General features: G+C 62.4%; 50 protein-coding genes and 1 pseudogene (2 of these 51 cut by a window edge). 22 read left to right on the forward strand and 29 right to left on the reverse strand.

Annotation, left to right across the window (positions count from 1 at the left end):
• Window positions 1-366, reverse strand: the beginning of a protein-coding gene (locus PVA39_RS08135; RefSeq protein WP_274123643.1) for an aliphatic sulfonate ABC transporter substrate-binding protein. Its footprint begins 627 nt before the window's first position; 366 of the gene's 993 nt are visible here — the first part of the coding sequence; it begins with the start codon at window positions 364-366; its stop codon lies beyond the left edge, outside the window.
• Window positions 367-435: 69 nt separating this feature from the next.
• Entirely contained in the window at window positions 436-1752 is a 1317-nt protein-coding gene (locus tag PVA39_RS08140; protein WP_274123644.1) for an OprD family porin, read from the reverse strand.
• Between the two features lie 370 nt (window positions 1753-2122).
• Here PVA39_RS08140 and PVA39_RS08145 point away from each other — a divergent pair, with 370 nt between their 5' ends.
• From PVA39_RS08145 to PVA39_RS08195, 11 genes and pseudogenes are all read left to right on the forward strand, one after another.
• Window positions 2123-3085, forward strand: a complete 963-nt coding sequence (locus tag PVA39_RS08145; protein ID WP_274123645.1) for an aliphatic sulfonate ABC transporter substrate-binding protein — start codon at window positions 2123-2125, stop codon at window positions 3083-3085.
• Window positions 3082-4311: an acyl-CoA dehydrogenase family protein gene (locus tag PVA39_RS08150; RefSeq protein WP_274123646.1), complete on the forward strand. Its 1230-nt coding sequence runs from the start codon at window positions 3082-3084 to the stop codon at window positions 4309-4311. The genes PVA39_RS08145 and PVA39_RS08150 overlap by 4 nt, the downstream gene beginning before the upstream one ends.
• A gap of 109 nt (window positions 4312-4420) precedes the next feature.
• Window positions 4421-5665 (forward strand): SfnB family sulfur acquisition oxidoreductase, encoded by a 1245-nt coding sequence (locus PVA39_RS08155; protein WP_274123647.1) that lies wholly within the window; start codon window positions 4421-4423, stop codon window positions 5663-5665.
• 4 nt (window positions 5666-5669) lie between these two features.
• On the forward strand, window positions 5670-6869 hold the full coding sequence (locus PVA39_RS08160) for an SfnB family sulfur acquisition oxidoreductase (protein ID WP_274123648.1): 1200 nt from the start codon (window positions 5670-5672) through the stop codon (window positions 6867-6869).
• Complete coding sequence (locus tag PVA39_RS08165) at window positions 6869-8287, forward strand: LLM class flavin-dependent oxidoreductase (protein WP_274123649.1); 1419 nt, start codon at window positions 6869-6871, stop codon at window positions 8285-8287. The genes PVA39_RS08160 and PVA39_RS08165 overlap by 1 nt, the downstream gene beginning before the upstream one ends.
• An 18-nt stretch (window positions 8288-8305) precedes the next feature.
• Window positions 8306-9100, forward strand: coding sequence for a MetQ/NlpA family ABC transporter substrate-binding protein (locus tag PVA39_RS08170; protein WP_274123650.1), 795 nt, complete (start codon window positions 8306-8308; stop codon window positions 9098-9100).
• Between the two features lie 55 nt (window positions 9101-9155).
• A pseudogene (locus tag PVA39_RS08175) lies at window positions 9156-10196 on the forward strand (methionine ABC transporter ATP-binding protein); the annotation flags it as partial.
• Window positions 10180-10830 carry a methionine ABC transporter permease gene (locus PVA39_RS08180; RefSeq protein ID WP_249908232.1) on the forward strand — a complete coding sequence of 217 codons (651 nt, stop codon included), beginning with the start codon at window positions 10180-10182 and terminating at the stop codon, window positions 10828-10830. The pseudogene PVA39_RS08175 and the gene PVA39_RS08180, both read left to right, overlap by 17 nt.
• 341 nt (window positions 10831-11171) lie before the next feature.
• Window positions 11172-11426: a hypothetical protein gene (locus PVA39_RS08185; protein ID WP_274123652.1), complete on the forward strand. Its 255-nt coding sequence runs from the start codon at window positions 11172-11174 to the stop codon at window positions 11424-11426.
• A gap of 44 nt (window positions 11427-11470) precedes the next feature.
• Complete coding sequence (locus tag PVA39_RS08190) at window positions 11471-11746, forward strand: hypothetical protein (protein ID WP_274123653.1); 276 nt, start codon at window positions 11471-11473, stop codon at window positions 11744-11746.
• An 89-nt stretch (window positions 11747-11835) separates the two neighbouring features.
• The gene (locus tag PVA39_RS08195; RefSeq protein WP_274123654.1) at window positions 11836-12105 is read left to right on the forward strand and encodes a hypothetical protein; all 270 of its coding nucleotides are present in this window, start codon (window positions 11836-11838) and stop codon (window positions 12103-12105) included.
• A gap of 483 nt (window positions 12106-12588) precedes the next feature.
• Here the strand turns inward: PVA39_RS08195 and PVA39_RS08200 are convergent, their stop codons facing one another.
• Window positions 12589-13671, reverse strand: coding sequence for a GGDEF domain-containing protein (locus PVA39_RS08200; protein WP_274123655.1), 1083 nt, complete (start codon window positions 13669-13671; stop codon window positions 12589-12591).
• A gap of 373 nt (window positions 13672-14044) precedes the next feature.
• Here PVA39_RS08200 and PVA39_RS08205 point away from each other — a divergent pair, with 373 nt between their 5' ends.
• Entirely contained in the window at window positions 14045-14278 is a 234-nt protein-coding gene (locus PVA39_RS08205) for a hypothetical protein (RefSeq protein WP_274123656.1), read from the forward strand.
• Between the two features lie 83 nt (window positions 14279-14361).
• On the opposite strand, the gene PVA39_RS08210 is transcribed toward PVA39_RS08205, so the two are convergent.
• Both PVA39_RS08210 and PVA39_RS08215 read right to left on the reverse strand, forming a co-directional pair.
• Window positions 14362-14811, reverse strand: a complete 450-nt coding sequence (locus PVA39_RS08210) for an anti-virulence regulator CigR family protein (protein WP_274123657.1) — start codon at window positions 14809-14811, stop codon at window positions 14362-14364.
• A gap of 119 nt (window positions 14812-14930) precedes the next feature.
• A complete protein-coding gene (locus PVA39_RS08215; RefSeq protein ID WP_274123658.1) occupies window positions 14931-15194 on the reverse strand; it encodes a hypothetical protein in 264 nt (87 codons plus the stop codon).
• Between the two features lie 299 nt (window positions 15195-15493).
• On the opposite strand from PVA39_RS08215, the gene PVA39_RS08220 reads away from it, so the two are divergent.
• Together PVA39_RS08220 and PVA39_RS08225 are read left to right on the forward strand one after the other, a co-directional pair.
• On the forward strand, window positions 15494-15928 hold the full coding sequence (locus PVA39_RS08220) for a hypothetical protein (protein WP_274123659.1): 435 nt from the start codon (window positions 15494-15496) through the stop codon (window positions 15926-15928).
• Between the two features lie 419 nt (window positions 15929-16347).
• Window positions 16348-17934, forward strand: a complete 1587-nt coding sequence (locus tag PVA39_RS08225) for an ABC-F family ATPase (protein ID WP_274123660.1) — start codon at window positions 16348-16350, stop codon at window positions 17932-17934.
• 667 nt (window positions 17935-18601) lie between these two features.
• On the opposite strand, the gene htpG is transcribed toward PVA39_RS08225, so the two are convergent.
• Together htpG and PVA39_RS08235 are read right to left on the reverse strand one after the other, a co-directional pair.
• A complete protein-coding gene (gene htpG / locus PVA39_RS08230; protein WP_274123661.1) occupies window positions 18602-20506 on the reverse strand; it encodes a molecular chaperone HtpG in 1905 nt (634 codons plus the stop codon).
• Window positions 20507-20587: 81 nt separating this feature from the next.
• Window positions 20588-21829, reverse strand: a complete 1242-nt coding sequence (locus PVA39_RS08235) for an MFS transporter (RefSeq protein WP_274123662.1) — start codon at window positions 21827-21829, stop codon at window positions 20588-20590.
• A gap of 243 nt (window positions 21830-22072) precedes the next feature.
• On the opposite strand from PVA39_RS08235, the gene PVA39_RS08240 reads away from it, so the two are divergent.
• Window positions 22073-22369 carry a hypothetical protein gene (locus tag PVA39_RS08240; protein WP_274123813.1) on the forward strand — a complete coding sequence of 99 codons (297 nt, stop codon included), beginning with the start codon at window positions 22073-22075 and terminating at the stop codon, window positions 22367-22369.
• 62 nt (window positions 22370-22431) lie between these two features.
• On the opposite strand, the gene PVA39_RS08245 is transcribed toward PVA39_RS08240, so the two are convergent.
• From PVA39_RS08245 to sdhC, 12 genes are all read right to left on the reverse strand, one after another.
• Complete coding sequence (locus tag PVA39_RS08245) at window positions 22432-22824, reverse strand: MAPEG family protein (RefSeq protein ID WP_093504488.1); 393 nt, start codon at window positions 22822-22824, stop codon at window positions 22432-22434.
• Window positions 22821-23555, reverse strand: coding sequence for a DUF599 domain-containing protein (locus PVA39_RS08250; protein ID WP_093504486.1), 735 nt, complete (start codon window positions 23553-23555; stop codon window positions 22821-22823). The genes PVA39_RS08245 and PVA39_RS08250 overlap by 4 nt, the downstream gene beginning before the upstream one ends.
• A 90-nt stretch (window positions 23556-23645) precedes the next feature.
• Window positions 23646-24959, reverse strand: coding sequence for a branched-chain amino acid transport system II carrier protein (gene brnQ, locus PVA39_RS08255; protein ID WP_274123663.1), 1314 nt, complete (start codon window positions 24957-24959; stop codon window positions 23646-23648).
• 262 nt (window positions 24960-25221) lie between these two features.
• Window positions 25222-26109 (reverse strand): succinate--CoA ligase subunit alpha, encoded by an 888-nt coding sequence (gene sucD / locus PVA39_RS08260; protein WP_013791582.1) that lies wholly within the window; start codon window positions 26107-26109, stop codon window positions 25222-25224.
• Entirely contained in the window at window positions 26109-27275 is a 1167-nt protein-coding gene (gene sucC / locus PVA39_RS08265; RefSeq protein WP_013791583.1) for an ADP-forming succinate--CoA ligase subunit beta, read from the reverse strand. The genes sucD and sucC overlap by 1 nt, the downstream gene beginning before the upstream one ends.
• A gap of 201 nt (window positions 27276-27476) precedes the next feature.
• Window positions 27477-28913 (reverse strand): dihydrolipoyl dehydrogenase, encoded by a 1437-nt coding sequence (gene lpdA, locus PVA39_RS08270; protein WP_093504482.1) that lies wholly within the window; start codon window positions 28911-28913, stop codon window positions 27477-27479.
• Between the two features lie 86 nt (window positions 28914-28999).
• A complete protein-coding gene (gene odhB, locus PVA39_RS08275) occupies window positions 29000-30223 on the reverse strand; it encodes a 2-oxoglutarate dehydrogenase complex dihydrolipoyllysine-residue succinyltransferase (protein WP_274123665.1) in 1224 nt (407 codons plus the stop codon).
• Window positions 30224-30290: 67 nt separating this feature from the next.
• Window positions 30291-33122: a 2-oxoglutarate dehydrogenase E1 component gene (locus PVA39_RS08280; RefSeq protein ID WP_147177599.1), complete on the reverse strand. Its 2832-nt coding sequence runs from the start codon at window positions 33120-33122 to the stop codon at window positions 30291-30293.
• A 249-nt stretch (window positions 33123-33371) separates the two neighbouring features.
• Entirely contained in the window at window positions 33372-34091 is a 720-nt protein-coding gene (locus PVA39_RS08285; RefSeq protein WP_013791587.1) for a succinate dehydrogenase iron-sulfur subunit, read from the reverse strand.
• 11 nt (window positions 34092-34102) lie between these two features.
• Complete coding sequence (gene sdhA / locus PVA39_RS08290) at window positions 34103-35875, reverse strand: succinate dehydrogenase flavoprotein subunit (protein ID WP_093504476.1); 1773 nt, start codon at window positions 35873-35875, stop codon at window positions 34103-34105.
• Between the two features lie 3 nt (window positions 35876-35878).
• A complete protein-coding gene (sdhD, locus tag PVA39_RS08295) occupies window positions 35879-36247 on the reverse strand; it encodes a succinate dehydrogenase, hydrophobic membrane anchor protein (protein WP_093504474.1) in 369 nt (122 codons plus the stop codon).
• Entirely contained in the window at window positions 36241-36615 is a 375-nt protein-coding gene (sdhC, locus tag PVA39_RS08300; protein ID WP_093504472.1) for a succinate dehydrogenase, cytochrome b556 subunit, read from the reverse strand. Before sdhC ends, sdhD begins: the two co-directional genes overlap by 7 nt.
• A gap of 363 nt (window positions 36616-36978) precedes the next feature.
• On the opposite strand from sdhC, the gene gltA reads away from it, so the two are divergent.
• From gltA to PVA39_RS08335, 7 genes are all read left to right on the forward strand, one after another.
• Window positions 36979-38250, forward strand: coding sequence for a citrate synthase (gltA, locus tag PVA39_RS08305; protein WP_093504470.1), 1272 nt, complete (start codon window positions 36979-36981; stop codon window positions 38248-38250).
• Window positions 38251-38362: 112 nt separating this feature from the next.
• Window positions 38363-38755 carry a sulfurtransferase complex subunit TusD gene (gene tusD / locus PVA39_RS08310; RefSeq protein ID WP_274123666.1) on the forward strand — a complete coding sequence of 131 codons (393 nt, stop codon included), beginning with the start codon at window positions 38363-38365 and terminating at the stop codon, window positions 38753-38755.
• A 1-nt stretch (window position 38756) separates the two neighbouring features.
• Window positions 38757-39110, forward strand: coding sequence for a sulfurtransferase complex subunit TusC (gene tusC / locus PVA39_RS08315; protein ID WP_274123667.1), 354 nt, complete (start codon window positions 38757-38759; stop codon window positions 39108-39110).
• Window positions 39110-39406 carry a sulfurtransferase complex subunit TusB gene (gene tusB / locus PVA39_RS08320; RefSeq protein WP_274123668.1) on the forward strand — a complete coding sequence of 99 codons (297 nt, stop codon included), beginning with the start codon at window positions 39110-39112 and terminating at the stop codon, window positions 39404-39406. The genes tusC and tusB overlap by 1 nt, the downstream gene beginning before the upstream one ends.
• Window positions 39403-39738: a TusE/DsrC/DsvC family sulfur relay protein gene (locus PVA39_RS08325; RefSeq protein WP_274123669.1), complete on the forward strand. Its 336-nt coding sequence runs from the start codon at window positions 39403-39405 to the stop codon at window positions 39736-39738. The genes tusB and PVA39_RS08325 overlap by 4 nt, the downstream gene beginning before the upstream one ends.
• Window positions 39735-40730, forward strand: a complete 996-nt coding sequence (locus tag PVA39_RS08330; RefSeq protein WP_274123670.1) for a glycosyl transferase family protein — start codon at window positions 39735-39737, stop codon at window positions 40728-40730. The genes PVA39_RS08325 and PVA39_RS08330 overlap by 4 nt, the downstream gene beginning before the upstream one ends.
• Before the next feature lie 74 nt (window positions 40731-40804).
• Window positions 40805-41806 carry a glutathione S-transferase family protein gene (locus PVA39_RS08335; protein ID WP_274123671.1) on the forward strand — a complete coding sequence of 334 codons (1002 nt, stop codon included), beginning with the start codon at window positions 40805-40807 and terminating at the stop codon, window positions 41804-41806.
• Window positions 41807-41905: 99 nt separating this feature from the next.
• Here the strand turns inward: PVA39_RS08335 and PVA39_RS08340 are convergent, their stop codons facing one another.
• From PVA39_RS08340 to mmsA, 10 genes are all read right to left on the reverse strand, one after another.
• On the reverse strand, window positions 41906-43372 hold the full coding sequence (locus tag PVA39_RS08340) for an efflux transporter outer membrane subunit (protein WP_274123672.1): 1467 nt from the start codon (window positions 43370-43372) through the stop codon (window positions 41906-41908).
• Window positions 43369-46470: an efflux RND transporter permease subunit gene (locus tag PVA39_RS08345; RefSeq protein WP_274123673.1), complete on the reverse strand. Its 3102-nt coding sequence runs from the start codon at window positions 46468-46470 to the stop codon at window positions 43369-43371. Before PVA39_RS08345 ends, PVA39_RS08340 begins: the two co-directional genes overlap by 4 nt.
• Complete coding sequence (locus PVA39_RS08350) at window positions 46467-49562, reverse strand: MdtB/MuxB family multidrug efflux RND transporter permease subunit (protein WP_274123674.1); 3096 nt, start codon at window positions 49560-49562, stop codon at window positions 46467-46469. The genes PVA39_RS08345 and PVA39_RS08350 overlap by 4 nt, the downstream gene beginning before the upstream one ends.
• Complete coding sequence (locus tag PVA39_RS08355; protein WP_274123675.1) at window positions 49559-50773, reverse strand: MdtA/MuxA family multidrug efflux RND transporter periplasmic adaptor subunit; 1215 nt, start codon at window positions 50771-50773, stop codon at window positions 49559-49561. Before PVA39_RS08355 ends, PVA39_RS08350 begins: the two co-directional genes overlap by 4 nt.
• A gap of 196 nt (window positions 50774-50969) precedes the next feature.
• Window positions 50970-51857 carry an SMP-30/gluconolactonase/LRE family protein gene (locus PVA39_RS08360; protein WP_274123676.1) on the reverse strand — a complete coding sequence of 296 codons (888 nt, stop codon included), beginning with the start codon at window positions 51855-51857 and terminating at the stop codon, window positions 50970-50972.
• Window positions 51858-51859: 2 nt separating this feature from the next.
• The gene (locus tag PVA39_RS08365; RefSeq protein WP_274123677.1) at window positions 51860-52765 is read right to left on the reverse strand and encodes a 2-dehydro-3-deoxygalactonokinase; all 906 of its coding nucleotides are present in this window, start codon (window positions 52763-52765) and stop codon (window positions 51860-51862) included.
• 19 nt (window positions 52766-52784) lie between these two features.
• A complete protein-coding gene (araD, locus tag PVA39_RS08370; RefSeq protein WP_274123678.1) occupies window positions 52785-54530 on the reverse strand; it encodes an L-arabinonate dehydratase in 1746 nt (581 codons plus the stop codon).
• Window positions 54527-55309, reverse strand: a complete 783-nt coding sequence (locus tag PVA39_RS08375) for an SDR family NAD(P)-dependent oxidoreductase (protein ID WP_274123679.1) — start codon at window positions 55307-55309, stop codon at window positions 54527-54529. The genes araD and PVA39_RS08375 overlap by 4 nt, the downstream gene beginning before the upstream one ends.
• Before the next feature lie 80 nt (window positions 55310-55389).
• The gene (mmsB, locus tag PVA39_RS08380; protein WP_093504439.1) at window positions 55390-56601 is read right to left on the reverse strand and encodes a multiple monosaccharide ABC transporter permease; all 1212 of its coding nucleotides are present in this window, start codon (window positions 56599-56601) and stop codon (window positions 55390-55392) included.
• 14 nt (window positions 56602-56615) lie between these two features.
• Window positions 56616-57671, reverse strand: partial view of a multiple monosaccharide ABC transporter ATP-binding protein gene (gene mmsA, locus PVA39_RS08385; RefSeq protein WP_274123680.1) — the 3' portion only. It continues 471 nt past the right edge of the window; only the last 1056 of its 1527 coding nucleotides appear in the window; its start codon lies beyond the right edge, outside the window — the gene reads right to left on this strand; it ends in the stop codon at window positions 56616-56618.

Raw genomic sequence — 57671 nt, forward strand, 5'->3', positions numbered from 1 at the left:
CGGAGAATCCTTGGGTACCACCAGCGCCGTCCATTCCGGGCGGCTGGCCACGTAGACGGTCTTGATCGGCGCGCCATTGGCGCGGCTCAGCACCGCGGCCAGGCCGGCAGTAGAAGCGAAATCGGTGCTGCCACCGTTGAGGTATTCCAGCGAGCGGTTGCTGCCCTGGCTGAATACCCATTTGACGCTGATACCCTGGGGCTCGAGCGCCTTTTCCAGCAAGCGTTGCTGCTTGAGCACCAGGCTGGTGGGGGCGTAGTAGGCGTAATCGAGGCGTACTTCCTTGGGCGGAGCAGCCTGCACAGCAGTCGGCAGCCAGACGGCAAACAGGGCGGCAAGCCCGACACGCAAAGTGGTTTTGTTCATGATTCTGTTCCTTATAGATGACACTGGCGAGCCACTGCCGGCCGCCAGGCCAATGGCGATAACGGACGATCAGAGCAGCGTCAGGGTGTAACTCAGAATCAGGCGATTCTCGTCGGCATCGGTAGCGACGTTGCCGCGCTGGGTCGCGTTGCGCCAGGACACGCCCAGCCCCTTGAGCGGCCCGTCGAGCAGGGTGTAATCCAGGCGCAGATCACGCTCCCACTCCTTGAGGTCGCCATTGGCGGAGTCGACGTTGTCGCCCTTCAGGTAGGCGACGCTGGCCTTCAGGCCCGGCACGCCGAGCTTGGCGAAGTCATAGGCGTACTCGGCGACCCAAGTACGCTCGCCGGCGCTGGCGAATCTGCCGAGCTGGCGGTCGGTGATCAGGTAGGACGACGAGCCGCCGCCCTGGTTGAGGAAGGGGAAAGCACTGTCGCCTTCGACCTGCTGATAGCCAAGGCCGGCGGAATGGCTGCCCAGGGTGTAGGTGAACAAGGCGCTCCAGGTCTGGTTGTCGACCTCGCCGGTGGTCACGCCGTTACCGTAATAGCCGGTACTGGTATAGCCCTGAGCGCGACCAGCCGCGTTGCCATTCTTGCCGTCGGAATTGCTGTCGAAATAGCGCAGGTCACTCTTAAGCGAGCCCGGTCCGATGGCCCAGTTATGCACCAGCCCGAGGAAATGCTGTTTGTAGAAGTCTTCCAGGTTGCCGTAGTAGTACTGCAGCGTCAGGTCCTTGGTAGCCTTCCAGTCGCCGCCAGCGAAATAGAACTTGTTGGTGTCGGCATCGCCCGAGGCGCCAGCGATACGCAAGGCGATGTCGTCGGTGGAGCTGCGGGTCTTGGTGCTTTCCAGCTGTCCCGCAGTGAGCGTCAGGCCATCGATTTCACTGGAGGTAATCTGCCCGCCCTGGAAGATTTGCGGCAACAGACGACCATCGTTGAAGGTCACCACCGGCAGCTTGGGCTGCAGCGTGCCGATACGCGCCTCGGTCTTGGACAGCCGCAGTTTGGCGGTTACGCCGGCCTTGCTGTAGTCGTCCACCGCGCTGCCGTCGCTATCGAGCGGAAATAGCTGGCCCGGGGTGCGATCACGCCCGGCCTTGCCCGCCTTGCCGCCGGAATCGAGTTTCACGCCGAGCAGGCCAATGGCGTCGAGGCCAAAGCCGACGGTGCCCTGGGTGAATCCTGAGGCGTAGTTGAAAATGAAACCCTGCCCCCACTCCTGCGCCTCGCCATTGTTGTTGGCGGTGTTCTTGGTGTTGAGGTCGTAATAGAAATTGCGCAGGCCGATGCTGGCCTTGCTGTCTTCGATGAAGCCAGCAGCGCTCGCTTCGGTGGCCAGAGCGGCAAGGGCGACGGCCAATGCCAGGGTGGACTTGTTCATGCTCGATGCTCCAGTGCAGGGTGTGCTGTTATGAACGGGCACGGCGCAGGAGCTCGACATCACCGACACGAAGACGTTGGCAGAGAGCCCCTGGTTCGGGCCCGATGCGGTGGTCCGCTGTCGGCTGGTGGTTAATTTACGAGAGCCTTGATAATCCCTAAAAAGAATTATTTTTCACTTTGTAGTAACTATTTTGCATAATAAGAAAAGCAGATTCGTCGACCTAAGCTAATATCTAAAAATTATTTATTAATCATTTTTTATATCGATTAGCTTCTCGACACCGGACCACCGGACTTCAATCGCTCATTCATGAAGTACGTGTGATCGTCCCCGTATGGCCGCCACGCGTTTTTGTCGAGGCCCTGCCATGTCATTGCCGCATTCCCTGCACCGCCCCATCACTGCCGTGTTACTGATCCTTGGCTTGGCCGCTGCGCCACTTGCCAATGCCGGCGAACAGCTGCGCATCGGCTACCAGAAATCATCGACCCTGATCAGCCTGCTGAAGAGCCAGGGCACTCTGGAAAAAGCGCTGGCCGATCAGGACGTCACCATCAGCTGGCACGAGTTTCCCAGCGGTCAGCCGCTGCTGGAATCGCTCAATGTGGGCAATATCGACCTGTCCGCGGATGTCGCCGATACCGTACCGGTGTTCGCCCAGGCAGCCGGCGCCGACCTCGCCTACTTTGCCCAGGAGGCGCCCTCGCCTCACGCCCAGGCCATCGTGGTGCGCGAGGATTCTCCGATCAAAAGCCTGGCGGACCTCAAGGGCAAGAAGGTCGCCGTCACCAAAGCGGCCGGCGTGCACTACCTGCTGATCGCCGCGCTCGCCAAGGCAGGCCTGAAATTCAGCGACATCGAGCCGGCCTACCTGACGCCCGCCGACGGTCGCGCCGCTTTCGAGAATCGCAAGGTCGATGCCTGGGTGACCTGGGAGCCCTTTCTCAGTGGCGCCCAGCAGCAACTGCCCACGCGCATCCTCGCGGATGGCGAAGGTCTGGCCGACTACCAGCGCTATTACCTGACCAGCGCCAGCTTCGCCAGAAATCACCCGCAGGTGCTGCAGATCGTCTTCGCCGAGCTGGTGAAAACCGGCGACTGGCTGCGCGCCAACCCGCGCCAGGGCGCCGAGGTGCTCAGCCCGCTGTGGGGCAATCTGGATCCCGCCATCGTCGAGAAGGCCAACGCCAAACGCAGCTACCAGGTGCGCCTGGTCAAGCCTGACAGCCTTGCCGAGCAACAGAAGATCGCCGATGCCTTCCTCGCGGCCGGGCTGTTGCCCAAGGCCGTGGACGCCCGCCAGGTGAACATCTGGAGCCCGGCACCATGAGCAGCCAAGCCCTCGCCTACCCCAGCAAGCCGGAAGAACCACTGTTCGCCGCCCATCTGTTCCCGGCGGATTTCGGCAGCCGCAGCGCCACCGTCGAACGCCTGGCCCGGCAGTTGGCCGCCAGCGCCGTGGAGCGTGACCGCGCCGGCGGCAGTGCACAGGCCGAACGTGAACTGCTGCGCAGCAGCGGACTGCTGACCCTCGCCGTGCCGCAACAGTACGGCGGCCAGGGCGTGGCCTGGCCGGAGATCTACCGCATCGTGCGCTACCTCGCCGCCGCCGACAGCTCGCTCGCCCATCTTTTCGCCTTCCAGCATCTGCAGGTGGCGACCATCCAGCTGTTCGCCAGCCCCGAGCAGCAACGCCACTGGCTGACCCGCACCGTGCAGGAAAACTGGTTCTGGGGCAATGCCACCAATGGCCGTGACGTCGGGCTGCATCTTACCCAGCGCGAGGAGCATTTCGAGCTAAACGGCAGCAAGTCGTTCTGCTCCGGTGCCCTGGGCGCCGATGCACTGGTGATCGGCGTACAGCGCAGCAAGAAGCCCGATGACCGGGTGTTCATCGTGTTGCCCAGCCAGCGCGAAGGCCTGGCGGTGAATCAGGACTGGGACGGCTTCGGCCAGCGCCAGACCGACAGCGGCACCGTGCAGTTCGAGCAGGTATTCGTGGACAGCAGCGAATTGCTCGGTCCCGTCGGCCCCAGCCCACGCACTACCTTGCGCTCGTGCCTGTCGCAGCTGATCCTCACCCAGCTCTACCTGGGCAACGCCCAGGGCGCGCTGGACGCTGCGCTGCGCTACACCCGCGAGCAGAGCCGCCCCTGGCCGGCCTCCGGTGTGGCCCAGGCCAGTGATGACCCGTTCATCCAGCAACGCTACGGCGAGCTGTGGCTGCGTTATCGCGCCGCGCTGCCGTTGGCCGAACAGGCCGCACAACGCTTGCAGAGCGCCTGGGAAACGTCCGCACTCACCGCCGCCGAACGCGCCGAGGTCGCCCTGGCGATCAGCGAGGCGAAGGTGGTGGCAGTACGCGCAGCGCTGGATATCACCAGCCAGATCTTCGAGAACATGGGCGCCCGCGCCACCAGCTCGCGCTACGGCTTCGATCGCTTCTGGCGCAACGTGCGGGTGCACAGCCTGCACGACCCCATCGACTACAAGGTGCGCGACCTCGGTCACTGGCTGCTCAGCGGCCAGGGCCCGCAGCCCTCGCTGTACAGCTGATCGCGCTCGTTACACACGCCGTTCGCCACCGGACCACCGGAGCCTCGATTCCCTGCCGCAGCGCGCCCACCCCCGCGCTGCTGCAGTATATCCACACGATGAGGTGCACATGACACGTCCGATTACCCTTGAGGACAGCACATCCGACCAGGACGTCGCCCCGCCGCTACACCCCGCCGCCATTCTGGCCAGCGATGCCGATGCGCTGGAGGCCGCCCACGCCCTGGCCAATGCAGCCGAAGCAGGCGCCATCCAGCGTGACCGGGAGCGGCGCTTGCCGTGGGAGCTGGTGGAGCGTTTCACCGCCAGCGGCCTCGGCAGCATCGCGGTGCCGCGCGCTTTTGGTGGCCCGCAGCTGTCATACGTGACCATCGCCGAGGTGTTCCGCATCATCAGCGCCGTCGACCCTGCGCTGGGGCAAATTCCGCAAAACCACTTCGGCCTGCTCGGCCTGCTGCACGCCGCTGCCAATCCAGAGCAACAGCAACGCCTGTTCGCCAGCGTGCTGGCCGGCTGGCGCATCGGCAACGGCGGCCCCGAGCGCGGCAGCAAGCACATCCTGGATCTGCGCGCACGCCTGACTCAGCGGGATGGTCGCTGGCGGCTCAGTGGCGAGAAGTTCTACTCCACCGGCGCCCTGTTCGCCCACTGGGTCACCGCCAAGGCGCTGGATGATCAGGGCCGCCCGTGGTTGGCCTTCATCCAACGCGGCCGACCGGGCCTGCGCATCGTCAACGACTGGTCCGGTTTTGGTCAGCGCACCACCGCCAGCGGCACCTTGCTGCTCAATGAGGTGGAGGTCTATGAGAACGACCTCGTGCCGCTGTGGCCTTTGGCCGACAAGCCAAGCATTCAGGGCGCGTTTTCCCAGCTGATTCAGGCGGCCATCGATCTCGGCATTGCCGATGGCGCGGTACGTGACGCCATTGCCTTCGTGCGCGAGAAATCCCGGCCGTGGATCGACGCCAAGGTCGAACGCGCCGGTGACGACCCATACGTGATCGCCGACGTCGGGCGCCTGCATATCGAACTGCATGCCGCCGAAGCGCTGCTGCACAAGGCCGGGCGGGTGCTCGATGAAGTGGCCGCCGCGCCCATCGACGCCGACGGCGCGGCGCGGGCCTCGATTGCGGTAGCCGAAGCCAAGGCGCTGAGCACCGAGCTCAGCCTGCAGGCCAGTGAAAAGCTGCTGGAGCTGGCTGGCAGCCGCGCCACCCTGGCCGAGTTCGGCCTTGACCGCCATTGGCGCAATGCCCGCACCCACACCCTGCACGATCCGGTGCGCTGGAAATACCACGCCATCGGCGCCTGGCACCTCAACGGCACCCGCCCCAACCGCCATTCCTGGATCTGAGCCCATGAACGCCCATACCCAACCTGGCGTGCCGCTGCTGCGCGACGACGCCCAAGCCCTTGCCGTCGCCGAACGCCTGGCTGAAAGTTTCTCCGCCGGCGCCGCCGAACGTGACCGCGAGCGGCAATTGCCCCACGCCGAACTGGCGCAGTTCTCTCACTCCGGCCTGTGGGGCATCAGCGTGCCCATTGCCTTTGGCGGGCCGGGCCTGGCCAGCGTCACCGTCGCCAGGGTCATCGCCCGCATCGCCCAGGCCGATGGCTCGCTCGGGCAGATTCCGCAAAACCATTTCTACGCCCTGGAGGTGCTACGGGTAAACGGCAGCCAGGCGCAGCAGCGCCGTCTGTATGCCGAGGTGCTGGCCGGCCAGCGCTTCGGCAATGCCCTGGCCGAGTTGGGCACCAAGACCGCGCTGGATCGCACCACCCGCCTGACCCGTACCGCCGACGGCTACCGTATCGACGGGCGCAAGTTCTACTGCACCGGCGCGCTGTTCGCCCAGCGCATTCCGACCCTGGCCATCGACGAAGACGGCGTCGGCTTTCTCGCCTTCGTGCCGCGTGACGCCAGCGGCCTGCAGGTGATCGACGACTGGAGCGGCTTTGGCCAGCGCACCACCGGCAGTGGCAGCGTGGTGTTCGACGGCGTGGCGGTGGACGCCGAGGACGTGCTGCCATTCCAGAGTGCCTTCGAGCGCCCGACCACGGTCGGCCCCTTCGCCCAGTTGCTGCACGCCGCCATCGACACCGGCATCGCCCGTGGCGCCTACGAGGACCTGCTGCAGTTCGTGCGACACAAGTCGCGGCCGTGGATCGACGCCGGCATCGAAAAGGCCAGTGACGACCCACTGACCCAGCAGGAAATCGGCAAGCTGCGCGTGCGCCTGGCCGCTACCGAAGCGCTGCTGGAGCGCGCTGGCGAATTCGTAGACCGCGCCCAGGCCGCGCCAGATGCGGACAGCGTGGCCGCCGCATCGATTGCCGTAGCCGAGGCTCGGGCCATCAGCACGGAAACCTCGCTGCTGCTCGGCAGCAAGCTGCTGGAACTGGCCGGCAGCCGCGCCACCCTGGCCGAACACGGCCTCGACCGCCACTGGCGCAACGCCCGCACCCACACCCTGCACGGCCCGGTGCGCTGGAAGTACCACGCCATCGGCGACTTCTACCTCAACGATCGCCTGCCGCCGCGCCGGGGGACCATCTGATGGGCAAGCAGATTCTTCTCAACGCCTTCAACATGAACTGCGTCGGGCACATCCATCACGGCCTGTGGACGCACCCCGACGATCAGTCGGTGAACTTCAACCAGCTGAGCTACTGGACCGATCTGGCCCAATTACTCGAGCGCGGGCTGTTCGACGGTCTGTTTATCGCCGACATCCTAGGCGTTTACGACGTGTACCAGAACGGCATCGACCTGCCACTGCAGGAAGCCATCCAGCTGCCGGTCAACGACCCGCTGCTGCTGGTCTCCGCCATGGCCGGCGTCACCCAGCACCTGGGCTTCGGGGTTACCGCCAACCTCAGCTACGAGGCGCCGTACACCTTCGCCCGCAGGCTCTCCACCCTCGATCACCTGAGCAATGGCCGCATCGGCTGGAACATCGTCACCGGTTACTTGGAAAGCGCGGCCAAGGCCATGGGCCTGAGCCAGCAGGTCGAGCACGACCGCCGCTACGACCAGGCAGACGAATATCTGGAAGTGCTCTACAAGCTGCTCGAAGGCAGCTGGCAGGACGACGCCGTGCTCGCCGACCGCGAGCGCCGCATCTACGCCCAGCCCGGCAAGGTGCACAAGGTGCGCCACCACGGCGAGTTCTATCAGGTCGAGGGTTACCACCTCAGCCAGCCGTCGCCACAGCGTACGCCGCTGCTGTTCCAGGCCGGTTCGTCAGCACGCGGCTCGCGCTTCGCCGGCCAGCACGCCGAATGCGTGTTCATTGGCGGTAATGGCTTCGATGCGGTGCGCGCCCAGGTCGAGCAGGTGCGCGCCAGCGCCGTGACGGCCGGGCGCAAGGGCGACGCGATCAAGGTGTTCATGGGTATCGCTGTGATCGTCGCGCCCACCGAAGCCGAGGCCCGTGACAAGCACGCCGGGTACCTGCGCTACGCCAGCCCGGAAGCCGGCATCGCCCACTTCTCCAGCTCCACCGGTATCGACCTGGCGGCCTTCGGCCTCGACGAACCGATCCTGGAGCGCAAGACCAACGCCATCGAATCGGTGGTCAAGACCTTCACCGGCTGGACCAAGCGTCGCCTGCTCGAACAGCACGCCCTGGGCGGACGCTATCCGGTGCTGATCGGCTCGCCAGGCCAGGTGGCCGATCAGCTGATCGAGTGGATCGACGCCACCGGCCTGGACGGCTTCAACCTCACGCGAATCGTCACTCCGCAAAGCTACGCCGACTTCATCGACCTGGTGATTCCCGAGCTGCAACAGCGCGGCCGCTACAAGACCGCCTACGCAGACGGCGCCCTGCGCCACAAGCTGTTCGGCCAGGGCCCAAGGCTGCCGGCCGATCACCCGGCTGCCGCCTGGCGCGACCCTGCCCGCCTGCAACACGCCAATGCCTTCCCCCACGAACTGCGAAACCTCAGCGCCCACGCGCTGAACCTGCTCTGACCCCACAAGGACGCCGCCATGCTCAAACCATTGAAAACCCTGACCCTCGCCGCCCTGTTCAGCGCCAGCACCCTGGCCCAGGCCGCGCCCGCCCTCAAACTCGGCACCACCGCGGCCTTTGCCCCACCGCTGGAAGTGGCCGTGGCCGAAGCCAAGAAACAGGGGCTGGACGTGGAACTGGTCGAGTTCACCGACTGGATCGCGCCCAATGTCAGCCTCGCCAATGGCGACATCGACGTGAACTACTTCCAGCACATCCCCTTCCTGGAAAATGCCAAGGCCGAGGGCGGCTACGACCTGGTGCCGGTGGCGCGCGGGGTGATCAACAACGTCGGCCTCTACTCCAAGACACACAAGGATTTCGCCAGCCTGCCGGACGGCGCCAAGGTGGCGATCGCCAACGACCCGGTCAATGGCGGGCGCGGCCTGCAACTGCTGCAAAAAGCCGGGCTGATCGAACTCAAGCCCGGCGTCGGTTACAAGGCGACCCAGCAGGACATCACCGCCAACCCGAAAAACATCCGCATCATCGAACTGGAAGCCGTGCAGTTGGTGCGCGCCTATGACGAGGTCGATCTGGTGCAGGGCTATCCGGCCTACATCCGCCTGGCCAAAACCTTCGATCCGGCCTCGGCCCTGCTGTTCGACGGCGTTGACCATCCCGAGTACATCATCCAGTTCGTCACCCAACCGGCGAAGGCGCAGGACGCGCGCCTGCTCAAGTTCATCGACATCTATCAACACTCCCCGGCGGTGCGCGCCGCGCTCGACAAGGCCCATGGCAACCTCTACCAGGCCGGCTGGGAGAGTTGACATGAGCGGCTTCGACCCCCACCTGCAGCAGGCCGCCGCAGCCAGCCGCAGCGCCCAGGCGCACCTGCGCTTCGAGCGCCTGGGCAAGACCTACGAGGGCGCCCAGGGCCCGGTGCAGGCGCTGCACGACATCGAGTTGTCGATCGAACGCGGCGAAGTGTTCGGCATCATCGGCCGCAGCGGCGCGGGCAAATCCTCGCTGCTGCGCACCATCAACCGGCTGGAGCGGCCCAGTAGCGGTCGCGTGTTGATCGACGGCAGCGACATCGCCGGCTATGACGATGATGCCCTGGTGGCGCTGCGCCGGCGCATCGGCATGATCTTCCAGCACTTCAACCTGATGTCCGCCAAAACCGTGTGGCAGAACGTCGAACTGCCGCTCAAGGTTGCTGGCGTGCCGCGCGAAGCCCGCCAGGGCAAGGTGCGCGAATTGCTCGAACTGGTGGGCCTCGAGGACAAGCACGGCGCCTACCCAGCGCAGCTCTCGGGTGGCCAGAAACAGCGGGTGGGCATTGCCCGCGCCCTGGTGCACGACCCGCAGATTCTGCTCTGCGACGAAGCCACCAGTGCTCTGGATCCGGAGACCACCCAGGCGATCCTCGGCCTGCTGCGCGAGATCAACCGGCGCCTGGGCCTGACCGTGGTGCTGATCACCCACGAGATGGCAGTGATCCGCGAGATCTGCGACCGCGTGGTGGTGCTGGAGCGCGGTGAAGTGGTCGAACAAGGCCCGGTGTGGCAGGTGTTCGGCACGCCACGCCATGAAGTCACCCGCACTCTGCTGACACCGCTGCAGCATGCCCTGCCGACGAACCTGCAGCAGCGCCTGCACGACTCGCCCAGCGAGCGCGACGATCTGGTGCTGCGCCTGCACTTCGCCGGTACGGGCCTTGAGCCGGATTTGCCGGCACTGGGCGCTGCCCTGGGCGGCCGCGCCACCCTGCTCGACGCCAGCCTGGAACAGATCCAGGGGCACGCCGTGGGCCACCTTATTCTGTCCGTCGGCCCGTCAGCCCTCGGCCATGCAGCGCTGGTCGAAAACGCCCGCACGCTGGCCGACCATGTGGAGGTACTGGGTTATGTCGCTGCTGTTTGAACGCCTCTGGCAAGGCCTGCTCGACACCCTGCTGATGGTCGGCGTGTCATCCCTGCTCGCCCTGCTGGCCGGCATTCCGCTGGCAGTATTTCTGGTCACCAGCAGCAAGGGCGGCATCTTCGAGGCGCCGCGGCTGAACCGCGTGCTCGGCGCCATCGTCAACCTGTTCCGTTCCATCCCGTTCCTGATCCTGATGGTCGCGCTGATTCCCTTTACTCGCCTGGTAGTCGGCACCACCTATGGCGTGTGGGCCGCCGTGGTACCGCTGACCATCGCCGCGACGCCGTTCTTCGCGCGCATCGCCGAAGTCAGCCTGCGCGAAGTGGATCACGGCCTGATCGAAGCCGCCCAGGCCATGGGCTGCCGCCGCCGGCATATCGTCTGGCACGTGCTACTGCCCGAAGCCCTGCCCGGCATCGTCGGCGGCTTCACCATCACCCTGGTCACCATGATCAACTCCTCCGCCATGGCCGGCGCCATCGGTGCAGGCGGCCTGGGCGATCTGGCCTACCGCTACGGCTATCAGCGCTTCGATACCCAGGTGATGCTGACGGTGATCGTCGTGCTGGTGGTGATGGTGAGCTTTATTCAGTTTGGTGGTGATCGGCTGGCACAGCGGTTGAACAAGCGGTAAGGAAACAGGTTGTCACTGCAAATGCAAAGCCCCGGATTTCCGGGGCTCTTTTTGTGCCTATGTCGCAGAAATGCGTTACGAGCAATGCGCTTCGCTCAGCCGCAATAGACAGTTGTTGTACGAATCGAGTAGCGTCTCAAACCAGTCGGTTCCCGCACTTGGTCGAGCAATCGAAGCTGCCTATCCATGGTGTATAACCCCCTTATACGCTCATCGATACGCTGAAAGCCCTAGCCTAGACACGCATCGTGAGAGGGACAAGGAATGTTATACACCACGCCCGTCCGGGAAGTTATGCACCAGTTGGTGTCTATTTATAGTTATACGCAGCAGAAGAAGCCATGGACGCATTAATAACATTTTTAACATCGATACCAGCAACAGCATGGAGCGCACTAGCTTCTGCAATACTAACTTCAACCATTGCTTTCCTGGGAATCTCCTATAGCGATAAAGAAAATTTAAAAAGAATGAAGTCTCAGCATGAGCACGAACGACAATTAAGAAAAGATGAGATTTTAAGAGAGAGAGCCGAAGAGCTTTATGTAGCTGTCAAAAAGTTTTGCAGCGCCATGATCTCAGATCATTTTCCATAGTCAGGGTGATGAAAGGGCACTTTAGCTATAACGACGCCCTAGACATGACCATTAAGACTGGAGAAAAGCAAAGCTACGACCCCAACCGTATGTACATGATCGCTGATATATACTTCCCAGAGCTTTCCGAGCATATAAAATCACTTGTTAGCTTGAATGGTGAAGTCTTGAGCTTTAGAGATAAATACAAGCACAAATACAACTCAGGACTGCATAAAGACGAGAAAACGGCTGCGGAGTATCTAGTTGAGATAGATAAGCTTATTGCCGCTGCTAAAGCACTTGAAACTGAAGTGGCTTCTGCGGTGAAGCGCGTATAACAATTGGTTCAAACCGTTCGCTTCGCTCACTGGGACGGGCTAAAGCCCGCCCCTTAACCAAACGTTAGGCACCATGGAGATACATTTGCATGGACGTTACGCAAAATCAATTGTTGGCTTTCGCCGTTTACGAAATCCGGCAATTGCTCGCCCATCATTTAGGTAGCGACGACACTCCTGATCCGGCGGTAAAAGCTGCAGCCCATTTGGCATATGCTCTCCATAATCAAGCTGACGCCATCCTGCAAGGGCACATATTTGATCCTCAACAAGCAATAGAGTCTCTGAGCGCAGTAGATCGAATGTTGGCAACAAATTTTCAAGCTAGGCTCTTACAATCAGTTAGCCATGATGCCTAACTTGTGGTTCAAATCGTTCGCTTCGCTCTCTGGGACGGGCTAAAGCCCGCCCCTTAGCCAAACATTAAAACTTTATGAGAAAGATCACGGTAACAACTCGAGAGGGAGAGCACCTTACTCTGCACAAGGAAAGCAATAACCTTTGGTATTGCCCGGTATGTGGCTCTCTGGAGTTGAGATGCCAGCCGCGAACAGATGACGGTGCGTCGTTCGAAATGTGTAGCTGTGGCTTTGAGTTTGGGTTCGATGATGAACCCGCTGCCTCCGCTCAAGCTGTTGAAGGCATAAATGAAAACTGGTTGCGGTGGCGAGATATGTTGCTTCGAAAGCACAGCCACCAGCCTGAAAACCTAAATCAACTCAAGTCGCAATTGGCAAAAATAGGGCACAAGGTTCAGTTTTAACAAGTCTCAGCAGTACGCGGCCGATTGGAATGTTCAGGAGTTTGCCACTGAACGGCAGCGTTAATCTCACAGAAAGCCACTAGCAGCTGATTGTGCTGCATCTATTAACTTCCTGCTGGACCCACTCAACCCGATTACGCCCCGCCGCTTTCCCCCGATATAGCGCCGCATCCGCCTGTTGCAGGAAGTCATCGAATGCCTGCGCGCTGGTGAAATGCTCGGACACACCAATGGTCCCGGTGCAACGGATCGGTTGGTTGCTGCCTGACACGTCAATGCGCTCTATCGCCTTACGCATGCGTTCTGCCAGTTGCAGAACGCCGGTTTTCTCCGCTTCCAGAGCGATCACCACGAATTCTTCTCCGCCTAACCGGCAGATCAGGTCGCCCTGGCGAGCGTTGACTTTGAGGGCATCTGCGACGTGGCAGAGCACGAGGTCGCCGACTTTGTGGCCGTGGGTGTCATTGATGCGTTTGAAGTGGTCGATGTCCACGATCAACACATAGGCCGGCGCGGCGGTGCGGGAGTTGAAATGTACCTCCAGTGCATCGATCAACCCGCGCCGATTCAGCAGTTGGGTAAGCGGGTCATGGGCCGCGAGCGTGCGCAGTTCATCGGTCAGGCGGCGCAATACCAGCCACACGGCACAGGGCGGCAGCACGGTCGCCAGGAACGACATGTACAGGTAGAAAATCCTCTGGAAGCCACTGCTCATATCCAGCGCCGCCATGCCGCCGCTGAGGATCATCACCAACTTGGCGGCGTTCAACGCGCAGATACCGCTAATCAATACGGCGAACACGAGCATCTCGACGCGTAGATCCTTGGCGAAAGTTTGGCTGCCTACCAGTAGCGCGATGATCATGCCTAGGAACAGCAGTACGCAGGCGCCTGCCAGCAACGCATGGCGCGCTTCGTCGCCGAGTAGCGCTTGCACCAGCAGTTGCAGGGCGGCGTATATCGCCGCCAGTAGCAGCAACGGGCGAACGATGGGTGTGGGTCGGCCAAAAAAGCGCAGCGCGCCCAGCAGATAGGTAACCGGAGCGCTGAGCGTCAAGATGTGATTGGCGACACTCATCAATCCAAAGTCCGGCGGGCCGTCGACCAGTTGCATGATGTAGGCAAGGCCGAGCAGCAGATTGCCGAGCGCGAACACGTCCATGCCCATTTCTTGTCGGCGAGCCGCGTGCTGATCAGCAGGAACATCAAGCTGAAACACAGCAGGTACACGCAGAGCATGCCGAGGATGACGGTGGTGATCATAACTTTCGCGCTGGTAGAAGGTGCAATTTGAGCCAGATGTCGGGCAGCACAGCGCGATTCCTAAGGCCCTGGGCGCTAGCAGCCTCGCCAGTATAGCCATTTGATATTGCAGGTCGTAGTGAGAAGCTAGCGGTAAATGCAGTCGCTATGACAACGCAGGCAAGAAAGTCGATCCGATGGGGATCGTAAAACGGGATAATGGGTCAATCCATTACTCTCAGCGCGCCAGCAAGTGGCAGCGGCAAGACAAAATAGCTAAACGAAGAGGATCTATGGGCCAGCGCCAAACCCAGATATTGAAGCAAGACCTGAAAGCCGTCGCCGAAGACCTTCGGTGGGTATCCGTCGACCTGCTCAAGGTGGCAGAGAAGCTTCGCGGCACCGAAAACGAGGCCGATGCCTGGGCCATTCTGCGTATGGTCGGCGTGCTGACCAACGATGAGGACCGGCTCAACAAGTACGCCGGCGAGATCAAAGCCGGGCGGATCGTACGTTCCAAAGCCTGAGCAGTTTCACGGCCAGCAACGGCCAAAAACAGAAACGGCCCAGCCTGGGCAGGCTGAGCCGCTTTCCTGAAAGTCGCTGCTTTTCAGTCCAGTGCGCCATTGAGCACTTCGTAGATGATGCCAGTGGCCACCGCAACCAGGATCAGGTCAACGCCTGCCTGCATCCACTCGTAGCCGTCATAGCGAGGCAGTTGCCCGAGCAGCCGGCCGTCGAGCTTCTTGGCGATACCAGGTGGAAGCGGCTTGCCGCGCGCCAGGTTCTTTTGAATACCCGGTGGCAGCGAGGGGCCTGGCGACCAGTAGGATCGATTGCCCTGCACAATGCTGAGGATGCCGCCGCGATCGATCGAAGGTCCACCATATCGAGCATCGTTCGGCCCACCACCCTGGTTACCTTGCCCCTGATGATGCTGCCCCTTGCCATTGCCCTGCCCGTGCCCCTTGCCGTTACCCGGATCGGCCGAGACAAGGCACGGCGCCAAAGCCATGGCGATCGAAACCACTGCGCTGGTAAGCAGACGTGAATTAGCCATTTCGATGTTCCTTTCAATAGCGGGGAATCCCAGCACTGTAGACGCCCGGGGCGCCATAAGTTCCGAAGCGCTACATCTACCCGAACCGGCGCCCCGGCACCAGAAGGACGCCGGATGCATCAGGTAGCCTGGGAGGTATTGAGCTGGCTCAAGGTCAGCAGCGACCTGGCCGACTCGCTACTGATCACCGGCGTGTCATCCGGGCTCTCTTCCCGTTGTAGCTGCAGGAAGGCGCGAAATTGCTCGGTCGGTATCGGCGCTGCGCTGCGCTGGAACCAGGCGCCTTCGACTCGATACAAACCACAGGTTCGGCAGTCGCATGCCGCGTAGGTACCGGTTTTGGAAATCAGCCAGGCGTCGTCACCACAGATAAAGCATCTCACTACTGTCACCTCGTCGACATGCTTGGGAAATACCGCGTCTGTAAGTAGTGACAGAGGCTCTGTGACGGGGATTCAGGAAAGTTTTGCGGTTTTTAGCCGAACGGCGCTTCACAGGCGATTCGCTAAGGCCGAAAATTGGCGTCAACTTTAAGCACCGGTGCCGCTACAGGCGCGGTACAAGCAGCCAAATTAAGCGGCTAATACTGTACGGTTGGCGATTTTGAGTGCATGTAGCTATAAAGTCTGATGCCCATCGATTGGGCATCTGCCAGGAAGCAATTCAAGTAAGGACACTATCCATGATGCACCACACCCTCAAGTACGGCGCGTGCCGGCAGGAATTCTCCCGCGTTCTCGGTTTGGCCATGAGCAAGCATGACGACATCATGCTCGTGCCTGGCAACATAACCGGCCTGAGCGAGCATATCGAAAAGCTCCTAGGCCCTGCATTCGCCCAGCGCTTGCTGAGCGAGCGCCAAGCCACCCTCTCCCTGCCAAACGGCACCAAGAAAACCATTCATTTGGCCTCGCTTTCCGGCTGCTATGGTTTCGAAGACGGCGCCATTGTGTTGCCCTGGGTACCGTTGCAGACCGTTTCCCTCGCTGAACAGAAGCACCCGCGCAGCGACAAGTTCTACATTCCCAATGACGGTCCCGGTACACCCCACCGTGCACCGGGTCGGGACGAGCTTTCTCGCTACCTCTCCAGTTATCCCAGATCAAAAGCGGTGTAAGCGGCTTAAAGCACTAGCAGAAGTGCTATCTCCTAGATGAGATAGCCGTGCGCAACTTCTCGGCTGGCTTCCCCAACAGCCGCAGGCTCTCCAGCGAGAACCTGGATATGAAGAGGCTCGTTCGCCGCTTCGCCGACCAGTGGGTGGCCTATTCGATCACGCCCGGCCGTGAAAGCGCTGGGTATTCGCCGCAGTCATCCGTACAATGCGCGCCTCACATACGCAACCCTATGCCCGATGGCGAAAATGCTCAGGCCTCTATCGCCAGGCAATCGGGCCACGCGGTGCAGATTCTGCTTTCTCGCTAGGCCAGATGGATCGCTGGCAAAGGCGACTGGGCTGAAATGAGCCAACCCAGGCTCGCTCCAAATCTGCCCCAAGACTCAATCCACACTCTGAAACATGCGAGTTAGAGCACTTTGATTTCCACCGCTAATATCACCATGCAGTTTGGCGCCAAGCCGCTGTTCGAGAACGTTTCCGTCAAGTTCAACAACGGCAACCGCTACGGCCTGATCGGCGCCAACGGCTGCGGCAAGTCGACCTTCATTAAGATCCTCGGCGGCGATCTGGAGCCGTCGGGCGGCCAGGTCATGCTCGAGCCGAACGTGCGCCTGGGCAAACTGCGCCAGGATCAGTTCGCCTACGAGCAATTCGACGTGATCGACACCGTGATCATGGGCCACCAGGAGCTGTGGAGGGTCAAGGCCGAGCGCGATCGCATCTACTCACTGCCGGAAATGAGCGAAGAAGACGGCATGAAGGTCGGTGAGCTCGAAGGCGAGTTCGCCGAGATGGACGGCTACACCGCCGAGTCCCGCGCCGGCGAGCTGCTGCTCGGTCTGGGCATTCCGCTGGAGCAGCATTTTGGCCCGATGAGCGAAGTTGCGCCCGGCTGGAAACTGCGCGTGCTGCTGGCCCAGGCACTGTTCGCCGATCCGGACGTGCTGTTGCTAGACGAGCCGACCAACCACCTGGATATCAACACCATCCGCTGGCTGGAAACGATCCTCACGGCGCGTAACAGCACCATGATCATCATTTCCCACGACCGCCACTTCCTGAATTCGGTCTGCACCCACATGGCCGACCTGGATTACGGCGAGCTGCGCCTGTTCCCGGGCAACTACGACGAGTACATGACCGCTGCGACCCAGTCGCGCGAGCAGCTGCTGGCCGACAACGCCAAGAAGAAGGCGCAGATCTCCGAGCTGCAGAGCTTCGTCAGCCGCTTCTCGGCCAACGCCTCGAAAGCCAAGCAGGCGACCAGCCGCGCCAAGCAGATCGACAAGATCCAGCTGGCCGAGGTCAAGCCGTCGAGCCGCGTCAGCCCGTTCATTCGCTTCGAGCAGACCAAGAAACTGCACCGCCAGGCCGTGACCATCGAGAACCTCAGCAAGGCGTTCGATGACAAGGTGCTGTTCAAGAACTTCAGCTTCACCGTCGAAGCTGGCGAGCGCGTGGCGATCATCGGTCCCAACGGGATCGGCAAGACCACCCTGCTACGCACCCTGGTCAGCGAGCTGAAGCCGGATGCCGGCGCAGTGAAGTGGACAGAGAGCGCCGAGGTCGGCTACTACGCCCAGGACCACGCTCACGATTTCGAAGACGACGTGACCCTGTTCGACTGGATGGGCCAGTGGACCACCGGCGAGCAAGTCATTCGCGGCACCCTGGGCCGCATGCTGTTCTCCAACGACGAGATCCTCAAGTCGGTCAAGGTCATCTCCGGTGGTGAACAGGGTCGCATGCTGTTCGGCAAGCTGATCCTGCAAAAGCCCAACGTACTGGTGATGGACGAACCGACCAACCACCTGGACATGGAATCCATCGAGGCGCTCAACCTGGCGCTGGAGAACTACCCGGGCACGCTGATCTTCGTCAGCCATGACCGCGAGTTCGTCGGCTCTCTGGCCACCCGCATCATCGAGCTGTCGGACAACGGCGTCACCGACTTCAGCGGCACCTATGACGACTACCTGCGTAGCCAGGGCATCATCGTTTGATCAGCTGAGCCGGCGTGACCAGAAGCCCCGTCATCTGTTGGATTTCGGGGCTTTTTTGTGGGCGGACGCTGGCCTCGTAGCCTGGGTTGAGCGCAGCGATACCCAGCAAACCTCCCCGGGTGTCGCTGCGCTCGCCCCCAGCTACGGGCTGTGAGAGCGGGTTGGGGGCGCCTAGTCCATGGCCGCGATTTTTTTGCGCGCATGGCGCTTTCTCACATTCGTAATCTTTCATCAGGATCGCCGCGCGGCCTTATTTATAGGTTCGTAGAGTGGATCGGGGCGCGTAGCTGACGCTTTTTTTCATCCACCATCCAGGCAACGAGCGGTGGACGGATAAAGCGACGTCCACCCTACGGATCTGATCTCGACTCAAACCAGCAGGAGCCCGGCGAGAGCTGATAGCGGATTCAATTGTGGGAGCGGCTTTAGCCGCGATGCTATCGGCGACCGCAAGACTTCTCGCGGCTGAAGCCGCTCCCACATCTCTTTGCATCGTGTTTGACGGCATGGGCATCGCGCCTGAGGACATAACCTGGATTGGGCATCGCGATACCCAGGGATTTTCATGGGTATCGCTGCGCTCGACCCGGGTTACCAAATCAAAAAACAGATTGCAGATACAAAAACGCCGCTCAATCGAGCGGCGTTTTGTGTAGCGGCTAACTAATCAGGCAGAGAGCTCGATCAGCAGCTTGTTCAGGCGCTGCACGTAAGCAGCTGGATCCTTCAGGCTGTCGCCGGCAGCCAGGGCGGCCTGGTCGAAGAGGATGTGCGACAGATCGCCGAAACGATCTTCGTCCGGCTCGGCGTCCAGCTTCTCGATCAGCGGGTGGCTCGGGTTGAATTCGAAGATCGGCTTCGAATCCGGCACCTTCTGCCCACTGGCTTCGAGGATCTGGCGCATCTGCAGACCCAGATCCTGTTCGCCGATGGCCAGGATGGCTGGCGAGTCGGTCAGACGGTGAGACACGCGAACCTCGGCAACCTGCTCGCCCAGCGCGGTCTTCAGGCGCTCGACCAGGCCTTCCTTGCTCTTGGCGACTTCTTCTTGGGCCTTCTTGTCCTCTTCGGAGTCCAGCGAGCCCAGGTCCAGATCACCGCGGGCCACGTCGACGAAGCTCTTGCCGTCGAACTCGGTCAGGTAACTCATCAGCCACTCATCGATGCGGTCGGTCAGCAGAAGCACTTCGATGCCTTTCTTGCGGAAGACTTCCAGGTGCGGGCTGTTCTTGACCTGCGCGTAGGATTCGCCGGTGAGGAAGTAGATCTTGTCCTGGCCTTCTTTCAGGCGGCTGACGTAATCGCCCAGAGAAACCACTTGCTCGCCCTCGCCTTCGGCGGTCGAGGCGAAACGCAGCAGCCCGGCGATCTTCTCCTTGTTGGCGAAGTCTTCCGCCGGGCCTTCCTTGAGGACCTGACCGAAGTTCTTCCAGAAGGTCTTGTACTGCTCGGGCTCGTTCTTGGCGAGTTTTTCCAGCATGTCGAGCACGCGTTTGGTCAGCGCCGACTTCATGGAGTCGATCACCGGATCCTTTTGCAGGATTTCGCGCGATACGTTCAGCGACAGGTCGTTGGAGTCGACCACGCCCTTGATGAAGCGCAGGTACAGCGGCAGGAACTCGTCGGCCTGGTCCATGATGAACACGCGCTGCACGTACAGCTTCAGGCCTCGCGGCGCTTCGCGCTGGTACAGGTCGAACGGCGCACGGCCCGGCACGTACAGCAGCGAGGTGTACTCCAGCTTGCCTTCGACCTTGTTGTGGCTCCAGCTCAGCGGGTTGTCGTAGTCGTGGGAGACATGTTTATAGAATTCCTGGTACTGCTCGTCGGTGACCTCGGTACGTGGGCGCGTCCACAGCGCGCTGGCGCGGTTGACCACTTCCCACTCCGGCTCGGCGGGCTTGTCCTTCTCTTCGCCGTGGAATTCCTTCGGCAGCTCGATCGGCAGACCGATATGGTCGGAGTATTTTTTGATGACGTTGCGCAGACGCCAGCCATCGGCGAACTCTTCTTCGCCGCTCTTCAGGTGCAGCACGATGCGGGTACCGCGCTCGGCTTTCTCGACGGTAGCGATCTCGAACTCGCCCTCGCCCTTCGACGCCCAGTGCACGCCTTCACCGGCGGCCAGGCCAGCGCGACGGGTGAACACTTCCACCTTGTCAGCGACGATGAACGCCGAATAGAAGCCCACACCGAACTGGCCGATCAGGTTCGAATCCTTTTTCTGGTCACCAGAGAGGTTCTTCAGGAAGTCGGCGGTGCCGGACTTGGCGATGGTGCCCAGGTGCGCAATGGTCTCTTCGCGACTCATGCCGATGCCGTTGTCTTCGAGGGTGACGGTCTTGGCGTCCTTGTCGAAGCTCACACGGATCTTCAGCTCGGCACCGTCCTCGAGCAGCTCGGGCTTGGCCAGCGCTTCGAAACGCAGCTTGTCGACGGCGTCGGAGGCATTGGAGATCAGCTCGCGTAGGAAGATTTCCTTGTTGGAATACAGCGAGTGAATCATGAGGTGCAGCAGCTGCTTCACCTCTGTCTGGAAGCCCAGGGTTTCTTTTTGAGTTTCCACACTCATGGTCATCTAACTCCACATTGATGGCTAAGCCGTGGTACGGCGGATGACCATCAGGTGGGGACGCGATGGGAAAACTTCAAGTCAGTCGTCGATGCGTTCGACATGCACCACATCGGTCGGCGCCAATGTGAAACGTGCTTCGCCCGAACCATTGAGACGCTGGCGCAGCACCAACTGGCCCTGCTCGTCGATACCGGCGAACTGGCCCTGCACTGCGGTGCCCTTCTCGCTGAACAGGCGCAGCTGCTGATTGATGTAGCGCTGCGGCTCGGCGAGCAGGCGCGCCAGGGTCAGCTCTTGACGCGTATCCTGCGGGCTTGCTGGCTCTCTTGGTGCCGGCTTGATGGCGACAGTGCTCGGCGCAGGCTCCGCGGTTTTAGCCAATGCGGGAAAATGATCATCCTCAACCCGCCAGCCAAGCTGCGGATGCTTGCTCAGGCGCACCGGCACGCGCTGCGACTGACCGGCCACCTGCGCCTGCACGTCGAGCGCCAGGCTGCTGGAGCTCATGTCATGCAAGGGCAGCGGTGCGAGCTGCACGTCGCGGGTGGCGAAGCGTCGCTGCAAGTAATCGGTGATCAGGTAAGCGAGGGTATCGCGCGAATCAACGGTGCGATCCACATGGCCCTGCTGGTAGCGCAGGCCGTTACGAAACAGCTCGACCTTGCCGGTCAGGGTGGTCTGGAATTGCGCCGGCAGCACCAGATGGAATTCGCCGACCAGGCGGTTCGGCTCTTCAGGCCTCAGATCCAGGTGCAGCGTGTAGCCGCCTTTGAGCTGCCGGGCCTCTGGCAGGTCCTGCTCGGGCAGCAACCAGCTCAGCTCGATCTCCGGGAGTTGCCCGGGATCATCGGGCAGCACATCCAGGCGCAAGCCATCAGCACCCACTGGCAGACCACGAATGCTCAGTTCACGACGAGCAAAAAAATCCTGACCTTCGCGCAGGCTGAGCACACCGTCGATAAGCTCGCCTTCCTGGGGCGCGAAGGGCTCGCCATTGAGCTGGCCATGCAGCTGGATATTCAAGCCGCCGGCAGCCGCCGGCTCGGGGTGTAGCCACTGCAGGCTGATGATGCCGTCCAGGCGTTGCGGATCCTGCCCGGCCATCACCGCCAGCCCGACAACCACCGGAATCATGCCCAGGGCGCAGCACGCCAGCGCCTGCTTGGCACGGTGCCAGTGCGCCACGATAAACAGCAGCGTCAAAGGCGGCAGCAAGCACGCCCAGCCCCACAGCAGGCTGGTGGCGAAGCCGCGCATCACCAGCATTACCAAACCGACGAGGATCAGGAGCAGGCCGCTCAGGATCAACAGCGCATCCATTCGATTTCCTTAGATCAGTAACTGGCGCCGATCAATCGCGCGAAGAGCGCAACGATAATGATCGTCGCACTTGGGTTCCATCGACGCGTCGAGACTTTTGGCTTTTCGTGATAGGCCCTGGATTGGTGCTTTCGCCTGCTTGGGTGAAGCAAAAAAGCGCATCGACGCAAAGTCAGTGAACTTATCGCGTCCTCGACGCCTCGAAAAACGGTAATGGCATTCACCCAAAGGAGAAACACCACCATGCAAAAATCAGTCGCTTACGCCTTCATGCTGGCTGCCACGCTGGGCCTTGCGGCCTGTGACAAGCCTTCCGAAAACAAAGCTCAAGAAGCTCAGGAAGCCCGTACCGAAGCTCAAGAATCCATGAACGACGCGGCTAAAGAGAGCAACGAAGCTGCTCAGAAAGAAGCCGAAGCCGCTCAAGAAGCCGCCAAAGAGCAACAGGAAGAAGCCCAGACTCCGGCTACCAACCCTGCTCCCGCCGAGCCAGCAGCTCCGGCAGCGCCTGCAGATCCGGCAGCGCCAAAACAGCAATAAGCTGATCTCTTCGCGTTACCCGCAGCTTACTGCGGGTAACGTTCGCTAAATCCTCTCCCGCTTCAACGCATCGCTGGTGTCAGCATGATCAGCAGCGTACATACCATCCCCACCGCCCATACCAGACTGCGCTGCCAGTGCAGATCAGCCCAGTAGAACACCAGATACAGCACCCTCGCGATCACGAAGATCACCGCCAGCCAATCGACTAGCCAGCCGCTGCTTTGAGTAACGTGCGCCATCAACACGGCCACGGCAAACAGCGGAAAGGCCTCGAAGCTGTTGTGGTGGGCAGCCAGCGCTCGCGCGCCGAATCCCGTCAGGCGTGCCTGCTGGGCACGCGGGTGATGGTTGTCATAGGTGCCACCCTCCTCCTTCATCGCCTTGGCCAGTGGCGCCTTGGCTATGAAGATCAGCAAGGCGCTGATAAAGATGCACCAGAATGGAATGCTCATTCGCCTTTCTCCTTGGCCGGCTCGAACGTCGGCGTTTGTGTGTACACCATGACCTCGAGAACATCCGAGTGAAATTCGCGGCGGTATAGCACCACCACGACGCCTGCGGTCACCAGCATGAAGAACCAGGGGTTGATGAACCACGACAGGGTCGCCATGCCGAAATAGTAGGCACGCAAACCGTAGTTGAACTGGTTGGCCGCCATCGAGATGACCCGCGCGGTACGTTCGGCAAAGGCCTTGCGCTCCTGTTCAGTGACGTGACGCTCACCGATCATCGGTGCCGAACCCACCAGTACGGCAGCAAAGTTGTACTGGCGCATGCACCAGCTGAACGTGAAGAAGGCGTAGACGAACACCACGCCCAGGCACAGCAGCTTGACCTCGGAGATGCCACGGCTGGCCGACTGTACGAATGGCAGGTCGGCGAGTAGCGACACCGCGCGATCCGAGGCGCCAAGTACGGTGAGAATACCGGCCAGAATGATCAGCGTACTGGAGGCGAAGAACGAGGCGTTGCGCTCCAGGTTGCCGATCACATTGGCATCGGCAATTCGGTTCTCGCGCAACAGCATGCGGCGCATCCAGTCTTCGCGATACAGGTGCAGCACGCTGGCCAGGCACGGCGTGGTGCGACCTTTGGCATGTGCGTAACGGGTGTAGCCTGCCCAGCACAGAACGAACCAGCAGGCGGCAATCAGATGGTGCAGATAGTCTTCGCTGAGGGACATGCAGGCTCCTTGTAGGCTGGAGCGATTATAGCCGCGGCAGGCAATAAAAAGCCGCTCCTGAGAGCGGCTCTTACGCAGCAGAAATGGCGGTCAGACGCTGACCTGACGCTTCGCTGCGCAAACCCGGTCGAGCACACAGCTGATCGCCAGGGTGACCAGCACCGGAACCAGCCAACCCAGGCTCTGGGCGGCCAGCGGCAGCTTGGTCAATGCCTGGGGAACGTAGGCGCCCCAACCCGCGGCGGCCATACCGTCGGCCACGCCGAAGATCAGCGTCACGGCCATGACCGGAATGAATACCCGCGGCTGCGACACCCACAGGCGGTTCATCAGGCTCAACGCCACCAGCACGATGGCCAATGGATAAAGGCCAACCAGCACAGGTACCGAGACGCTGATCAGTTGGGTCAGACCCTGATTGGAAACGGCCATGCTGAACACCGCAAGCACGATGACCACCACGCGATACGGCACCTTGAGCAAATCACCGAAGAACTCGCCGCAGGCGGTCAGCAGACCGACGCCGGTGGTCAGGCAGGCCAGGATGATCACCACGGCCAGCAGCAGGGAACCGGCTGAGCCGAAAGTCTGGTTCACATAGGTGGTGAGGATCTGCCCACCATTCTCCGCACCGGCCGCCAGCTCGTGGCTGGTGGCGCCGAGGTAGAACAGCGACAGATACACCAGCGACAACGCCAGCGCGGCGATGACACCGGCGATCACGCAGTAACGGGTGATCAACCCGCTATCGGTGATGCCGCGAGCCCGCACTGCATTGGCGATCACGATGCCGAACACCAGAGCGCCCAGCGCATCCATGGTCAGGTAACCCTGCAGGAAGCCCTGCACCAGCGGCTCGCTGCGATAGGCACCCGTAGCCTCGCCTACCTCACCGGCCGGTGCGAATACCGCAACGCCGCCGAGGATCACCAACGCGATGATCAGCACCGGGGTGATGAACTTACCGACCCGGTCGACCAGGCGCCCGGGGGTCAGAGACAGGAACAGCACCACGGCGAAGTACGCCAGCGTATAGACGAACAACGCCGTTGCGCTGTTGCCAACGAAAGGCTGCATACCGATCTCGAACGACGCCACGGCGGTACGTGGTGTGGCGAACAGCGGACCGATCGCCAGATATACGGCCACTGCCAGGGCGATACCCGCCCAACGGCCAATCGGCGTGGTCAGGGTGGGCAGACCACCACCCACGCGCGCCAGGGCCACCACAGTGAGCAGCGGCAGGCCGACGCCAGTAAGCAGAAAGCCCGTGGCAGCCGCACCGATATTTTCACCGGCGGACAGGCCTGCGCTGGGTGGGAAGATGATGTTGCCCGCGCCCAGAAAAAGCGCGAACGTCATGAAACCGAGAGCCAGGATGTCCAGGCTTTTCAAGCGAGTCATAGAGGGAAATACCACAGGCAGAAGATCAAAATGTTCCGGAGGGTTTCCATCGAGGGTCAGGGAAACGTCGCCCGGGCTCGTGGGCCAGGCCAATGGAGGTACAGGCATCTGCTTGTGGCAATGCTTGCACCGGGGCGGCAATGGTATCGAAAAACCGCCAGCATCTCGAAATTGCCGGCCGCGGTGTCGACTGACTGAACGTCTGCGTCGCCTCAACGAAAAAGGCCACCCGAAGGTGGCCTTTTTCTCAGCTCAGAATGGCTTACGCCTTCTTCACTTCCCAACCGGTCAGCTCGGCCAGGGCCTTGCCGATGTCAGCCAGGGAACGCACGGTCTTCACACCAGCGTCCTGCAGTGCAGCGAATTTCTCGTCTGCAGTGCCTTTGCCGCCGGAGATGATGGCGCCAGCGTGGCCCATGCGCTTGCCGGGCGGAGCGGTCACGCCAGCGATGTAGGAAACTACAGGCTTGGTGACGTTGGCCTTGATATAGGCAGCCGCTTCTTCTTCAGCCGAACCGCCGATCTCGCCGATCATGACGATCGCTTCGGTCTTCGGGTCTTCCTGGAACAGCTTCAGGATGTCGATGAAGTTGGAGCCCGGGATGGGGTCACCACCGATGCCCACGCAGGTGGACTGGCCGAAACCGGCGTCAGTGGTCTGCTTGACAGCTTCATAGGTCAGGGTGCCGGAACGCGACACGATGCCTACTTTGCCTGGCAGGTGGATGTGACCCGGCATGATGCCGATCTTGCACTCGCCGGGAGTGATCACGCCCGGGCAGTTCGGGCCGATCAGGCGAACGCCCAGCTCGTCACACTTGACCTTGGCGTCGAGCATGTCGAGGGTCGGGATGCCTTCGGTGATGCAGACGATCAGCTTGATGCCGCCGAAAGCCGCTTCCAGGATCGAGTCCTTGCAGAACGGAGCCGGAACGTAGATGACCGAAGCGTCGGCGCCAGTGGCTTCAACGGCTTCTTTCACGGTGTTGAACACTGGCAGGCCCAGGTGAGTGGTGCCGCCCTTGCCCGGGGTCACGCCGCCAACCATCTTGGTGCCGTAGGCGATGGCTTGTTCGGAGTGGAAGGTACCTTGCGAGCCAGTGAAACCCTGGCAGATAACCTTGGTGTCTTTATTGATCAGGACGCTCATTACTTGCCCTCCGCAGCTTTGACGACTTGCTGAGCAGCGTCGGTCAGGCTGGTTGCCGCGATGATGTTCAGGCCGCTGTCGGCCAGTACCTTGGCACCCAGTTCAGCGTTGTTGCCTTCCAGACGGACGACAACCGGAACCTTCACGCCAACTTCTTTGACTGCACCGATGATGCCTTCGGCAATCATGTCGCAACGAACGATACCGCCGAAGATGTTCACCAGAACGGCAGCGACGTTGCTGTCGGACAGGATGATCTTGAATGCTTCGGTCACGCGCTCTTTGGTCGCGCCGCCGCCAACGTCCAGGAAGTTGGCCGGCTTGCCGCCGTGCAGGTTGACGATGTCCATGGTGCCCATGGCCAGGCCAGCACCGTTGACCATGCAGCCGATGTTGCCTTCCAGCGCGACGTAGTTCAGTTCGAACTTGGCAGCGTGGGCTTCACGGGCGTCGTCTTGCGACGGGTCGTGGAAGGTCTTCAGCTTCGGCTGACGGTACATGGCGTTGGCGTCGATATTGATCTTCGCGTCCAGGCAGTGCAGGTCACCGTCGGCCTTGATGACCAGCGGGTTGACTTCGAGCAGGGCCAGATCGTGGTCCTGGAACAGCTTGGCCAGACCTACGAAAATCTTGGCGAACTGAGCGACTTGCTTGCCTTCCAGACCCAGCTGGAATGCCAGCTCGCGGCCCTGGAACGGCTGAGCGCCGACCAGCGGATCGATGGTCGCCTTGAGGATCTTCTCAGGGGTGTCGTGAGCGATCTTCTCGATGTCCACGCCACCTTCGGTGGAAGCCATGAACACGATGCGACGGCTGGAACGGTCAACGACCGCACCCAGGTACAGTTCCTTGGCGATGTCGGTGCAGGACTCGACCAGAATCTTGGTGACAGGCTGGCCATTGGCGTCAGTCTGATAGGTCACCAGGCGCTTGCCCAGCCAGTTGGCAGCGAAAGCCTTGGCGTCTTCCTTGCTCTTGACCAGTTTCACACCGCCCGCTTTACCGCGGCCACCAGCGTGTACCTGAGCCTTGACGACCCACTCGGTCCCGCCGATTTTTTCACAGGCCGCTGCGGCCTCTTCCGGGGTGTCTACGGCAAAGCCCTTGGATACGGGCAGGCCGTACTCAGCGAACAGCTGCTTACCCTGATACTCGTGAAGATTCATGCTTGTCTACCGTCTTCGTTTAGGTATTGCGCATCGGTGCTGCACTCACGTGCCGCACCACCTGTGGCTGCCTCTTGGCAGCCCGGCGCACATTCCGCGATAGGCCCTGGGGCCTCGCACGGGCCATGCGCCGTGGTTCTGCTTCGCGAAAAATCGTCTGAACGACGCCGGCCCGTAGGCCGGCATCAGACAGATGACTTTTTAGCGTTTCTTGCGGTTGGCGATGTGAATCGCGCCACCGTTGACTGCCAGGGCGGCTTCGTGGAGCGCCTCGGACAGTGTTGGGTGCGAGAACACCATCATGCCCAGGTCTTCGGCACTGGTGCCGAATTCCATGCCGATGGCGCCCTGCTGTACCAGCTCGGCCGCGCTTGGGCCGATGACGTGAACGCCCAGCACGCGGTCGGTGTTGGCGTCAGCGATGACCTTGACGAAACCGCCGGTGTCGTTGGCCGCCATGGCACGGCCGCTGGCCGCGAACGGGAAGGTGCCGACATTGATGGCCACGCCTTCGCCCTTGAGCTGCTGCTCAGTCTTGCCGACCCATGCGATTTCCGGGTGGGTATAGATGACCGACGGGATCAGGTCGTAGTTCATCTGCGCCTTGTGACCGGCGATGCGCTCGGCAACCATCACGCCCTCTTCCGAGGCCTTGTGGGCCAGCATCATGCCGCGTACCACGTCACCGATGGCATAAACGCCCGGAACGCTGGTGGCGCAATGGTCGTCGACGAAGATGTAGCCACGCTCGTCCAGGTCCACGCCGCTGTCCGAAGCCAGCAGGTCGGTGGTTACCGGGCGACGGCCGACCGCAACGATCAGCTTGTCGAAAACGATCTTCTGTTCGCCAGCGGCATCGGTGTAGTTGACGGTAACTTGCTTCTTCTTGACTTCGGAGCCGGTGACGCGAGCGCCCAACTTGATGTCCAGACCCTGCTTGGTGAGGGTCTTGAAGGCTTCCTTGGCAACGGCTTCGTCAGCGGCCGGCAGGAACTTGTCCAGCGCTTCGAGAACGGTCACTTCTGCGCCCAAGCGAGCCCAGACCGAACCCAATTCCAGACCGATGACGCCAGCGCCGATAACGCCCAGCTTCTTCGGTACGGCCTGGAATTCCAGGGCGCCGGTGGAGTCGACGATCACGTCCTGGTCGACCGGAGCCGGCGGAATGTCGATCGGACGCGAGCCGGAGGCCAGGATCACGTTCTCGGCTTCGACGACGGAGGTCTTGCCGTCTTTATCGGTAACTTCGACTTTCTTGCCAGCCAGCAGCTTGCCGTGGCCTTCGAGCAGGGTCACACCGTTAGCCTTGAACAGGCCGGCAACGCCGCCGGTCAGGTTCTTGATGATGGTGTTCTTGCGACCGACCATGGCCGGTACGTCGATGCTCACGCCCTTGGCGCTGATGCCGTGAACGGCAAAACCGTCCTGGGCTTCGTGAAATTTCCAGGAGCTGTCCAGCAGCGCCTTGGAGGGAATGCAACCGACGTTCAGGCAGGTGCCGCCCAGTGCGGTCTTACCGTCCTTGTCCTGGTACTTCTCGATGCACGCGGTCTTGAGACCGAGTTGAGCGGCCTTGATGGCGGCTACATAGCCGCCAGGGCCGGCACCGATGACTACCACGTCGAATTTCTGGCTCATAAAAGATTCCTTTTAGCGTATAGCTTCGAGCTCAAGCCGCGGACGAAGGCCCTGTAGGGCGCAGCGTCCACGACCCGCAGCTGCGTTTAGATGTCCAGCAGCAGACGCGCTGGGTCTTCCAGCAGGTTCTTGATGGTCACCAGGAAGGTCACGGCTTCTTTACCATCGATCAGACGGTGATCGTAGGACAGCGCCAGGTACATCATCGGGCGAATGACCACTTGGCCGTTCACGGCAACCGGGCGCTGGATGATGTTGTGCATGCCTAGGATCGCGGCCTGCGGCGGGTTGACGATCGGCGTCGACATCATCGAACCGAAGGTACCACCGTTGGTGATGGTGAAGGTGCCGCCAGTCATCTCTTCGATGGACAGCTTGCCGTCACGGGCTTTCTTACCGTAGGCAGCGATGCCGGCTTCGATGTCGGCCAGGCCCATCAGCTCGGCGTTGCGCAGCACCGGAACCACCAGACCACGGTCGCTGGAAACGGCTACGCCGATGTCCTGGTAGCCGTGGTAGACGATGTCGTTGCCATCGATCGAGGCATTGACCGCTGGCAGGCGCTTCAGCGCTTCGGTAGCCGCTTTTACGAAGAAGGACATGAAGCCCAGGCGGGTACCGTTGTGGGCTTTCTCGAACTGGTCTTTGTACTTCGAACGCAGCGCCATGATCTCGGACATGTCGACTTCGTTGAAGGTAGTCAGCATCGCCATGTTCGACTGAGCTTCGACCAGTCGACGGGCAACGGTGGCACGAACGCGGGTCATCGGCACGCGCTTCTCGGTGCGATCGCCAGCAGCGGCAACCACAGGAGCGGCGGCAGCGGCGGCAGCCGGCTTGGCAGCCGGAGCGTTCTTCTTGGCTTCAACGGCAGCGACCACGTCTTCCTTGGTCACGCGGCCACCTTTACCCGAGCCACTGATGCTGTTCGGGTCGATGCCATTCTCTTCAGCCAGCTTGCGAGCGGCCGGCGACAGGATCTGATCGTCGCCAGCAGCGGCAGGTGCAGCGGCGGCTTGCGCCGGTGCAGCAGCCTGAGCAGGAGCAGCGGCCGGAGCGGCAGCAGCAGCGCCACCTTCGGTCAGCTTGCCCAACACTTCGTTGGAGAGGACGGTATCGCCTTCGTTCTTGATGATCTCGGCAACCACGCCATCGGCCTCGGCCAGAACTTCGATCACCACCTTGTCGGTTTCGATGTCGACGATCAGCTCATCGCGCTTGACCGCTTCGCCCGGCTTCTTGTGCCAGGTCGCAACGGTGCCGTCGGCGACCGATTCGGGGAATGTAGGGGCTTTGATCTCGATAGCCATTGTGCTCTTTTCCTTAAATTCGGTTATTCGAGGAGGCGGCCTCTAGGCCGCCTCCTTCGCGATGGCGTTAAACGGTGAAGGCATCCTGCAGCAGTTTTTCCTGCTGCTCGGCGTGCATGGACGCGTAACCACAAGCCGGGGCTGCCGAAGCGTCACGGCCGGCATACTCGAGCACCAGCGACTTCTTGTGCGCCGCAGCGGCACGACGCATGTGGTGCTGGCTGCAGTACCAGGCGCCCTGGTTCATCGGCTCTTCCTGGCACCAGACGATGTGCTTGAGATTCTTGTACGGGGCAAGAACCTCGGCCAGGTCATCTTCCGGGAACGGATACAGCTGCTCGAGGCGCACGATGGCGATGTCCTCGCGGCCTTCGGCGCGGCGCTTTTCCAGCAAATCGTAGTAGACCTTGCCGCTGCACAGCACCAGACGCTCGACCTTCTTCGGATCGATCGAATCGATTTCCGGAATGACGGTCTGGAACGAGCCTTCGGCCAGATCTTCCAGGGTCGACACGGCCAGCTTGTGGCGCAGCAACGACTTGGGCGTCAGCACCACCAGCGGCTTGCGCAGCGGGCGAATGACCTGACGACGCAGCAGGTGGTAGATCTGCGCAGGCGTGGTCGGTACCGCCACCTGGATGTTGTGCTCGGCGCACAACTGCAGGTAACGCTCCAGACGTGCCGACGAGTGCTCCGGGCCCTGCCCTTCATAACCGTGCGGCAGCAGCATGGTCAGGCCGCACAGACGGCCCCACTTGGTTTCGCCACTGGAGATGAACTGGTCGAACACCACCTGGGCGCCGTTGGCGAAGTCGCCGAACTGGGCTTCCCAGATCACCAGCGCATTCGGCGTGGTGGTGGCGTAGCCGTACTCGAAGGCCAGCACAGCTTCTTCCGAGAGGAAGGAGTCGTACAGGTCGAAACGCGGCTGACCTTCGTACAGGTGCTGCAGCGGCAGGTAGGACGAACCGTCCTTCTGGTTGTGCAGTTGTGCGTGGCGGTGCGAGAAGGTCCCGCGGCCAACGTCCTGACCGGTGATACGGATCGGATGACCTTCGACCAGCAGAGTCGCGTAGGCCATGGTCTCGGCGTAGCCCCAGTTCAGCGGCAGGCCGCCAGCGCCCATCTTGGCACGGTCTTCGTAGATCTTGGTGACCTGACGCTGTACGACGAAACCGTCCGGCGTTTCCAGCAGCTTGTTGGACAGCTCCTGCAGGGTCTTGAGATCGAAACGCGTGTCGTGACGTGCGGTCCAGGCGTGGCCCAGGTACGGACGCCAGTCGACGAACAGTTCCTTGTTGGGCTCCTTGACCAGGCTCTTGACCACATGCTGACCGTTGTCCAGCGCGGTGCGGTAGTCATCGACCTGAGCCTGAATGGCATCGACGTTAAGGCTACCGGCGTTGCTCAGGGCTTCGGCATACAGCTCACGAGTGGTGCGCTGCTTGGCGATCTGCTGGTACATCAGCGGCTGGGTGCCGCTCGGCTCGTCGGCCTCGTTGTGGCCGCGACGGCGGTAGCAAACCAGGTCGATGACCACGTCACGCTTGTACTGCATGCGGTAATCGACGGCCAGCTGAGTGACGAACAGCACGGCTTCCGGATCATCGCCATTCACATGGAAGATCGGCGCCTGAATCATCTTGGCGACGTCGGTGGCGTACTCGGTGGAGCGCGCGTCGTCGGCACGGTTGGTGGTGAAGCCAACCTGGTTGTTGATCACGATGTGGATGGTGCCGCCCGTCTTGTAAGCACGGGTCTGCGACATCTGGAAGGTTTCCATGACCACGCCCTGACCGGCGAATGCCGCGTCACCGTGGATGGAAATCGGCACCACCTTGTCACCGGAGAAGTCGCTGCGACGATCCTGGCGAGCACGTACCGAACCCTCGACCACCGGAGAGACGATCTCCAGGTGCGACGGGTTGAACGCCAGTGCCAGGTGCACCTCGCCGCCACGGGTCATCACGTTCGAGGAGAAGCCCTGGTGGTATTTCACGTCACCGGAGCTCAGGCCTTCGACCTTCTTGCCTTCGAACTCGTCGAACAGGTCGCGCGGGTTCTTGCCGAAGGTGTTGACCAGCACGTTCAGACGGCCACGGTGGGCCATGCCGATGACGATTTCCTTGGTGCCGTAGGAGCCGCTGCGCTGGATGATTTCATCGAGCATCGGGATCAGGCTTTCACCGCCTTCCAGACCGAAGCGCTTGGTGCCCGGATACTTCGTGCCCAGGTACTTCTCCAGGCCCTCGGCAGCGGTCAGGCGCTCGAGCAGGTGGCTCTGCACGTCGGCAGAAACCTGCGGGCGGCCGCGCACGCTTTCCAGACGCTGCTGGAACCAGCTGCGCTGCTCGGAATCGGTGATGTGGGTGAACTCGGAGCCAATGGTGCGACAATATGTCTGATGCAACGCATCGCGGATTTCCCGCAAAGTTGCTTCTTCTTTGCCGATTGCCAGGCCACCCGTGCGGAAGGTGGTATCCAGATCCGCGTCGGTAAGGCTGTAATGACTGATCGACAGATCAGCAGGAACAGGACGCTGCCACAGCCCGAGCGGATCGAGCTGTGCTGCCTGGTGGCCACGCATGCGAAATGCCTGAATCATCCGCAACACTTCGACCTGCTTCTTCTCGTGTTCGCTGCTCACGGTGCCGGCAGACGCCGGTTGAGCGCGACGCTGGTTCTTGGCCAGCAACACGAAATGATCACGAATCGTCGAGTGCGATACGTCATTGGCGGTGCTGCCTTCAGAAGGCAACTTATCGAAATAAGTGCGCCACTCTTCCGGCACGGCGTTGGGATCGTGCAGGTAGAGCTCGTAGAGCTCCTCCACGTAGGCAGCGTTACCACCGGATAGGTGGGCACTGTCCCACATGCGCTGCATCACGCTTTCTTGCATGCTTGGTCACCCTCGGTAAGGGGACACCACCGGCGAGGACACCGTAGGCTTTCGAAGTCAGGTTGCAGCGACTTCAGCAAAGCCACCAATAATCCCGCAGATAGTCCGGGCACCAGCCCGAATGCCCCTGCTGGTCGTCATATTTTTCGTATAAGGGCGCTGGCGGCTAGGCCAACGCCCTGGCGATACTGCAACACCGACATGACGTCGGTGCGGCAGGTGTTACGGGTCGAGCTAAAGAGCGATGAATCAGGTACCGCTTTGCAGCAACATGTTGCGTACGTGACCGATGGCCTTGGTTGGGTTCAGACCCTTGGGGCACACGTTCACGCAGTTCATGATGCCGCGGCAGCGGAACACACTGAATGGATCGTCGAGCGATGCCAATCGTTCCGCCGTCTTGGTATCACGGCTGTCAGCCAGGAAACGGTAGGCCTGCAGCAGTGCAGCCGGACCCAGGAACTTGTCCGGGTTCCACCAGAAGGACGGACAGCTGGTCGAACAGCACGCGCACAGGATGCACTCGTACAGACCGTCGAGCTTCTCGCGCTCCTCCGGCGACTGCAGGCGCTCGATGGCCGGAGCCGGGGTGTCGTTCTGCAGGAACGGCTGCACCTTCTCGTACTGCTTGTAGAAGATGCTCATATCGACGACCAGGTCACGAATGACCGGCAGGCCGGGCAGCGGGCGAATTACCAGCTTGTTGCCCTTGACCACGCTGGAGATCGGCGTGATGCAGGCCAGGCCGTTCTTGCCGCTGATGTTCATGCCGTCGGAACCGCACACGCCCTCACGGCAGGAGCGACGATACGAGAAGCCTTCGTCCTGCTCTTTGATCAGGGCCAGGATGTCGAGCACCATCAGGTCTTTGCCGTCGATGGTGATGTCGAAGTCCTGCATGAACGGCGCTTTGTCCGCTTCCGGGTTGTAGCGATAAACGCTGACTTTCAAGCTTTTGCCAAGAGACATGGTAGCCACCCTTAATAAGTACGAACTTTGGGTTCAAATGCCGGTACGGTCTTCGGAGAGAAGTTGACATCGCGCTTGGCGACGCGTTTCTCACCTGGGAAGTACAGGCTGTGGCACAACCAGTTGGTGTCGTCACGGTCTTCGAAGTCTTCACGGGCGTGGGCGCCGCGAGACTCGGTACGGGTGTCGGCTGCGATAGCAGTGGCTTCGGCGACTTCCAGCAGGTTCTGCAGCTCCAGCGCTTCGATACGCGCGGTGTTGAAGGCCTGGCTCTTGTCGTTGATCTTGACCTTGGCGATACGCTCGCGCAGGTCGGCCAACTGAGCGATGCCCTTCTTCATGTATTCGCCGGTGCGGAATACGCCGAAGTAGTTCTGCATGCACGACTGCAGCTCGCGCTTGAGGGTGGCAACGTCTTCGCCGCTGCTACGCTCGTTGACGCCGGCCAGACGGCCCAGCGACAGCTCGATGTCGGTTTCGCTGGCACCACGGACTTCCACGCCTTCTTTCAGCGCTTTTTCCAGGTGCAGGCCAGCGGCGCGACCGAACACCACCAGGTCGAGCAGCGAGTTGCCGCCCAGGCGGTTGGCACCGTGAACCGAAACGCAAGCCACTTCGCCCACGGCGAACAGACCTTCGATGATCTTGTCGTTGCCGTTGGCATCCTGGGTGATGGCCTGACCATGAATGTTGGTGGCAACGCCGCCCATCATATAGTGGCAGGTCGGGATGACCGGAACCGGCGCGACAACCGGATCGACGTGCGCGAAGGTTTTGGACAGCTCGCAGATGCCTGGCAGGCGGCTGTGCAGTACTTCTTCGCCCAGGTGATCGAGCTTCAGCAGTACATGGTCCTTGTTCGGGCCACAGCCGTTGCCGGCGATGACTTCCTTGACCATGGAACGGGCCACGACGTCACGACCGGCGAGGTCCTTGGCGTTGGGCGCATAGCGCTCCATGAAGCGCTCGCCATGGGCGTTGATCAGGTAACCACCCTCACCACGGCAGCCTTCGGTAACCAGCACACCAGCACCGGCGATACCGGTCGGGTGGAACTGCCACATTTCGATGTCTTGCACCGGCACGCCGGCACGCAGGGCCATGCCCACGCCGTCACCGGTGTTGATCAGGGCATTGGTGGTGGAGGCGTAGATACGGCCGGCACCGCCAGTGGCCAGAACTACAGCCTTGGAACGGATATAAACGGTTTCGCCGGTCTCGATGCAGATGGCGATGACGCCGACGATGGCGCCGTCCTGATTCTTGACCAGATCGACCGCGTACCACTCGTTGAGGAACGAGGTACCCGCTTTCAGGTTGGCCTGATATAGGGTGTGCAGCAGTGCGTGACCGGTACGGTCGGCCGCGGCGCAAGTACGGGCAGCCTGAGTCGGGTTATCCGGCCCCTTGGACTGGCCACCGAACGGACGCTGATAGATGCGGCCCTGCTCGGTGCGGGAGAACGGCAGGCCCATGTGCTCGAGTTCGAACACGGCTTCGGGGCCTACGGAACACATGTATTCGATCGCGTCCTGGTCACCGATGTAATCGGAACCCTTGACGGTGTCGTACATGTGCCAGCGCCAGTCGTCGTTCGGATCGTTCGAAGCGATGGCACAGGTGATACCGCCCTGGGCGGATACGGTGTGCGAACGGGTCGGGAAGACCTTGGTGACCACTGCTGTCTTGTGACCGCCTTGCGCCAACTGCAGAGCAGCGCGCATACCGGCACCGCCACCACCGACAATGATGGCGTCATAGGAAAGAGTACGAATGCTAGTCATGAATCAGAAACCCCAAAGAATCTGCACGCCCCAGACGAAGAACACGAACATGGCGATGCCACACGCGGCCTGGAACAGAAAACGCACGGCTGTTGCCCACTTGCCCAGCGCGGTTTGCGTCAGGTAGTCGGTGGAAATGGTCCACATGCCTACCCAGGCGTGAACGCCCAGCGCGACGAGGGTCAACAGACTGAAGATGCGCATTGCATTATTGGAGAACAGGCCGTGCCATTGGGCGTAGCCCATGCCTGGGTTCAGAACGACGTAGCCCAGCAGGAAGAGGACATAAGCCGCGAGCACGACTGCAGAAACACGCTGGGCCATCCAGTCATAGAGGCCCGAGCGCGAGAAATTCGTGACATTAGTTACCATATCCACACCCCCAGCAGCACGATCAGGATTACCGCTACGACGAGAACGATTTTGGAACCCAGCTTGCCGCCTTCCAGCGTCTCACCGACTCCAGCATCCATGATCAAGTGGCGCACACCGGCCACCAGGTGGTACAGCAGAGCGGACAGCAGTCCCCAGATCACGAACTTGGCCAGCGGGCTGGTCAAGCATTCTTTCACCTGAGCGAAGCCCTCTTCCGAAGACAGCGACTTGTCGAGCCCGTAAAGCAGCACGGCAATGCCGAGGAAAAGGATCACACCAGAAATACGGTGAAGAATGGACGTGTAAGCGGTGACTGGGAGCTTTATCGTCCGAAGGTCTAAGTTTACAGGTCGTTGGCTATTCACGGCTTTATTATCACACTGAGAGCCCCAGCTATCAGGGCTGAGTTGTCGGGAAGCGCACTGGTCAGGTACCCATCACCCAAGGAGTGACAACCACCAGAAACCGGGCTCAAAGCCCTTGGCGGTCGGGCGCAGAGTATAGACAGTTAGGTCGCTAATGACAACGCGAATACCCCTACCTAATAGCGATTGCGTCAAGCCTGGAAATGCCGTAAAAGGGCGCGCCTTTTTGTCGCAGACAGGCCACTCAAACCCTTCTATTGCCTGGGTTTTCGCAAATTGACTTTCAGATTCATAACACTATAGTGATGCGGGCCCTGCGTGGGGGGCCGACTGATGATTCCAAGCATAACTAGGAGGCCACACATGGCTGACAAAAAAGCGCAGTTGATCATCGAGGGCGCAGCCCCCGTAGAGCTGCCCGTTTTATCCGGCACCGTTGGCCCAGATGTGATCGACGTGCGGAGCCTGACTGCCACGGGCAACTTCACCTTCGACCCCGGTTTCATGTCGACCGCTTCATGCGAGTCGAAGATCACCTATATTGACGGTGACAAGGGCGTACTGCTGCATCGCGGCTACCCCATCGAACAGCTGGCTGAAAAAGCCGACTACCTGGATACCTGCTACCTGCTGCTCAACGGCGAACTGCCGAACGAAGACCAGAAGGCCCAGTTCGTCAGCACCATCAAGAACCACACCATGGTTCACGAGCAACTGAAGACCTTCTTCAACGGTTTCCGTCGTGACGCCCACCCGATGGCCGTCATGTGTGGTGTGGTTGGCGCCCTCTCCGCCTTCTATCACGACTCCCTGGACATCAAGAACCCGCAGCACCGCGACATTTCCGCGATGCGCCTGGTCGCCAAGATGCCGACCATCGCTGCCATGGTGTACAAGTACTCCAAGGGCGAGCCGATGATGTACCCGCGTAACGACCTGAACTACGCGGAAAACTTCCTGCACATGATGTTCAACACCCCGTGCGAGACCAAGCCGATCAGCCCTGTGCTGGCCAAGGCCATGGACCGCATTTTCATCCTGCACGCCGACCACGAGCAGAATGCTTCCACTTCCACCGTGCGCCTGGCGGGCTCCTCGGGTGCCAACCCGTTCGCCTGTATTGCTGCCGGTATCGCCGCGCTCTGGGGCCCGGCCCACGGCGGTGCGAACGAAGCCGTACTGGCCATGCTGGACGAAATCGGCGACGTGTCGAACATCGACAAGTTCATCGCCAAGGCCAAGGACAAGGACGATCCGTTCAAGCTCATGGGCTTCGGTCACCGCGTCTACAAGAACTTCGACCCGCGCGCCCAGGTCATGAAGCAGACCTGCGACGAGGTTCTGGCCGAGCTGGGCATCAACGACCCGCAGCTGGAACTGGCCATGAAGCTCGACGAGATCGCCCGTAACGATCCGTACTTCAAGGAGCGCAACCTGTACCCGAACGTCGACTTCTACTCGGGGATCATCCTCAAGGCGATCGGCATTCCAACCAGCATGTTCACCGTGATCTTCGCCCTGGCGCGTACCGTCGGCTGGATTTCGCACTGGAAGGAAATGCTCTCCGGTCCGTACAAGATCGGCCGCCCGCGCCAGCTGTACACCGGCCCGACCCAGCGCGACATCAAGCGCTAATCCGCTCGCGCTGCGTTACCGAAAGCCCATATCCACGGATATGGGCTTTTTCATTTCTGTCCCCCTCGCCCAGGCTTTATCATGGCGCCCTGTTTCCAGCACCAGGCCGTTCATGAAATTCGCCATTGCCCTGTTTTCGCCGCCTTCGGCGCCCTCCTCCCGCCGCGCCCTGCGCTTCGCAGAAGCCGCGTTGCAGAGCGGACATGAGATCTCGCGCCTGTTCTTCTACGCCGACGGCGTGTACAGCGCTTCCGGCAACATCGTCAGCCCTCAGGATGAAACCGACGTCGCGCGCCAGTGGCGCGAACTCGTCGCCAGCAACGGGCTCGACGGTGTGGTATGCATAGCTGCTGCACTGCGCCGTGGCGTGCTGGATGAGCAGGAGGCGCGTCGCTACGAACGCGAAGCCGCCAACCTGCCCGCGCCCTGGGTACTTTCCGGTTTGGGCCAGCTGCACGAAGCGGCGCAAGAGGCTGACCGGCTGATCTGTTTCGGAGGTGACTGAGATGAGTCAATCCCTGCTGATCATCAGCCGCCAGGCGCCCTGGAACGGCACCGGCGCCCGCGAAGCCTTGGATATCGCCCTGGCCGGTGGCGCCTTCGACCTGCCCATCGGCCTGCTGTTTCTCGATGACGGCGTGCTGCAACTGGCTGTCGGGCAAGCGCCTCAGGCCGTGCAGCAGAAAGATCTGACCGCCAATCTGCAGGCCCTGCCGATGTTCGGCGTCGAAGCGCTGTATGCCTGTGCCCATAGCCTGGCGCAGCGCGGCCTGAGCGACACCTCGCTGGCCGTCGAGCGCCTGGACACCGACGGTCTGCGCGCCCTTATCGACCGCTACGACCAGGTGATCACCCTGTGATGAAGACGCTGCACGTTATCTCCAGCTCCCCGTTCAGCGACGACAGCCTGAGCAGTTGCCTGCGCCTGCTGGGCAATGGCGATGGCCTGCTGCTGTGCGGCGACGCTACCTACGCCGCACGACCGGGCACCCACCACGCCGAAGCGCTGGCAGCGCTGCAGGGCGTCGCGCTGTATGCCCTGGCCGAAGACATCCAGGCCCGCGGGCTCAAGCCTGCGGTAGATATCCAGCAGGTCGACTATCCGGGCTTTGTCGCCCTCGCCTGCCAGTTCAGCAAGGTGAACACCTGGTTATGAGCGCCCTGATCGTCAACGACCGCAGCATCGAACTGGACAAGGACGGCTACCTGCTCGAACTGCAGGACTGGTCCGGCGAGGTGGCCGCCGCGCTGGCTGCCCGTGAGCAGCTGGACTTGAGCGCTGAACACTGGGAAATCCTCGAGCTGTTGCGCGCTTTCTACGCCGAGTTTCAGCTGTCGCCGGCCAATCGCCCGCTAATCAAGTACGTCGCCCTCAAGCTGGGGCCGGACAAGGGCAACAGTCTGCACCTCAATCGCCTATTCAACGGCGCACCCGCCAAACTCGCCGCCAAGCTGGCGGGCCTGCCCAAGCCGACCAATTGCCTATGAACCTCGTCACACCCGAAGAACACCCGTTCGCCGCCTTCGTGCGCATCCTCGGCAAGGGCAAGCGCGGCGCGCGCAACCTGACCCGCGAAGAAGCCCGGGAGGCCATGGGCATGATCCTCGACGGCAAGGTCGAGGACGCCCAGCTCGGCGCTTTTCTGATGCTCCTGCGCCACAAGGAGGAAAGCGCCGAGGAAATGGCCGGCTTTACCGAAGCGGTGCGTGCCCGCCTGGCTGCGCCCGCCATCCAGGTCGATTTCGACTGGCCGACCTACGCCGGCAAGAAGCGCCATCTGCCCTGGTTCCTGCTCGCCGGCAAAGCCCTGGCGAACAGCGGCCTGCGCATCTTCATGCATGGCGGCGGCGCGCACACCGCCGGGCGGCTGTACAGCGAGCAACTGCTTGGCGAGCTGGAGATCCCGCTGTGTCGCAACTGGGACGAGGTTTCGCGCAATCTGGAGCACCGCAACCTGGCTTTCATGCCGCTGGGCGACTGGATGCCGGCCCTGCAGCGCATGATCGACCTGCGCAACGTACTGGGCCTGCGCTCACCAATCCACTCGCTGGCGCGCATTCTCAATCCGCTGGCGGCGCGTTGCGGCCTGCAGAGCATCTTCCACCCCGGTTATCAGGCCGTGCACCGCGAGGCCAGCCAGTTGCTCGGCGATCACGCCATCGTGGTCAAGGGTGACGGTGGTGAGATCGAGCTGAACCCGGATGCCGTCTGCCATCTGTATGGCACCGAGAACGGCGAGAACTGGGACGAAGACTGGCCGATGCTCTCCGAGCGCCGCCACGTAAAACCCGAGCGTCTCGATCCGGCTCATCTGCAAGCCGTGTGGCGCGGCGAAGCCGAAGATGCCTATGGCCAGTTGGCGATCATCGCCACCATGGCGCTGGCCCTGCGCGGGCTTGGCCTGCAGCGCGAAGCCGCGTTTGCGGAGGCGGAAAAACGCTGGCAGGCGCGCCACCTATCGAGTCAGCCGATTCGTTGAACCCGGTTTTTAAGGCTTGTGTCGATAGCTGACTGAGTAGACTCCAGGCATCGACTGAAACGGGGGAAAACGACATGGGCTTGCTGATCGAAGGCCAATGGCACGACCAGTGGTATGACACGGGCGCGGGCGGGCGCTTCAAGCGCGAAAACGCCCAACGCCGCAACTGGATCACCGCCGACGGTTCGGCCGGGCCGTCCGGAGAGAGTGGCTTCGCCGCCGAAGCCGGTCGCTATCACCTTTATGTTTCGCTGGCCTGCCCTTGGGCGCACCGTACGCTGATTTTGCGCAGCCTCAAGGGCCTCGAGCCACTGATCGACGTGTCGGTGGTCAGCTGGCTGATGCGCGAGAACGGTTGGACCTTCGACCGCGAACACGGCTCCAGTGGCGACGCTCTGGACGACTTTGCCTTCCTGCACCAGCGCTACACCCAAGATGACCCGGACTACACAGGCCGCGTCACCGTGCCGCTGCTGTGGGACAAACAACAGCAACGTATTGTCAGCAACGAATCGGCGGAAATCATCCGCATGTTCAACTCTGCGTTCGACGGCATTACCGGCAACCGCCTGGACTTCTACCCCGAGCATCTGCGCGGTGAAATCGACGCGCTCAATGAGCGCATCTACCCGGCAGTCAACAACGGCGTATACCGAGCCGGCTTTGCCACCACCCAGGAGGCCTATGAAGAAGCCTTCGATGAAGTGTTCGATGAGCTGACGGTGTTGGAAACCCGCCTGGGGCAATCGCGCTATCTGGCTGGCGAGCACCTGACCGAAGCCGACTGGCGGCTGTTCACCACCCTGGTGCGTTTCGACGCCGTGTACCACGGCCACTTCAAGTGCAATCTGCGGCGCATCGCCGATTACCCGAACCTCAGCAATTGGCTGCGCGAACTCTACCAGTGGCCCGGGGTGGCGGCGACCGTGGACATGCGGCACATCCAGCACCACTACTACGCCAGCCACCAGACCATCAACCCGACCGGCATCGTGCCCAAGGGCCCGGCACTGGACTTCGACGCGCCCCACGACCGCGAGCGCCTGCCGGGCAAAGGCGTCTATCGCCACACTTGATCAAAGACGTAGCCCGGGTCGAGCGCAGCGACACCCGGGCTCTTCCCCACGATTGAGCAATGATCCCAGGTTACGCCTGCGGCTAACCCAGGCTACGGTTCACTCTGACTTCTCAACTTCCTCGAGCTGCTGCACATCCCAGCCGCCGCCAAGCGCGGCGATCAGTTGCACGCTGGCGGTCAGGCGGCTGCCGAGCAGGGTCAGGGCGTTACGCTCGTTGCTCAACGCCGTGGCCTGCACGTTGACCACGCTGTTGTAGTCCACGGTGCCTGCACGGTATTGGTTTTCGATCAGGCGCAGCGATTCGCGCGCTGACTCCAGCGCCTGGCCCTGCACCTCGGCTTCGCGGCTCAAAACCCGCTGCTGCACCAGGTAGTCCTCGACCTCGCGGAAGCTGTCGAGCACCGCCTGGCGGTACTGGGCGACGGTCTGGTCGTAAGCCGCTTCGACCCGTTCGCTCTCGGCGCTGCGCCGGCCGCCGTCGAATAGGGTCAGGGCCAGTTGCGGGCCCACCGACCAGAAACGGTTAGGCAGGTTGATCCAGTCGGCGAAGCTGCTGCCGCGGTAGCCGCCCGTGGCAGAAATGGTCAGGTCAGGAAACCAGGCAGCCTTGGCCACGCCGATTTCGGCGTTGGCGGCGATCACCCGGCGCTCGGCAGCGGCTACGTCCGGGCGACGCTCCAGCAATTGCGAAGGCACGCTGGCCGGCACCTCAGGCAGTGTCGGCAGGCTATCGCGGCGGGCGATGCTGACCTCGCTCGGCGGCACGCCGATCAGCACGGCAATGGCATGTTCGAGTTGCGCGCGCTGCCACTGCAGGTCGATGGCCTGGGCTTCGGTGCTGCGCAGCTGGGTCATGGCCTGGGCGACGTCCGAGCGCGGCACGATGCCGGCCCGATACTGGTTTTCGGTCAGCCGTAGCGAGCGCTGGTAAGCCGCGACCGTAGCGTCGAGCAGGCGCTGCTGCTCGTCCAGTACACGCAATTGCAGATAGCTCTGCACCAGTTCGGACTGCAGGCTCAAACGCACAGCGGCGAGGTCGGCCGCGCTGGCTTCGAAGGCGGCGCGGTTGGATTCCAGTCCACGGCGCAGATTGCCCCACACATCCAGCTCCCAGCTGGCGTTGAGGCTCAGATCGTAGTTCTTGCTGATGCTCGACGAGCTGCCGCCGCCAATGGCGATGCCGTCCGAAGTCCGCAGCGTGCTGTCACCGCCGCCCTGCCCGGCCCGGGTCATCCCAGCGCTGGTCGACAGAGTCGGGAAGAACGCTGCACGGCCGCTGCGCAGCAAGGCGCGGGCCTGACGGTACTGGGCTTCGGAGGCGGCCAGATTCTGATTGGAAACGTTCAGGCGACCGACCAGCGCATTCAGCTCGCCATCGCCATACAGCTCCCACCAGGCGCCCCGTGCCAGGGCGTCGGCCGGCACGGCGGCCTTCCAGCCTTCGGCCTGCTTGAAGGCGACAGGCGTGTCGATATCCGGGCGCTGGTAGTCCGGGCCGACGGCGCAACCGGCCAGGGCGATGCTGAGCGCCAGCAGACAGAGGGTTCGAGGGGCAAAGGTCATAGAGGCGTTTCCAGAGCGGCATCAGTACGCACGCCGCGCCAGCGGTTGACCCGGTGGCGCAAGCGGTCGAGATAGAGGTAGACCACAGGCGTGGTGTAAAGCGTGAGGATCTGGCTGAGAATCAGCCCGCCGACAATGGTGATGCCCAGCGGTTGGCGCATCTCGGAGCCTTCGGCGCTGCCGAGCATCAGCGGCAAGGCGCCGAGCAGCGCTGCCAGGGTGGTCATCATGATCGGCCGGAAGCGCAGCAAACAGGCGCGGCGGATCGATTCGGCCGGGCTCAGATGCTCGTGACGCTCGAGCTGCAGCGCCAGGTCGATCATCAGAATGGCGTTCTTCTTCACCACGCCGATCAGCAGGAACAGCCCCAGCAGCGAGATCAGGCTGAACTCGGTATTGAGCAGCTTCAGCGCGAGCAGCGCACCGACACCCGCCGAGGGTAGCGTGGAGAGAATGGTCAGCGGGTGCACGTAGCTCTCGTAAAGCACGCCGAGCACAATGTACACCACCACCAGCGACATCAGGATCATCCACGGCTGGTTCTTCTGGGTCTGCTGGAATGCGCCGCCCGTGCCGCCCAGGGTGCCTTGCACATCAGTCGGCAACGCGATACGCGCCACGGCGAGGTTGATGGCGCGGGTCGCCTGGTCGAGGCTGACGCCTTCGGCCAGGGAGAAGCCGATATTCTCCACGGCGAACTGACCCTGGTGGCTGATGCGGTCATCTTCCAGACTGTTTTCCCAGTGGGCAATGGCCGACAGCGGCACCCGCGCACCGTCGGCGGTGATCAACTGAATCTGCGCCAGGGACTCAGGGCTCTGGGCATAGCGCGGGTTGATCTCCATCACCACGCTGTACTGATTGAGGGCGTCATAGATGGTGGAGATCTGCCGCTGGCTGAAGGCGTTGTTGAGCACGCCGGTGACCAGACTCATGTCCACGCCCAGACGCTTGGCCTCGTCGCGGTCGACCACCAGGCGAATCTGTGGTGCGCCGCCGTCCTCGGTGGCGTCGATATCGGTCAGCTCGGGCAACGCGCGTAACGCCTCGCGCACCTTGGGCAGCCACTCGCGCAGCGCGTCCAGGTCGTCGGACATCAGCATGTATTCGTTTTCCGAACTGCGCCCCTGGCGGCCGCCGACCTGAAGGTCCTGGTCAGGCATCAGGAACATCCGGCCACCGGGAATCTTCGGCACTTCCTTGCGCAGGCGGTCGATCACCTGCTGCGCCGAGATGTCGCGCTCCTTGATGGGCTTCAGGCGCACGATGATGATCGCGTTGTTGATGCCGCTATTACCGCCGATAAAGCCCGCCACGCTCTCCACCGCCGGATCGGCGAGGATCGCCCGGCGGTAGGCCTCCATCTTCGGCTGCATGACCTGGAACGACAGGCCGTTGTCGCCGCGGATAAAGCCCATCAGCTGACCGGTGTCCTGCTGGGGCATGAAGGTCTTGGGCACGATGACGAACAGGAACACGTTCAGAGCGATGGTCGCGAACAGGCTGATCAGCATCAGCAGCGAGTGGCGCAGCGCCCAGTCCAGGCTACGTTCGTAGCCGCGCACGATGCGCGCGCCGATACGCTCCAACCGCCCGGGTTCACGGGCTTCATGTTTAGGCTCGGGCTTGAGCCAACGAGCGCAAAGCATTGGCGTGAGGGTCAGCGACACCAGCAGGGAAATGACGATGGCCACCGCCAGGGTGATGGAGAACTCGCGGAACAAGCGCTCCACCAGCCCGCCCATAAACAATATGGAAAGGAACACCGCCACCAGCGAGACGTTCATCGACAAGAGCGTGAAACCCACCTCGCGGGCGCCCTTGAAGGCTGCCGCCATTGGCGTTTCCCCCGCCTCGATATGCCGGCTGATGTTCTCCAGCACCACGATGGCGTCGTCCACCACCAGGCCGGTGGCGATGATCAGCGCCATCAGCGACAGGTTGTTCAGCGAGAAGCCGAGCAGATACATGGCGGCGAACGAGCCGACCAGCGACACCGGCACCGCCAAGGCGGGAATCAGCGCCGCGCGCCAGCGGCGCAGAAATGCAAAGACCACCAGAATCACCAGCACCACGGCGATCAGCAGGGTGTGCTCGGCCTCCTTGAGGGTGGCGCGGATCACCGGCGAGCGGTCCATGGCCACTTCCAGATCGGCACTGGCCGGGATCACGCTGCGCAGCTCGGGCAGCAAGGCGCGGATGCCGGCGACGGTCTCGATGATGTTCGCCCCGCTCTGCCGGTTGACCACCACCAGCACGGCCTGCTTGTCGTTGTAGAAACCGCTGTTGTAGCGATCCTGCACGCCGTCGGTGACCTGGGCGACATCGCCCAGGCGAATCGCCGCGCCGTCCTGGTAGCGGATAATCATCGGCACGTAGTCGGCGGCGCGCTCCAGCTGGTCGCTGGCCTGCACCTGCCAGTGACGCCCGGCATCCTCAACCGCGCCCTTGGGTCGCTTGGCGTTGGCGGCAGCGATGGTCGAACGCACGTCGTCCAGGGCCACGCCGTACTGCTCGAGCAGGCGCGGCTCCAGGGCCACGCGTACGGCCGGCAGGGAACTGCCACCGATCTGCACTTCACCAACGCCAGTGACCTGGGACAGCTTCTGGCCGACGATGGTCGAGGCGACGTCGTACAGCTGGCCCTTGTCGAGCACGCTGGAGGTCAGCGACAGCACCATGATCGGTGCTTGGGACGGATTGATCTTGCGGTAGGTGGGCATGCTGCGCATGCCGCTGGGCAACAGCTCGCGCGAGGCGTTGATGGCTGCTTGTACCTCGCGGGCCGCAGCGTTGATGTCACGGTCAAGATCGAACTCGATCATGATCCGCGTGTTGCCCTGGCTGCTGTTGCTGTTCATCTGGCTGACGCCGGCGATGGCGCCCAGCGAACGCTCCAGCGGCGTGGCCACGGTGGCGGCCATCACCTGGGGGCTGGCACCGGGCAGGCTGGCCTGCACGGTGATCACCGGAAAGTCCATGTTCGGCAGCGGCGCCACCGGCAACAAGCCGAAACTGACACCACCGAGCAGCATGATCGCCAGGCTCAGCAGCAACGTGGCCACCGGGCGGCGGATGAAAGGTGCCGAGAGATTCATGCGCTTGACACGCCCGCCGCACTGCGGCCGCTGAAACGCCGGGCCAGGCGATCAAAGTACAGGTAGATCACCGGAGTGGTGAACAGGGTGAGGACCTGGCTGAGCAGCAAGCCACCTACCATCACCAGGCCCAGGGGCTGGCGCAGCTCGGCGCCAGAGCCCGAGGCGAGCATCAGCGGGATAGCGCCGAACAACGCTGCCAGGGTGGTCATCAGGATCGGCCGGAAGCGCAGCAGCGCCGCCTGGTAGATCGCGTCATGGGGCGTCATGCCTTGGTGGCGCTCGGCGTCCAGGGCAAAGTCGATCATCATGATGGCGTTCTTCTTGACGATGCCAATCAACAGGATGATGCCGATGATCGCGATCAGCCCCAGGTCGTTACCGGTCAGCAGCAGCGCCAGCAAGGCGCCGACGCCGGCCGACGGCAGGGTCGAGAGGATGGTGATCGGGTGGATGTAGCTCTCGTAGAGCACGCCGAGCACGATGTACATGGTCACCACCGCTGCCAGGATCAGCAACAGCGTCGACGACAGCGAGGCGCGGAACGCCTCGGCGGCGCCCTGGAAATTGACCTGTAAGCTGACCGGCATGTCGATTTCCTGCTGCACCCGCTCGATCACCGCCACTGCGTCGCCCAGAGCAACGCCGGGGCTGAGGTTGAACGACAGCGTCGCCGCCGGGAACTGGCCGATATGGTTAATCAACAGGCTCGCGGCGCGCTCCTCGACATGGGCCAGGGACGACAGCGGCACTTGCTCGCCATCAGCGGTGGCCACATGGATCTGGCGCAGCGCGGCCGGGCCGATGCTACCGGCGTTGGCGCTCTCCAGCACCACGCGGTACTGGCTGGCCTGGGTGTAGATGGTGGAGATCTGCCGCTGACCGAAGGCGTCGTATAGCGCGTCGTCGATGTTCGCCACGCTCACGCCCAGGCGACCGGCCATGTCGCGGTCGATGTTCAGGTACACCTGCAGGCCGCGGCTCTGCAGATCGCTGGTCACGTCGCTGAGTTCGGGCTGCTGACGCAGTGCCTCGACCATCTTGGTCGACCAGGTTTCCAGCAGCGCCGGATCCGGCGACTCCAGACTGAACTGGAACTGGGTACGGCTGACCCGATCCTCGATGGACAGATCCTGAACCGGCTGCAGGAACAGCTCGATACCCGGCAGCTTGGCGAGTTCCGGGCGCAGCCGCTCGATCACCTGACTGGCATTGACGTCACGCTCGGCGTGGGGCTTGAGGTTGATCAGCATGCGCCCGCTATTGAGCGTCGGGTTGTCGCCATCCACACCGATATAGGACGACAGGCTGGCCACCGCCGGATCCTTGAGGATCACGTCGGCCAGGCGCTGCTGACGCTCGCTCATGGCGCTGAAGGAAATCGACTGCGGCGCCTCGGAAATACCCTGGATCACGCCGGTGTCCTGCACCGGAAAGAAGCCCTTGGGCACCGCCAGGTACAGCACCACGGTCAGTGCCATAGTGCCGATGGCCACCAGCAGGGTAAGCGGCTGGTGCCGCAGCACCCAGCGCAGGCCCACTGAATAGCGCTCGATCATGCGGTCGATAACGGCCCCAGCACCGCGGTAGAAGCGCCCCTGCTCCGCTTCCGGCTCGTGCCTGAGCAGGCGTGCGCACATCATCGGCGTCAGCGTCAGGGAAATTACCAGGGAAATCAGGATGGCCACCGCCAGGGTGATGGCGAACTCGCGGAACAGCCGCCCCACTACATCGGCCATGAACAGCAGTGGGATCAGCACGGCGATCAGCGACAGGGTCAGCGATACCAGGGTGAAGCCGATCTGTTTGGCCCCCTTGAGCGCGGCGTTGAGCGGCGTCTCGCCATCTTCCAGATGACGGGCGATGTTCTCCAGCATGACGATGGCGTCGTCGACCACAAAACCGGTGGCGATGGTCAGCGCCATCAGCGTCAGGTTGTTGACCGTGAAACCGGCCAGGTACATGACGCCAAAGGTGCCGATCAGCGACAGCGGCACCACAACCGACGGAATCAGGGTGGCCGATACCTTGCGCAGGAACAGGAAAGTGACCATAACCACCAGGGCAATGGCCAGCATCAGCTCGTGCTGCACGTCACGCACGGCGGCGCGGATGGTCTGGGTGCGGTCGGTGAGCACCGTCACCTCGACGCTGGCCGGCAAACCCTGGGTCAGGTTGGGCAGCAGGGCCTGGATGCGATCGACCACATCGATGACGTTGGCGCCCGGCTGGCGCTGTACGTTGACCAGAACCGCGCTGTTCTGGTTGGCCCAAGCGGCCAGGCGCTGGTTCTCGGCGCCGTCGACGATATCCGCCACGTCGCGCAGGCGCAGCGCCGCGCCGTTGGCGTAGGAGAGGATCAGGTCGCGGTATTCGTCGGCCGAACGCAGCTGGTCGTTGGCGTCGAGCTGGGACACCCGCGTCGGACCGTCGAAGTTGCCCTTGGGCTGATTGACGTTGCTTGCGTTGATCAGCGTGCGCACGTCGGAAAGATTCAGACCATAGGCCGCCAGGGCCTCGGGATTGACACGGATGCGCACGGCCGGGCGCTGACCACCGGCCAGCGATACCAGGCCGACGCCGGTGGTTTGCGCCAGTTTCTGTGCAAGGCGCGTGTCAACCAGGTCATTGACCTTGGGCAGCGGCATTTCCTTGGACGTCACCGCCAGGGTCAGCACTGGCGTGTCCGCCGGGTTGACCTTGCTGTACACCGGCGGCGCCGGCAGGTCGCCCGGCAGCAGATTGGTGGCACCATTGATGGCCGCCTGCACCTCTTGCTCGGCGACATCCAGCTGCACTTCCAGGTTGAAGCGCAGGGTGATCACCGAGGCGCCACCGGAGCTGGTCGAAGACATCTGCTGCAAGCCGGCCATCTGCCCGAACTGGCGCTCCAGCGGCGCGGTTACGGCGCTGGTCATCACGTCGGGGCTAGCGCCGGGATACAGAGTCATCACCCGGATGGTCGGGTAGTCCACCTCGGGTAGCGCCGAAACGGGCAACAAACGGTAGGCGATCACACCGCTCAAGAAGATCGCCAGCATGATCAGCGTGGTAGCGACCGGTCGCAGGATGAACAGGCGTGAGACGTTCATGGAGCGCTGCGCACCCGCGGAGCGGCTTCCCCGGTGGCGGGTGGCTCGCTGGCACCCTCGCCGATCACTTCGACCTTGTTGCCTTCACGCAGGCGGTCGGTACCTTCGACCACCACGCGCTCGCCCGCCGCGACGCCATCCTCGATCACCGTGAACTCGCCATCGCTGGGGCCGACCTTGATCTTGCGCACCTGTACCTTATCCTCGCCATCGATCACGTAGGCGAAGGTGCCGCTGGCGCCGAACTGCACGGCGGCTATTGGCACCACCAGGGCGTCGTTGCGCACCGAGACCTGCAAGCGGGTGTTGATGAACTGGTTGGGGAACAGCATCTCGTCGGCGTTCTCGAAGCGTGCCTTGAGCTTGACCGTACCAGTGGCGGTGTCGATCTGGTTGTCCAGGCTCTCCAGCTCGCCTTCGGCCAGCTGCTGCTTCTCGCTGCGGTCCCAGGCCTGCACCACCAGTTTCTGCTCCGCGCGCACCTGCTTGAGCACGCTCGGCAGCTCGCCTTCGGGCAGGGTGAACATCACCGAAATCGGCCGCGTCTGGGTGATCACCACGATGGGGTCGGTATCGCCGGACGCCACCAGGTTGCCCAGGTCGACCTGGCGGATGCCCAGGCGGCCGTCGATGGGCGCGCGCACCTTGGTGAAATCAAGGTTCAGCTTGGCGTTGGCCACGGCCGCCTGGTTGTTCTGCAGGGTGCCGCGGTACTGGTTGACCAGCGCGTCCTGGGTGTCCAGGGTCTGGCGGGCGATGGAGTCTTCCTTGAACAGCCCGCGGTACAGCGCCAGGTCCTTCTCGGCGGCGCGCAGCTGGGCCTGGTTCTCGGCCAGGGTGCCCTGGGCCTGCTGCAGGGCGATCTCGTAGGGGCGCGGGTCGATCTGTACCAGTACGTCACCGGCCTTGACCGGCTGGCCATCCTTGAACAGCACCTTGGTCAGCTGACCGTCGACGCGGGCACGTACATTGGCGGTGTTGTAGGCGGTCACCGTACCCAGGGCCTTGAGCACGATGGGAAAATCACGGGACTCAACCTGGGCGATGCGCACCGGTACGTTGTCGAAGCCCCAGCCAGTCATACCCTTGGGTTCCTGTTTGCTCGGCCAGAACCACCAGATCAGCACGATGACCAATGCCAGCAACAACAGGCCGATAAGCCACTGACGTTTGGAGGATGGGGTTCTCGACGCTGCATTTACTTCAGACATGGGCCAATCGCTTCGGGTGAGGAGCGTGAACGATAAGCACTCCTCGACATGAAGCAAAGCCTCTTTACCGGCTATTTACCTTCACACCTGAATTTAAGTGATAAATGCATTACTCAGCTGCCGATAACCCCTCTGTTTCGGGCTCGTCAGGCATTACGGATATGTTGCCTGGTGTTGCCTGAAAGGCGGCCTGCGCTTACAGCACGACCTGATGCTCAGCCTGCCCCTGAGCCGGCATATCGACGGCGAACAACTTGCCAGCGTGGGGTTCGGCGGCAAGCTGATCGTCTTCCATGCCTTCGCGCGCGGACGTGGCGACCAGGGTCGACAGATCCGGACCCGTAAATGCCGGGCAGGAGATCTGCGAGGCGGGAAAGGCCACGGCCTGCAGGAACTGACCGTTGCTGTCGTAACAGGCGACCCGCGAGGCGCCCCACTGGGCGTTCCACAGCCGGCCCAAGGCATCTACCACCGCGCCATCAGGGTTCAAGCCAGCGACGCGGCCATCGATGAACAGCTGTGGCTCACCGCTCGGCCAGCCATGCTGTTTGTCCAGCGCCTGGCGCCAGATGCGCTGGCGTTCGGTATCGGCGAAATAGCCGAAACGCCGGTCCGGCGAGAAACAGATGGCGTTGCTGATGGTGATATCAGCGAACAGCTGGCGCAGCTCGCCACGGTAATAGCGATAGATGGCGCCGGCCTGGGGCTGGGCTTCGAGGCCCATGGTGCCGATCCAGAAACCGCCCCAGGGGTCGGCGCGGCCATCGTTGGAGCGGGTCAGCGGGTTGTCCGCTTCCAGAGCGCAGATCCGCTCGCGGGCGCCGCTGCGCAGATCGAAGATCGATAGCGCCGTTTCGCTGGCCATCAGCAGGCGATCGCTGTCGATCCAGCCGGCGGCCGACGCCCTCTCGTCGAGCGCCCATTCCAGTGGCTGCCCATCCTGCTGGCTAAGCAGACGCTTGCCGAGGATATCGAACCAAAACAGCTGCTCGCGCCGCGGATGCCAGAACACGCCCTCGCCCAGGGTGCAGACCCGGGAATCGGCGATACGGGCGGTATTGCTGACGGGGGGGGTCGCAGCCATGTCTAGATGCCTCCTCGAATATGCTGGTGGGCGGCCGCCAAGCCGGCCAGGGTGACCTGTTCGGCGCCCAGGGTGCGGGCGCTGATACCTTGAACCGCCAGGGCGTGACGATAGCGCTCGGCTGCCTCGCCATCGCCGATTACACAGACCGGCAGGCCCTGCCAGTGTTCAGGCAATCCCGCCAGCTCCTGACCGATCAGCAAACCGGACAGGCGCGAGCGCGCCGCAGCCGGGGCCAGCCCTTCGAGCAGGCTTTCGGCACGCAGGCCGAATAGCGCGCCGAGCAGCGGACGCTCGGCCGCGGCATGCAGCCCCACGTCGAAAGCCGAACGATCCAAGGGATGATCGCCCTGCATGCCGTGGCGCAGCACCGATTGGCCGCTGAGCAGCGCGAACAGCTCGCCGGTCATGAAGGTCTGGAAGCTCAGCACCTTGCCACCCCGCACCTCGGCCCACTTGCTGTGGGTGCCGGGAAGGCAGACCAGCCCGTGATAATCCGGCCACTCGACCAGCAGACCAGCGATCTGGGTTTCCTCGCCGCGCAGCACATCGGCCGGCGAACGCTGACACAGGCCGGGGATGATCGACACGCGAATACGTGCATCGATGACCTCAGGGTTGATCACGCGCACCATGGACTGGGGCGCACAGGGCACCTCGGCATAGGGCGCCTCACGCCAGCCCTGGCGGGCGCCGACCATGCCGCAGGCGACCACCTCGGTGACGCGGTCGACCGGCAGCCAGCCGTCGATCAGCTCGAGCAGCGCACCTTCGAACTGATCCACTGCCAGACTGCCCATGCCCCGCGCCGACGCAGCGTGCTGCAGCACCTCACCGTCAGCCGACAGCGCCCAGGCGCGCAATTGCGTGGTGCCCCAGTCGACGGCGATCCAGCTGACCTCGCTCATGTGCGCCGCCCTCTCCTTCTCAATGGCTGTCTTTGGGAATGCCGGCGCCACGGCAGCCCTTGAGGAAGTCGAAGTCCGCGCCGCTGTCGGCACCCTGGACGTGATCGTGGAACAGCTTGATGTAGCCACTGGTTGGTGCCTCGACGGTGGGTTTCCACTCGGCCAGGCGCTGGCGCAGTTCTTCATCGGTGATATCCAGATGGATGCGTCGGGCGTCTACGTCGAGTTCGATCATGTCGCCATCGCGCACCACCGCCAACGGGCCGCCGGCCGCCGCTTCCGGTGTGGTGTGCAGCACCACGGTGCCGTAGGCCGTGCCGGACATGCGTGCATCGGAAATGCGCACCATGTCGGTGATGCCCTTGCGCAGCACCTTGGGCGGCAGGCCCATGTTGCCCACTTCAGCCATGCCCGGATAACCGCGCGGGCCACAGTTCTTCAGCACCATCACGCAGTTTTCGTCGATATCCAGGCTCTCGTCGTTGATCTTCGCCTTGTAGTCGTCGATGTCCTCGAACACAACGGCGCGGCCGCGGTGCTGCATCAGGTGCGGTGATGCCGCCGAAGGCTTGAGCACCGCGCCGCGGGGCGCCAGGTTGCCGCGCAGCACGGCGATGCCGCCTTTGGCGGTGAGCGCCTTGTCGACGGGGCGGATGACGTCCTCGTTCCAGTTGCGAACGTCCTTGACCTCTTCCCAGAGGGTTTCGCCGGAGACGGTCAGCGCGCCCTTGTGCAGCTTGCCGCCCTCGCCGAGCATGCGGATCACCACCGGCAGGCCACCGGCGTAGAAGAACTCTTCCATCAGGTATTTGCCCGAGGGCATCAGGTTGACGATGGTCGAGATGTCCTGGCCCAGGCGGTCCCAGTCGTCCAGGGTCAGATCGACGCCGACGCGCCCGGCGATAGCCAGGAGGTGAATCACCGCGTTGGTCGAGCCGCCAATCGCGCCGTTTACGCGGATGGCGTTCTCGAAAGCCTGACGGGTCATGATGTCGGAGGGTTTCAGGTCGTCCTTGACCATCTGCACGATGCGCCGCCCGGTCAGGTGCGCCATCACCCGACGGCGGCTGTCCACCGCGGGAATCGCCGCGTTGCCGGACAGCGCCATGCCCAGCGCCTCGGCCATGCTGGCCATGGTGCTGGCGGTGCCCATGGTGTTACACGAGCCCGGCGAGCGAGACATCGACTGCTCGGCCTCGAGGAAGTCCTCGCGGCTCATCTTGCCGGCCTTGATGTCTTCGGACATCTGCCACAGCGCGGTGCCCGAGCCGACCCGCTCGCCACGGAACCAGCCGTTGAGCATCGGCCCGCCGGACACCAGGATGGCCGGGATGTCCACGCTGGCGGCGCCCATCAGCAGCGCCGGGGTGGTCTTGTCGCAACCGGCCAGCAGCACCACGCCGTCCAGCGGATTGGCGCGCAGCGCCTCCTCGACGTCCATCGCCGCCATGTTGCGGTACATCATCGCGGTCGGGCGCAGCGAGCTCTCACCCGGCGAGAACACCGGGAACTCCAGTGGCAGGCCGCCGGCTTCGTAGATGCCGTGCTTGACCCGTTCGGCCAGATCACGCAGGTGGGCGTTGCAGGGGGTGAGCTGCGACCAAGTGTTGCAGATGCCGATCACCGGGCGGCCGTCGAACAGGTCGGCCGGCAAGCCCTGGTTCTTCATCCAGCTGCGGTGGTAGATGTGGTCCCGCGAGTTGCCGCCGAACCATTCGGTGGAGCGCAGCTTGCGCGGCCAGACTGCCGGTTTGAAGGTGCTCATACCCAACCCCCATCAACGATGAAATTCTGCGCGGTGCACATCGCCGCCGCGTCGGATGCCAGAAACAGCGCCATATCGGCGATATGCTCGGGCAGCAATTGGCCGGGCATGCACTGGTTCTGGCGAATCTGTTCCTTGGCCGCTTCGTCGACCCACATGGCCAACTGCTTCTCGGTCATCACCCAGCCCGGCACCAGGGTGTTGACGCGAATCCGGTCCTTGCCCAAGTCCCGCGCCAGGCCACGGGTCAAACCGTGAGTGGCGGCCTTGCTGGCGGCATACACCGGGTAGCCGGCCGAGGCCATCATCCAGCCCACCGAGCCGAAATTGATGATCGCGCCGCCACCGGCCTGGCGCATCATCGGCACCACCGCCTGGGTGGCGAAGGTGGCGTGGCGCAGGTTGACGGCGATCAGCTCGTCAAAGCGCTCCACGCTGATCGAATCCAGGGCGTGGCGCACGTCATTGGCAGCGTTGTTGAGCAGCGCGGTGATCGGCCCGAACTGCTCGGCGACCTTGTGAATAGCGGCCTGGTAGGCTTTCACGTCAGTGATGTCGCAACGCAGGAACAGCATCTGGTGCCCTGCTTCCGTCAGCTCACTGGCCAGCGCCTTGCCGTGCTTGTCGTCGATGTCGACGAAGGCGGTGCGCGCACCCTGCTTGGCAAACGCAGTGACCAGCGCGCGACCGATACCGGTGGCGCCCCCGGAAATCAGCACGGTGCGCCCGGCTAGGTCGGCGTACACCGCCTTGCCTGATGGTTGATTGTGGCTATTCATGGCCTGTTACCTCGTGTTCATCCCGCGGCGCCCGGCTTTGCCTGGCGCCCGCGGTACTGCGGAAATAGGTGGGTGGCGCTTCAGCGCGATTTGCTCTTGTTGACCACGTCGAAGATCACCGCGGCAAGCAGCACCAGGCCCTTGATCACCTGTTGCCATTCGATGCCGATGCCGAGGATCGACATGCCGTTGTTCATCACGCCCATGATCAGGGCGCCGATCACCGCACCGATGATCTTGCCGACGCCGCCGGACATCGACGCACCGCCGATGAATACCGCAGCGATCACGTCCAGCTCGAACGACACGCCAGCCTTGGGCGTGGCGGTGTTGAGCCGCGCAGCGAAAATCAAACCGGCCAGGGCGGCGAGCATGCCCATGTTGACGAAGGCCAGGAAGGTCAGCCGCTCGGTGTTGATGCCCGACAGCTTGGCCGCCTTGACGTTGCCGCCGATGGCATAGATGCGTCGGCCCAGCGTGGTGCGGTTGGTCAGGAAGGTGTAGGCGCTGATCAGCATGGCCATGATGATCAGCACATTCGGCAGGCCGCGATAGGTGGCCAAGAGATACGCGATATAGACGATAGCGCCGGCGATCAGCAGGTTCTTGGCGATGAAGAACACGCCGGGCTCGTCGACGATGCCGTAGCGCTTGGCGCGACGACGGCCACGCACCGCCAGGTAAATGATCAGCGCGGCAGCGAACACACCGAGCACCAGAGCGGTGACGTTCGGGCGCTTGACGCCGAAGATGTCCGGAATGAAGCCGTTGCTCATCAGTTGGAAGCTGCTGGAGAACGGGCCGATCGATTGGCCGTCGAGTACCGCAAGGGTCAGGCCGCGAAACACCAGCATGCCGGCGAGCGTCACAATGAACGAGGGGATTTGCCAATAGGCGATCCAGTACCCCTGAGCCGCGCCGATCAGACAGCCCATCAACAGGCACACCGGCACCACCAGCGAGGTGGACCAGCCCCACTGCACCATCATCACCGCCGCGGCGGCGCCGACGAAGCCGACCACCGAGCCGACCGACAGGTCGATATGCCCCGAGACGATCACCAGCAGCATGCCCAGGGCCATGATGATGATGTAGCTGTTCTGCAGCAGCAGGTTGGTGAGGTTGACCGGGCGCATCAGCGTGCCGTCGGTGAGCACCTCGAACAGCGCCATGATGACCACCAGGGTCAGCAGCATGCCGTAGTCGCGGATGTGGCTCTTCATGTGGCCCAGCAGCGAGGGGCGCGCCGGCTGGGCCTGCTGGGTTTGTGCGGTTTGGTTGTTGTTATCCATTGGGTTGTCCTCGCTCACGCCTTGACGATCATCGACATGATCTTTTCCTGGCTCGCCTCTTCACGTGCCAGTTCGCCCAGGAAGGCGCCTTCGTTCATTACGTAGATGCGGTCGCACATGCCCAAAAGCTCAGGCATCTCCGACGAGATGATGATCACGCCCTTGCCATCGGCGGCGAGCTGGTTGATCAGGCTGTAGATCTCGAACTTGGCACCGACGTCGATGCCGCGGGTGGGCTCGTCGAGAATCAGCACCTCGGGTTTGGCGAACAGCCATTTACTGAGCACCACCTTCTGCTGGTTGCCGCCAGACAGGTTGAGCACCTTCTGGAACACCCCCGGGGTGCGGATGTGCATGGCTTCGCGGTACTGCTCGGCGACCCGGCGCTCCTCGTGCTCGTCGATCACCCCGTGCTTCGACACACCCGGCAGGTTGGCCAGGGTGGTGTTGCACTGGATGCTTTCATCGAGCACCAGGCCCAGGGCCTTGCGGTCTTCGGTGACGTAGGCGATGCCGTTATCCACCGCACGGCGCACGGTCGACACGTCGATCGGCTGGCCGCGCAGGTGGACGGAGCCGGAGATGTTGCGCCCGTAGCTCTTGCCGAACACGCTCATCGCCAGCTCGGTGCGCCCTGCCCCCATCAGCCCGGCGATACCGACCACTTCACCTGCCGCCACGCGCAGGTTGACGTTGCGGATCATCTGCCGGGACGCCGACTCGGGGTGCCAGACGTTCCAGTCGCGAATCTCCAACAGGGTTCCGCCGATCCGCGGCGTGCGCTCCGGGTAGCGGTTTTCCATATCGCGGCCGACCATGCCGCGGATGATGGTTTCTTCACTGACCGCTTCGGTATGGCAATCCATGCTGCTCACCGAGGCGCCGTCGCGCAGCACCGTGATGCTGTCGGCGACGCGGCTGACTTCGTTGAGCTTGTGGGAAATCAGAATCGAGGAAATGCCCTGGGCGCGGAATTCCAGCAGCAGGTCGAGCAGCTTCTGGCTGTCGTTCTCCTGCAGCGCCGCGGTGGGTTCGTCGAGAATCAGCAACTTGACGTGCTTGGCCAGCGC

This window comes from Pseudomonas sp. CNPSo 3701 (assembly GCF_028674975.1).
GTDB lineage: Bacteria > Pseudomonadota > Gammaproteobacteria > Pseudomonadales > Pseudomonadaceae > Aquipseudomonas > Aquipseudomonas straminea.

Bases quoted from the DNA above. Each gene is read 5' to 3' on its own strand.
- PVA39_RS08140 (WP_274123644.1), bottom strand. From the start codon at position 1,752: ATGAACAAGTCCACCCTGGCATTGGCCGTCGCCCTTGCCGCTCTGGCC.
- PVA39_RS08145 (WP_274123645.1), top strand. From the start codon at position 2,123: ATGTCATTGCCGCATTCCCTGCACCGCCCCATCACTGCCGTGTTACTG.
- PVA39_RS08150 (WP_274123646.1), top strand. From the start codon at position 3,082: ATGAGCAGCCAAGCCCTCGCCTACCCCAGCAAGCCGGAAGAACCACTG.
- PVA39_RS08155 (WP_274123647.1), top strand. From the start codon at position 4,421: ATGACACGTCCGATTACCCTTGAGGACAGCACATCCGACCAGGACGTC.
- PVA39_RS08160 (WP_274123648.1), top strand. From the start codon at position 5,670: ATGAACGCCCATACCCAACCTGGCGTGCCGCTGCTGCGCGACGACGCC.
- PVA39_RS08165 (WP_274123649.1), top strand. From the start codon at position 6,869: ATGGGCAAGCAGATTCTTCTCAACGCCTTCAACATGAACTGCGTCGGG.
- PVA39_RS08170 (WP_274123650.1), top strand. From the start codon at position 8,306: ATGCTCAAACCATTGAAAACCCTGACCCTCGCCGCCCTGTTCAGCGCC.
- PVA39_RS08180 (WP_249908232.1), top strand. From the start codon at position 10,180: ATGTCGCTGCTGTTTGAACGCCTCTGGCAAGGCCTGCTCGACACCCTG.
- PVA39_RS08185 (WP_274123652.1), top strand. From the start codon at position 11,172: ATGGACGCATTAATAACATTTTTAACATCGATACCAGCAACAGCATGG.
- PVA39_RS08190 (WP_274123653.1), top strand. From the start codon at position 11,471: ATGACCATTAAGACTGGAGAAAAGCAAAGCTACGACCCCAACCGTATG.
- PVA39_RS08195 (WP_274123654.1), top strand. From the start codon at position 11,836: ATGGACGTTACGCAAAATCAATTGTTGGCTTTCGCCGTTTACGAAATC.
- PVA39_RS08200 (WP_274123655.1), bottom strand. From the start codon at position 13,671: ATGGACGTGTTCGCGCTCGGCAATCTGCTGCTCGGCCTTGCCTACATC.
- PVA39_RS08205 (WP_274123656.1), top strand. From the start codon at position 14,045: ATGGGCCAGCGCCAAACCCAGATATTGAAGCAAGACCTGAAAGCCGTC.
- PVA39_RS08210 (WP_274123657.1), bottom strand. From the start codon at position 14,811: ATGGCTAATTCACGTCTGCTTACCAGCGCAGTGGTTTCGATCGCCATG.
- PVA39_RS08220 (WP_274123659.1), top strand. From the start codon at position 15,494: ATGATGCACCACACCCTCAAGTACGGCGCGTGCCGGCAGGAATTCTCC.
- htpG (WP_274123661.1), bottom strand. From the start codon at position 20,506: ATGAGTGTGGAAACTCAAAAAGAAACCCTGGGCTTCCAGACAGAGGTG.
- PVA39_RS08235 (WP_274123662.1), bottom strand. From the start codon at position 21,829: ATGGATGCGCTGTTGATCCTGAGCGGCCTGCTCCTGATCCTCGTCGGT.
- PVA39_RS08240 (WP_274123813.1), top strand. From the start codon at position 22,073: ATGCAAAAATCAGTCGCTTACGCCTTCATGCTGGCTGCCACGCTGGGC.
- PVA39_RS08245 (WP_093504488.1), bottom strand. From the start codon at position 22,824: ATGAGCATTCCATTCTGGTGCATCTTTATCAGCGCCTTGCTGATCTTC.
- PVA39_RS08250 (WP_093504486.1), bottom strand. From the start codon at position 23,555: ATGTCCCTCAGCGAAGACTATCTGCACCATCTGATTGCCGCCTGCTGG.
- brnQ (WP_274123663.1), bottom strand. From the start codon at position 24,959: ATGACTCGCTTGAAAAGCCTGGACATCCTGGCTCTCGGTTTCATGACG.
- sucD (WP_013791582.1), bottom strand. From the start codon at position 26,109: ATGAGCGTCCTGATCAATAAAGACACCAAGGTTATCTGCCAGGGTTTC.
- sucC (WP_013791583.1), bottom strand. From the start codon at position 27,275: ATGAATCTTCACGAGTATCAGGGTAAGCAGCTGTTCGCTGAGTACGGC.
- lpdA (WP_093504482.1), bottom strand. From the start codon at position 28,913: ATGAGCCAGAAATTCGACGTGGTAGTCATCGGTGCCGGCCCTGGCGGC.
- odhB (WP_274123665.1), bottom strand. From the start codon at position 30,223: ATGGCTATCGAGATCAAAGCCCCTACATTCCCCGAATCGGTCGCCGAC.
- PVA39_RS08280 (WP_147177599.1), bottom strand. From the start codon at position 33,122: ATGCAAGAAAGCGTGATGCAGCGCATGTGGGACAGTGCCCACCTATCC.
- PVA39_RS08285 (WP_013791587.1), bottom strand. From the start codon at position 34,091: ATGTCTCTTGGCAAAAGCTTGAAAGTCAGCGTTTATCGCTACAACCCG.
- sdhA (WP_093504476.1), bottom strand. From the start codon at position 35,875: ATGACTAGCATTCGTACTCTTTCCTATGACGCCATCATTGTCGGTGGT.
- sdhD (WP_093504474.1), bottom strand. From the start codon at position 36,247: ATGGTAACTAATGTCACGAATTTCTCGCGCTCGGGCCTCTATGACTGG.
- gltA (WP_093504470.1), top strand. From the start codon at position 36,979: ATGGCTGACAAAAAAGCGCAGTTGATCATCGAGGGCGCAGCCCCCGTA.
- tusD (WP_274123666.1), top strand. From the start codon at position 38,363: ATGAAATTCGCCATTGCCCTGTTTTCGCCGCCTTCGGCGCCCTCCTCC.
- tusC (WP_274123667.1), top strand. From the start codon at position 38,757: ATGAGTCAATCCCTGCTGATCATCAGCCGCCAGGCGCCCTGGAACGGC.
- tusB (WP_274123668.1), top strand. From the start codon at position 39,110: ATGAAGACGCTGCACGTTATCTCCAGCTCCCCGTTCAGCGACGACAGC.
- PVA39_RS08325 (WP_274123669.1), top strand. From the start codon at position 39,403: ATGAGCGCCCTGATCGTCAACGACCGCAGCATCGAACTGGACAAGGAC.
- PVA39_RS08330 (WP_274123670.1), top strand. From the start codon at position 39,735: ATGAACCTCGTCACACCCGAAGAACACCCGTTCGCCGCCTTCGTGCGC.
- PVA39_RS08335 (WP_274123671.1), top strand. From the start codon at position 40,805: ATGGGCTTGCTGATCGAAGGCCAATGGCACGACCAGTGGTATGACACG.
- PVA39_RS08340 (WP_274123672.1), bottom strand. From the start codon at position 43,372: ATGACCTTTGCCCCTCGAACCCTCTGTCTGCTGGCGCTCAGCATCGCC.
- PVA39_RS08345 (WP_274123673.1), bottom strand. From the start codon at position 46,470: ATGAATCTCTCGGCACCTTTCATCCGCCGCCCGGTGGCCACGTTGCTG.
- PVA39_RS08350 (WP_274123674.1), bottom strand. From the start codon at position 49,562: ATGAACGTCTCACGCCTGTTCATCCTGCGACCGGTCGCTACCACGCTG.
- PVA39_RS08355 (WP_274123675.1), bottom strand. From the start codon at position 50,773: ATGTCTGAAGTAAATGCAGCGTCGAGAACCCCATCCTCCAAACGTCAG.
- PVA39_RS08360 (WP_274123676.1), bottom strand. From the start codon at position 51,857: ATGGCTGCGACCCCCCCCGTCAGCAATACCGCCCGTATCGCCGATTCC.
- PVA39_RS08365 (WP_274123677.1), bottom strand. From the start codon at position 52,765: ATGAGCGAGGTCAGCTGGATCGCCGTCGACTGGGGCACCACGCAATTG.
- araD (WP_274123678.1), bottom strand. From the start codon at position 54,530: ATGAGCACCTTCAAACCGGCAGTCTGGCCGCGCAAGCTGCGCTCCACC.
- PVA39_RS08375 (WP_274123679.1), bottom strand. From the start codon at position 55,309: ATGAATAGCCACAATCAACCATCAGGCAAGGCGGTGTACGCCGACCTA.
- mmsB (WP_093504439.1), bottom strand. From the start codon at position 56,601: ATGGATAACAACAACCAAACCGCACAAACCCAGCAGGCCCAGCCGGCG.